This window comes from Fictibacillus barbaricus, assembly GCF_031457135.1.
GTDB lineage: Bacteria > Bacillota > Bacilli > Bacillales > Fictibacillaceae > Fictibacillus > Fictibacillus barbaricus_A.
In genome coordinates, this window is sequence record NZ_JAVDWA010000003.1 from 461,371 (window position 1) to 519,041 (window position 57,671).

The 57,671-nt window shown below is 34.3% G+C and carries 56 protein-coding genes (1 of these 56 running past the window's edge); 11 read left to right on the forward strand and 45 right to left on the reverse strand.

Annotated elements, in window-relative coordinates; translation table 11 throughout:
- The first annotated feature begins 107 nt into the window (after positions 1-107).
- Together J2X07_RS11245 and J2X07_RS11250 are read left to right on the forward strand one after the other, a co-directional pair.
- Positions 108-770, forward strand: coding sequence for an SGNH/GDSL hydrolase family protein (locus J2X07_RS11245; RefSeq protein WP_310258803.1), 663 nt, complete (start codon positions 108-110; stop codon positions 768-770).
- 277 nt (positions 771-1,047) lie between these two features.
- On the forward strand, positions 1,048-1,533 hold the full coding sequence (locus J2X07_RS11250; protein WP_310258804.1) for a hypothetical protein: 486 nt from the start codon (positions 1,048-1,050) through the stop codon (positions 1,531-1,533).
- A gap of 50 nt (positions 1,534-1,583) precedes the next feature.
- On the opposite strand, the gene J2X07_RS11255 is transcribed toward J2X07_RS11250, so the two are convergent.
- Together J2X07_RS11255 and J2X07_RS11260 are read right to left on the reverse strand one after the other, a co-directional pair.
- A complete protein-coding gene (locus J2X07_RS11255; protein ID WP_310258805.1) occupies positions 1,584-1,994 on the reverse strand; it encodes an EbsA family protein in 411 nt (136 codons plus the stop codon).
- Positions 1,995-2,823: 829 nt separating this feature from the next.
- Positions 2,824-3,108, reverse strand: a complete 285-nt coding sequence (locus J2X07_RS11260) for a DUF3986 family protein (RefSeq protein ID WP_310258806.1) — start codon at positions 3,106-3,108, stop codon at positions 2,824-2,826.
- A 409-nt stretch (positions 3,109-3,517) separates the two neighbouring features.
- On the opposite strand from J2X07_RS11260, the gene J2X07_RS11265 reads away from it, so the two are divergent.
- Complete coding sequence (locus J2X07_RS11265; RefSeq protein WP_310258807.1) at positions 3,518-4,345, forward strand: M23 family metallopeptidase; 828 nt, start codon at positions 3,518-3,520, stop codon at positions 4,343-4,345.
- 437 nt (positions 4,346-4,782) lie between these two features.
- Here J2X07_RS11265 and J2X07_RS11270 read toward each other — a convergent pair whose 3' ends face one another.
- Together J2X07_RS11270 and J2X07_RS11275 are read right to left on the reverse strand one after the other, a co-directional pair.
- Complete coding sequence (locus J2X07_RS11270) at positions 4,783-5,133, reverse strand: hypothetical protein (RefSeq protein ID WP_310258808.1); 351 nt, start codon at positions 5,131-5,133, stop codon at positions 4,783-4,785.
- 90 nt (positions 5,134-5,223) lie between these two features.
- Complete coding sequence (locus J2X07_RS11275) at positions 5,224-7,374, reverse strand: S8 family peptidase (protein WP_310258809.1); 2,151 nt, start codon at positions 7,372-7,374, stop codon at positions 5,224-5,226.
- A 342-nt stretch (positions 7,375-7,716) separates the two neighbouring features.
- On the opposite strand from J2X07_RS11275, the gene J2X07_RS11280 reads away from it, so the two are divergent.
- A complete protein-coding gene (locus J2X07_RS11280; RefSeq protein WP_310258810.1) occupies positions 7,717-9,399 on the forward strand; it encodes a bifunctional metallophosphatase/5'-nucleotidase in 1,683 nt (560 codons plus the stop codon).
- 56 nt (positions 9,400-9,455) lie between these two features.
- Here the strand turns inward: J2X07_RS11280 and J2X07_RS11285 are convergent, their stop codons facing one another.
- Both J2X07_RS11285 and J2X07_RS11290 read right to left on the reverse strand, forming a co-directional pair.
- Positions 9,456-11,987 carry a carbohydrate-binding protein gene (locus tag J2X07_RS11285; RefSeq protein WP_310258811.1) on the reverse strand — a complete coding sequence of 844 codons (2,532 nt, stop codon included), beginning with the start codon at positions 11,985-11,987 and terminating at the stop codon, positions 9,456-9,458.
- 14 nt (positions 11,988-12,001) lie between these two features.
- The gene (locus J2X07_RS11290) at positions 12,002-13,399 is read right to left on the reverse strand and encodes a fibronectin type III domain-containing protein (RefSeq protein WP_310258812.1); all 1,398 of its coding nucleotides are present in this window, start codon (positions 13,397-13,399) and stop codon (positions 12,002-12,004) included.
- Between the two features lie 269 nt (positions 13,400-13,668).
- On the opposite strand from J2X07_RS11290, the gene J2X07_RS11295 reads away from it, so the two are divergent.
- Positions 13,669-14,136 (forward strand): hypothetical protein, encoded by a 468-nt coding sequence (locus J2X07_RS11295; RefSeq protein ID WP_310258813.1) that lies wholly within the window; start codon positions 13,669-13,671, stop codon positions 14,134-14,136.
- Between the two features lie 103 nt (positions 14,137-14,239).
- Here the strand turns inward: J2X07_RS11295 and J2X07_RS11300 are convergent, their stop codons facing one another.
- The 18 genes from J2X07_RS11300 to J2X07_RS11385 form a co-directional block, all read right to left on the reverse strand.
- Complete coding sequence (locus tag J2X07_RS11300; protein WP_310258814.1) at positions 14,240-14,503, reverse strand: excalibur calcium-binding domain-containing protein; 264 nt, start codon at positions 14,501-14,503, stop codon at positions 14,240-14,242.
- A 25-nt stretch (positions 14,504-14,528) separates the two neighbouring features.
- Positions 14,529-16,415 (reverse strand): SpoIID/LytB domain-containing protein, encoded by a 1,887-nt coding sequence (locus J2X07_RS11305; protein ID WP_310258815.1) that lies wholly within the window; start codon positions 16,413-16,415, stop codon positions 14,529-14,531.
- A gap of 107 nt (positions 16,416-16,522) precedes the next feature.
- A complete protein-coding gene (locus J2X07_RS11310) occupies positions 16,523-18,565 on the reverse strand; it encodes a hypothetical protein (RefSeq protein WP_310258816.1) in 2,043 nt (680 codons plus the stop codon).
- 152 nt (positions 18,566-18,717) lie between these two features.
- Entirely contained in the window at positions 18,718-19,839 is a 1,122-nt protein-coding gene (locus tag J2X07_RS11315; RefSeq protein ID WP_310258817.1) for a PQQ-binding-like beta-propeller repeat protein, read from the reverse strand.
- 143 nt (positions 19,840-19,982) lie between these two features.
- Positions 19,983-21,359, reverse strand: coding sequence for a sugar phosphate nucleotidyltransferase (locus J2X07_RS11320; RefSeq protein ID WP_310258818.1), 1,377 nt, complete (start codon positions 21,357-21,359; stop codon positions 19,983-19,985).
- Position 21,360: 1 nt separating this feature from the next.
- Complete coding sequence (locus tag J2X07_RS11325; protein WP_310258819.1) at positions 21,361-22,071, reverse strand: CatB-related O-acetyltransferase; 711 nt, start codon at positions 22,069-22,071, stop codon at positions 21,361-21,363.
- Entirely contained in the window at positions 22,071-23,540 is a 1,470-nt protein-coding gene (locus J2X07_RS11330; RefSeq protein ID WP_310258820.1) for a polysaccharide biosynthesis C-terminal domain-containing protein, read from the reverse strand. Before J2X07_RS11330 ends, J2X07_RS11325 begins: the two co-directional genes overlap by 1 nt.
- A 34-nt stretch (positions 23,541-23,574) precedes the next feature.
- Positions 23,575-24,291 carry an SGNH/GDSL hydrolase family protein gene (locus J2X07_RS11335; protein WP_310258821.1) on the reverse strand — a complete coding sequence of 239 codons (717 nt, stop codon included), beginning with the start codon at positions 24,289-24,291 and terminating at the stop codon, positions 23,575-23,577.
- Positions 24,288-25,445, reverse strand: a complete 1,158-nt coding sequence (locus J2X07_RS11340) for a glycosyltransferase family 4 protein (RefSeq protein ID WP_310258822.1) — start codon at positions 25,443-25,445, stop codon at positions 24,288-24,290. Before J2X07_RS11340 ends, J2X07_RS11335 begins: the two co-directional genes overlap by 4 nt.
- Positions 25,446-25,455: 10 nt before the next feature.
- On the reverse strand, positions 25,456-26,520 hold the full coding sequence (locus J2X07_RS11345) for a glycosyltransferase (RefSeq protein ID WP_310258823.1): 1,065 nt from the start codon (positions 26,518-26,520) through the stop codon (positions 25,456-25,458).
- Positions 26,495-27,931: a hypothetical protein gene (locus J2X07_RS11350; protein ID WP_310258824.1), complete on the reverse strand. Its 1,437-nt coding sequence runs from the start codon at positions 27,929-27,931 to the stop codon at positions 26,495-26,497. The genes J2X07_RS11345 and J2X07_RS11350 overlap by 26 nt, the downstream gene beginning before the upstream one ends.
- Positions 27,932-27,945: 14 nt before the next feature.
- Complete coding sequence (locus J2X07_RS11355) at positions 27,946-28,686, reverse strand: WecB/TagA/CpsF family glycosyltransferase (RefSeq protein WP_310258825.1); 741 nt, start codon at positions 28,684-28,686, stop codon at positions 27,946-27,948.
- Complete coding sequence (locus J2X07_RS11360) at positions 28,679-29,893, reverse strand: glycosyltransferase (protein ID WP_310258826.1); 1,215 nt, start codon at positions 29,891-29,893, stop codon at positions 28,679-28,681. The genes J2X07_RS11355 and J2X07_RS11360 overlap by 8 nt, the downstream gene beginning before the upstream one ends.
- A gap of 14 nt (positions 29,894-29,907) precedes the next feature.
- Positions 29,908-30,579 (reverse strand): sugar transferase, encoded by a 672-nt coding sequence (locus tag J2X07_RS11365; protein ID WP_310258827.1) that lies wholly within the window; start codon positions 30,577-30,579, stop codon positions 29,908-29,910.
- 41 nt (positions 30,580-30,620) lie between these two features.
- Positions 30,621-31,505 (reverse strand): UTP--glucose-1-phosphate uridylyltransferase GalU, encoded by an 885-nt coding sequence (galU, locus tag J2X07_RS11370; RefSeq protein WP_310258828.1) that lies wholly within the window; start codon positions 31,503-31,505, stop codon positions 30,621-30,623.
- An 18-nt stretch (positions 31,506-31,523) separates the two neighbouring features.
- A complete protein-coding gene (locus tag J2X07_RS11375) occupies positions 31,524-32,291 on the reverse strand; it encodes a tyrosine-protein phosphatase (RefSeq protein WP_310258829.1) in 768 nt (255 codons plus the stop codon).
- A gap of 158 nt (positions 32,292-32,449) precedes the next feature.
- A complete protein-coding gene (locus J2X07_RS11380) occupies positions 32,450-33,151 on the reverse strand; it encodes a CpsD/CapB family tyrosine-protein kinase (protein ID WP_310258830.1) in 702 nt (233 codons plus the stop codon).
- A complete protein-coding gene (locus tag J2X07_RS11385) occupies positions 33,141-33,887 on the reverse strand; it encodes a YveK family protein (protein WP_310258831.1) in 747 nt (248 codons plus the stop codon). Before J2X07_RS11385 ends, J2X07_RS11380 begins: the two co-directional genes overlap by 11 nt.
- A gap of 234 nt (positions 33,888-34,121) precedes the next feature.
- On the opposite strand from J2X07_RS11385, the gene J2X07_RS11390 reads away from it, so the two are divergent.
- From J2X07_RS11390 to J2X07_RS11405, 4 genes are all read left to right on the forward strand, one after another.
- Complete coding sequence (locus J2X07_RS11390) at positions 34,122-35,012, forward strand: LCP family protein (RefSeq protein WP_310258832.1); 891 nt, start codon at positions 34,122-34,124, stop codon at positions 35,010-35,012.
- A 232-nt stretch (positions 35,013-35,244) separates the two neighbouring features.
- Positions 35,245-35,547 (forward strand): DUF3846 domain-containing protein, encoded by a 303-nt coding sequence (locus J2X07_RS11395; protein ID WP_310258833.1) that lies wholly within the window; start codon positions 35,245-35,247, stop codon positions 35,545-35,547.
- A 387-nt stretch (positions 35,548-35,934) separates the two neighbouring features.
- Positions 35,935-36,801, forward strand: coding sequence for an SDR family oxidoreductase (locus J2X07_RS11400; RefSeq protein ID WP_310258834.1), 867 nt, complete (start codon positions 35,935-35,937; stop codon positions 36,799-36,801).
- Between the two features lie 141 nt (positions 36,802-36,942).
- A complete protein-coding gene (locus tag J2X07_RS11405; protein WP_310258835.1) occupies positions 36,943-38,274 on the forward strand; it encodes an Ig-like domain-containing protein in 1,332 nt (443 codons plus the stop codon).
- Between the two features lie 55 nt (positions 38,275-38,329).
- Here J2X07_RS11405 and J2X07_RS11410 read toward each other — a convergent pair whose 3' ends face one another.
- The 6 genes from J2X07_RS11410 to J2X07_RS11435 form a co-directional block, all read right to left on the reverse strand.
- The gene (locus J2X07_RS11410) at positions 38,330-38,659 is read right to left on the reverse strand and encodes a helix-turn-helix domain-containing protein (RefSeq protein WP_310258836.1); all 330 of its coding nucleotides are present in this window, start codon (positions 38,657-38,659) and stop codon (positions 38,330-38,332) included.
- An 18-nt stretch (positions 38,660-38,677) separates the two neighbouring features.
- Positions 38,678-39,292 (reverse strand): class D sortase, encoded by a 615-nt coding sequence (locus tag J2X07_RS11415; protein WP_310258837.1) that lies wholly within the window; start codon positions 39,290-39,292, stop codon positions 38,678-38,680.
- 3 nt (positions 39,293-39,295) lie between these two features.
- Positions 39,296-40,069, reverse strand: coding sequence for an LPXTG cell wall anchor domain-containing protein (locus J2X07_RS11420; protein WP_310258838.1), 774 nt, complete (start codon positions 40,067-40,069; stop codon positions 39,296-39,298).
- 32 nt (positions 40,070-40,101) lie between these two features.
- The gene (locus J2X07_RS11425; protein WP_310258839.1) at positions 40,102-40,884 is read right to left on the reverse strand and encodes a hypothetical protein; all 783 of its coding nucleotides are present in this window, start codon (positions 40,882-40,884) and stop codon (positions 40,102-40,104) included.
- Between the two features lie 62 nt (positions 40,885-40,946).
- Complete coding sequence (locus J2X07_RS11430; RefSeq protein WP_310258840.1) at positions 40,947-41,645, reverse strand: TasA family protein; 699 nt, start codon at positions 41,643-41,645, stop codon at positions 40,947-40,949.
- 106 nt (positions 41,646-41,751) lie between these two features.
- Positions 41,752-42,291 (reverse strand): signal peptidase I, encoded by a 540-nt coding sequence (locus J2X07_RS11435; protein WP_310258841.1) that lies wholly within the window; start codon positions 42,289-42,291, stop codon positions 41,752-41,754.
- 369 nt (positions 42,292-42,660) lie between these two features.
- Here J2X07_RS11435 and J2X07_RS11440 point away from each other — a divergent pair, with 369 nt between their 5' ends.
- Together J2X07_RS11440 and yidC are read left to right on the forward strand one after the other, a co-directional pair.
- Entirely contained in the window at positions 42,661-45,090 is a 2,430-nt protein-coding gene (locus J2X07_RS11440; RefSeq protein ID WP_310258842.1) for an immune inhibitor A domain-containing protein, read from the forward strand.
- A 471-nt stretch (positions 45,091-45,561) separates the two neighbouring features.
- Complete coding sequence (gene yidC / locus J2X07_RS11445) at positions 45,562-46,206, forward strand: membrane protein insertase YidC (RefSeq protein WP_310258843.1); 645 nt, start codon at positions 45,562-45,564, stop codon at positions 46,204-46,206.
- 97 nt (positions 46,207-46,303) lie between these two features.
- On the opposite strand, the gene J2X07_RS11450 is transcribed toward yidC, so the two are convergent.
- From J2X07_RS11450 to J2X07_RS11520, 15 genes are all read right to left on the reverse strand, one after another.
- The gene (locus tag J2X07_RS11450) at positions 46,304-46,468 is read right to left on the reverse strand and encodes a hypothetical protein (protein ID WP_310258844.1); all 165 of its coding nucleotides are present in this window, start codon (positions 46,466-46,468) and stop codon (positions 46,304-46,306) included.
- Positions 46,468-48,441 (reverse strand): Ig-like domain-containing protein, encoded by a 1,974-nt coding sequence (locus tag J2X07_RS11455; protein ID WP_310258845.1) that lies wholly within the window; start codon positions 48,439-48,441, stop codon positions 46,468-46,470. The genes J2X07_RS11450 and J2X07_RS11455 overlap by 1 nt, the downstream gene beginning before the upstream one ends.
- 210 nt (positions 48,442-48,651) lie before the next feature.
- Positions 48,652-49,851 carry an acyltransferase family protein gene (locus J2X07_RS11460; protein WP_310258846.1) on the reverse strand — a complete coding sequence of 400 codons (1,200 nt, stop codon included), beginning with the start codon at positions 49,849-49,851 and terminating at the stop codon, positions 48,652-48,654.
- Positions 49,852-49,919: 68 nt separating this feature from the next.
- Positions 49,920-50,153: a hypothetical protein gene (locus tag J2X07_RS11465; protein ID WP_310258847.1), complete on the reverse strand. Its 234-nt coding sequence runs from the start codon at positions 50,151-50,153 to the stop codon at positions 49,920-49,922.
- Positions 50,150-50,278: an anti-repressor SinI family protein gene (locus J2X07_RS11470; protein WP_310259035.1), complete on the reverse strand. Its 129-nt coding sequence runs from the start codon at positions 50,276-50,278 to the stop codon at positions 50,150-50,152. Before J2X07_RS11470 ends, J2X07_RS11465 begins: the two co-directional genes overlap by 4 nt.
- A gap of 139 nt (positions 50,279-50,417) precedes the next feature.
- Complete coding sequence (locus J2X07_RS11475) at positions 50,418-51,506, reverse strand: nucleotidyltransferase family protein (RefSeq protein WP_310258848.1); 1,089 nt, start codon at positions 51,504-51,506, stop codon at positions 50,418-50,420.
- Entirely contained in the window at positions 51,491-53,332 is a 1,842-nt protein-coding gene (locus J2X07_RS11480) for an ABC transporter ATP-binding protein (RefSeq protein ID WP_310258849.1), read from the reverse strand. The genes J2X07_RS11475 and J2X07_RS11480 overlap by 16 nt, the downstream gene beginning before the upstream one ends.
- Positions 53,333-53,351: 19 nt before the next feature.
- Positions 53,352-53,807 carry a signal peptidase I gene (locus tag J2X07_RS11485; RefSeq protein ID WP_310258850.1) on the reverse strand — a complete coding sequence of 152 codons (456 nt, stop codon included), beginning with the start codon at positions 53,805-53,807 and terminating at the stop codon, positions 53,352-53,354.
- Positions 53,797-54,072, reverse strand: coding sequence for a PqqD family protein (locus J2X07_RS11490; protein ID WP_310258851.1), 276 nt, complete (start codon positions 54,070-54,072; stop codon positions 53,797-53,799). Before J2X07_RS11490 ends, J2X07_RS11485 begins: the two co-directional genes overlap by 11 nt.
- Entirely contained in the window at positions 54,072-54,860 is a 789-nt protein-coding gene (locus tag J2X07_RS11495; RefSeq protein ID WP_310258852.1) for a hypothetical protein, read from the reverse strand. Before J2X07_RS11495 ends, J2X07_RS11490 begins: the two co-directional genes overlap by 1 nt.
- A gap of 64 nt (positions 54,861-54,924) precedes the next feature.
- Complete coding sequence (locus tag J2X07_RS11500) at positions 54,925-55,140, reverse strand: hypothetical protein (protein ID WP_310258853.1); 216 nt, start codon at positions 55,138-55,140, stop codon at positions 54,925-54,927.
- Between the two features lie 109 nt (positions 55,141-55,249).
- The gene (locus J2X07_RS11505) at positions 55,250-55,597 is read right to left on the reverse strand and encodes a helix-turn-helix domain-containing protein (RefSeq protein WP_310258854.1); all 348 of its coding nucleotides are present in this window, start codon (positions 55,595-55,597) and stop codon (positions 55,250-55,252) included.
- Between the two features lie 81 nt (positions 55,598-55,678).
- Positions 55,679-56,824: a DegT/DnrJ/EryC1/StrS family aminotransferase gene (locus J2X07_RS11510; RefSeq protein ID WP_310259036.1), complete on the reverse strand. Its 1,146-nt coding sequence runs from the start codon at positions 56,822-56,824 to the stop codon at positions 55,679-55,681.
- 67 nt (positions 56,825-56,891) lie between these two features.
- Positions 56,892-57,545 carry an acetyltransferase gene (locus tag J2X07_RS11515; protein ID WP_310258855.1) on the reverse strand — a complete coding sequence of 218 codons (654 nt, stop codon included), beginning with the start codon at positions 57,543-57,545 and terminating at the stop codon, positions 56,892-56,894.
- 42 nt (positions 57,546-57,587) lie between these two features.
- Positions 57,588-57,671: the final stretch of a sugar transferase gene (locus tag J2X07_RS11520; RefSeq protein ID WP_310258856.1), read on the reverse strand. It continues 528 nt past the right edge of the window; only the last 84 of its 612 coding nucleotides appear in the window; the start codon falls outside the window, past its right edge; it ends in the stop codon at positions 57,588-57,590.

A 57,671-nucleotide genomic window follows, 5' to 3' on the forward strand; every position in this document is an offset into this window, starting at 1 on the left:
TTAAAAAGGCAATGATACACCCACGGCGTCTCATTTTTATCCTCATGCAAAATTGACAAGAATGTTACCATATATCCTATAAATACATTCATTTCAGGAGTTGGAATATGAACTCAAAAAAACTTTTAATAGTTGCACTTCTATTTTTGGTTATAATCGCTGTTTTTGTTTACGTAGAAAAGCCAGCAAAAGAAAGTAAATACGAAGGCAAGACATGGTTAACGATCGGGGACAGTATTACCTATTTAAATGGATATCAACCAATCGTTAATCAAACGTTTAACTTTGGCGAAATTAAAAACTATGGGAAAAGTGCTTTTACGACAGAAATGCTAGTAGACGAAATGGAGACTTGGCCAAAAAATGCTCAATTGGTCACCTTTTTCGCGGGTACTAATGATTTTGGGCAGAATGTGGATTTGAACACCACCAAACAATCTGTTGATACGATATTTCGTCATTTAAAAGAAAAATATCCAAAGAGTGATATTGTAGTTATTCTACCTTCCCAACGGTGGGGATTTAAGCGCGATCCAGTACCTGAACCTACCATGACGAACAGCAAAGGCAATACTTTAGAACAATATTGCGATGTAATCGAAGAATCGGCTAAAAAATACAAACTTCCTACGATCGATTTATATCATCAATCAGGGATCACAAAGGATAACATCGATACGTATACGAAAGACGGATTGCATCCGAACAAAAAAGGATTCAAGAAAATCGCTCAAGTGATGAGTGATTTTTTAGGCGTTTATAAACGTTAAAACTAAAAGAGCTGGCTCATTTTAAGTGCATAATGACACTTTAGAGCCAGCTCTTCTTATTTACCTATGCTGTATTTCCAAAATAGACTGTCCTTCCTTACGATAATGAGTCGTATCTATTAAAAATGGCACCTATATTCCCTATCTCTTCCATAAATGGGTTTATGTAATTAAACACCTGTTTAACTCACTTTCCTAAATCACCTTAAATAGACGTTTTTTTCTGTAGAATAGGACAATTTCGCTATTGAATAAGGTGATTGTGGGAGGTGAATGGATGAAAAAATATTTACTGGCGAGTATTCTTTTTTTAGTGTTCATTCTTTCTGGTTGTGGTGATGATCCTGTTCAGGAGGATCTGCTCAACTACGTGAACAAGGCGACTCCAAAACTGGCGAAGGAAGAGGGAAAAGCCGTCGGTGCGTATTCAAGTGTTACAGGAACCAACTACACCGATGATTTAACGATGTACAATGTGCTGTTAGACGAAGTCATCCCTGAGTACAACCAGTTCATTGATGACCTTGAATCTGTCGATGTGAAAACAAATGAATTAAGAAAAATTCACGAAAACTATATTGAAGCCGCTAATATCCAAGCAGATGCTTTCCTAACACTTGTAACCGCACTTGAAAACCAGGACAGTGCACTCGTGAACGAAGCTAATGGGAAACTGAACAAAGCAAGAAAAATGATGCGTAATTATAAGCAGGATATTAAAAATTTGGCAAAAGAACATGATGTGGAGTTAAAGAAGAAGTAATTTCGTAGTTTCATTTAAGAACAACAAAAACCCCTTCTATACATAATCCATTAGAAGGGGTTTGTCCTTTTTTCGAGTTCTCGCTTTAGTGTTGAAGCATCTTCTGAAGATAGGTTTTCTGACTTAATAACAACGTCTTTGTTACTTTTTAAATGCAGAAGAAGTCTGTCCTCTTTGTTCGTTACTTTTTCAATATCAGCTATATCAATTCTGTTCTGTCTAAATAAAGCTTTTTTAATAAACAAAGTATTCTCATGTATCACGACATAATTTAATTTATGTGCACTAAACATACAGATCGCCATGAAAAGAAATACGATTATTTGAAATAATGACAAGTACAATAACCAGTTATTATTCTTTAATTGTAGATAACCATTCCACATAGAAAATCCAGCTGCAACTAACCACATAATTCCTCCAAATAAGATTTTACTCGTCCTTTTATATTTAAACTCCACATTCATCTCTCCTATTTGTGTTCTATTAAAAAATTCTGTTCTAAGATTTCGGTTAGCTTATCAGATTTTCTTTTTTCATAAATTCTTTGATTAATTTTTTTGATTCTTTTTCAAATACAGGATGATCTGCTTTTTTCCACTCTTTACTCTATCAATCTCACTAAAACAGATTTTTCTTCTTTGATTCAACAACACCTGAATAACAAAGGATTCCCGGTTAATCTTAATGTATGTAAAATTGGGTGCCCTTTAAAAATAGATTCCAATAAAAACACTTATACACACAACTTGTATTAACATGAAAGCACCACCAAATTACTATCTTGAAAAACCAGCAAAATAAACAAACTAATTTACGGCACCATTTAGTAACTATAGAGCTCTCAATTGAACGAGTTGTTGTAATCTTTTATACTTTATCTCCACAGGCAACACTCCAAAATATAAACTATAGGTAAAATTAGGTATTTTTTTATGACTATATGATTATAAAACCCGAGTTTAAAAAATTTTAAACTAAATATTACAAGTAGAAACCTATTGAAGTAGATGTAATAAAAAATCTCTTCCTACTTAAGATAGAAAAAAACAGGAAGAGATCAGGCGACATTTTATAAATTTGATTGAAATCACAAAGAATTTTGAGTGTGTTATCGAAATTCTTACAAGGAGATAATAACTTTCAATCTCAATTTCTAGCGAGTTGGAATGGTATGAGAGGTTTAAAGAAATCATTAGACTGTTCTCTTCACCATAGATCTTATCATTGAGTAATTAGGCTTTTTAGCATTGTTTAATCAATTTCACCATTTCGACTACTTTCTTTAATTTATATCTCTTTGTGAATTAATCCTTTTTGAAGCAGCCATTTTTCAAATTCCTTATTTGCAGTTTCATAACTTAAGTCATCTACATGTATAGAGAAAATTTTGTAGCCAAAGTTTTTAACATAGTTGGATCTTGGCTCAGTGTTAGAAAGATTTTGTTCATTGAAGTCTAGATAAACATCCCATACATCTTCATCTATTATTTTATAAGCAATAGCTTCAATATCTTTAGAGTTTTCATAATATCCTAGATGAAAATGTTGGTTTGATTCGTAAACTGGTTTCATTTCATTCCTCTTTTCTACCAAACAAAATGGTGATTTTATATTTGGAGCTTCTTAATGTAAATAGATTCTATTCCATCATTCACTCAAAGTATTTTTTACCATTTCTCTTAAAATTGTTAACTTCCTTTTAACGCCCCTTAATTCTTTAGACCCTCAAACTACTAAATAGAATCATCCAAACAGTCATTCAAAAAAATCCTCTTCCCCAAATAACCTCAAAATTCCTTTCTTTATTAAAAAAACGACTTTCTCCCTATTAAGAATAAATCTTAATAGATACAAAGAATAAAAATTTAAGACATTTTATTAGTATTTATTGGTATTTTAAGCCCTATTTATTGGTTATTAAAAGTTTTATTGTATAAACATAGAATTCTATATTAATTCAATGTATGGGGGATCAACTAGCATGAGAAATATGAACACAAAGAGAAATCATTTTATTTTATCAACAGTTTTTGCATTTTTATTCACTGCATTCTTTTGGGGAAGTGAAGCTCAAGCGGCAGCTGGAGATAATACGTTTATTAAACCGACGGAAGGAGTGTTTACTTCCTATTTCGGACTAAGAAATGGTGAATATCACTATGGGGTGGATATGGCGAAAAGCGGATATGTGAAAGTTATTGCTTCCGCGCCAGGTACGGTCAGCAGATCCTATTTATCTACTTCGTATGGAAATGTCATTTTTATTAAACATACAATCAATGGTTTACAATATGAAACAGTATATGCTCATTTAAATACGAGAGATGTTGGTGTCGGGGCAACCGTTTATCAAGGTCAAGTAATCGGAACGATGGGGAATACCGGTGAATCTACTGGTCAGCACTTGCATTTTGAAATTCACCAGCCTTACTGGACTTCTGCAAAAACATATGCGATGGATCCGATGAACTTTATCCCGACTTGGGAAGGCAAATATAAGACGGGTAGTTTCACGACTCAGGTAGGAACGGATACCATCTATCCGATCTCCTATAATGGCGACAACGATATCATCGTAAAAGTGGATTCCACAAGTGCAACTGCTGGGCAATATAAAGTATATCTACAACGAGTGATTAGCGGATCGTGGACAAGCGTCGCACAAGCGGATACTCCTAAAACTGGGATCACAACCGTCACTTTCACACAAGAAGACAGCGGATCAGCCTTAATTCCCAATAATCAATACCGACTGCTTTTAAAGAACTCTGATTCTGCGAGCGTTGGTTATAAAGTTTGGTATGAATAAAAATAGAAAAAGCCTATCTCCCTTGATGAGAAAGGCTTTTCGCTTTTTAAAAGCAAATTTATAAGAATAGCTCCATCATTTAAACTGCATCCCTCGATAACAAAGCCCCAAAACAATACAGTACGATTCATTTGATGGTAAAAGGCATTCCAAGTCATTTAAAGCTGTTCCACTATAAGAGTACAGATTCTACATATAGCGGGACGATCGGAAAAGCCTCTATACCTCGGAAAAAACTCTAGTTTGCAACCTAATTATCAGTATTATTTATAGTGTTGTTAACAACCAATTAACTTCATGTGTTATTTAAAAGTCAGTAAAAGAAATAAGTCAAAGTATTAAATAAAAAAATCCCTCCTCATATTAGAGAAAGGGGATTAATTTCACTGTCATTTCTAAACTTCTGCTAATCCAATGGCTGTTCAAAATATACTTACCTACTTATTGGTTACCTTCTTCAAAGCTCCCTTATAGGAATGCCTCGTATTACACAGATTTGGTCTAACAGATGAATCAGTTCTTGGTTGAATGTTGTATAAATGCTGATATTTTTCCGCATAATCCTCTTTATTGAATACTCCAGCTAGCAAGTTATCTAGATATGGTAGTCTCTGTTCAATTGCGCCTATACTTCTATGATGGAGAGCTGGGGTAGCTTTATGTAGCTCATTAGCAAAAACTAACGTAAGATTTCTCGCTTTTTTTAATTCACTTCCTTTAATAGCTGCACGATATTTATGGATCGCCTCAATTAAATAAACTTGATCTTCAGCCCAATATTCCCCCATTTCGTCCTCCTCTTAAACACTTTTTCATTCAATCCATCAATGGAGAAAAACATGCTGTGTTATTAATCTCAACATGTTTCTCTACAATGCTTAAACCACCTTCACCGAGGTCCCTTTGCTCACATTCCCTGCTTTGTCTTTTGCGGTTACGGTAAGGTAAGTACCTTTTTTCTGTGCCTTAATCGTCACTTTAAAGTTGCCTTTTGAGTCGGTAGTTCCAGTTCCGATTGTTGTACTTCCGACTTTTATTGTAATCGTCGATCCTGCTTCAGCTTTTCCGCTTACTTGTGTAGTTTTCGTCGTTACTGTATTTACAGTCGGAGCTGCTGGCGGGATTTTGTCCTTAACTACTATTTTTACGGTTGAACTCACATTTTTTGCAGCATCTGCTGCCGTTATATAGATCGTATTGCCCGCTGTTTGTACCGGAATGGTCACTGTGAAGCTGCCTTTTGATGTCTCTTTCGTGGTGTAGGTCTTGCTTCCGATTTTGACGGTGACTGTTGTCTTTGCTTCTACCGTACCAGTAACGGCCGTCGATTTATTCGATACTTCTTTTACTATAGGTGTTTTAGGTGGTGTTTTATCTTTAACTTTCAAGGTTTTTACTGCACTTTTATTCCCAGCTTTATCGGTTGCCCATACTTCCACTTTGGTTCCAGCTTTTTGCAGTGGGATTGTCACCGAAAAGGTTCCTTCGCTCGTGTATTTCGTTGAGTATGTTTTACTGCTGATTTTCACATATACAGTAGCATTCTTTTCTACTTTTCCTGTGACTGTCGTCAGTTTATCTGTGATTTCATTAACGGTTGGTGTACTTGGTGCAATGCCATCCAAGACGGTTACGACTGCTTTTTCACTAGTTTGGCCATTTCGTCTTAATGTTACGTATAGTTTTTTCCATGCACTTTGCTTGGGAATGTCCACTGTGTAGTATCCATCATACGCATAACCTGTGCCTATTATTTTCTGACCATCCGATACACTGAAGACAGTATCACTCTCTTCTGTCGTTGTTCCTCCTAAAAACGTTGAATAATTGTACACTTTGTCAACATTAGGCGCGGCAATTTTCAAACCGAGAGCTTTTCTTGCGTTAACTCTTCCATTCCCATAGTATTCATCTTTCCCTGCTTCCCCTAGATCATCAGCTGTGCTGTATAATCGCTGTGCAACTTCTTCGTTTGTCAGATTTGGATTGTCTGCCAGGATCAACGCTGCCACACCCGCTACAACTGGTGATGCCATAGACGTTCCGCTCATGCTGCCAAAATAATTTCTTGGTAAAGTTGAATAAATATCCCGCCCTGGTGCTGTTATATCAATATCCCCATAGTTTGAAAAAGATGAAATCGTGTCATCATCGTCTGTTGAACCAACTGAAATAACATTCGGATAAGAAGAGGGATAATGTGGTTCATCAGTATCTTCATTCCCAGCAGCTGCTATGACCACAACACCCTTCGTATACGCATATTGAACAGCGTTATTAAAAAGGTCGCTAGAGTAATAGCCTCCTAAACTCATATTAATAATGTCCGCGCCATGATCTACAGCGTAATAGATTCCATCGATAACATCTGATGTGCTTGCATAGTCACCATCAAAAACATCGATTGGCATAATTTTTGTATAAGGTGCTACACCGGCAACTCCAATTGTATTATTGATGGAAGCTCCAATAATGCCAGCTACATGTGTACCATGTTCGTCTGGCGTCAGTGTATTTGGAGATTTAGCAATCATGTCATAAGGAGAAACAATTCGATTTACTAAGTCTTTCTGTTCTAGGTCAACCCCTCCATCAATAACAGCAACCACTACACTTGAAGCACCTTTTGTTTTATCCCATGCTCTATCCGTTTCAATTGTTTTATGATGCCATTGGTAGCTGAAATAGTTGTCATTTGGCGTATACTCTTTTTTGATCAAATAGTCAGGCTCTGCATATTCGACATCTTCTCTGCTTCTCAACTCTTTAATGTATGTATGTATGTTTTTATCCTTTGGCACATCCATAGTAACGATTTCTTTGTTCTGGTTTACTTGATTTTCTAATGATTCATATCTGAAAAGACCCGCTTTTTTTGCAGGTTCTTTTAGTTTTACGATGACTCGGTCTGGAACTTTTGTATTGATATTTAACTTTGTATTTGCTGTTGCTCCAAGCACTGTTTCAGGAAAACTGAATGGAAATGCAAATAAACCTACAAACATGAACAGAACGATGAGTCGTTTCATGAACAATCCCCTTTTTATAGATACATAGATTTAGATAACAACCAATATTATACATATATAATACTATATTAATAACGTTTTTACCTTTATGAAAATAAAAAAAGGTAATAAATCCTCTCATTTCTCTCTACTAAAATAGATCATAATCTGACGATAATTAATTTCTGTATTCAGGGGTTGAAACTCCCTCAGATATTTTCCCTTAATATTACAATTATGATACAGATATTATATTTTCATTAAACTTTTATATACCAACTATTTCGACAACCTTCGACTCCTTTTTCAGTTTTCTAATGCTAAAGTAATAGTGTATGACTAATTTGAAAGGATCGTGATGTAATGCCGGTTAAACAATCGTTTAAAAGTTTACTAGCCTCTTCCCTTGCAATTGGGCTGATTTCTTCTCAGTTAACGATGCCTGCTTTTGCACAATCAAAGGATAAACATGAGACTAAGCAGCAAAAAGACAAAACGTATAAGTTGTCGATTATGCATACGAACGACACACATGCACATATCGACAATGTTGCAAAATTAGCTACAGCTGTTAAAGAAGTTCGAGCAGCAAAACCAGATTCCCTATTATTGAGTGCTGGTGATGTGTTCTCAGGTACACTTTACTTTAATGAATTTAAAGGACAAGCTGATCTCGAGTTTATGAACCTATTAAAATACGACATGATGACGTTTGGAAATCATGAATTCGATCTTGGTGCAAGTCCAGAAGGTCACCAGGCATTAGCCGATTTCGTAAAGAATGCAAAATTCCCCTTTGTAAGTTCCAATGTTAACTTTTCAAAAGATGACAAGCTTAAAAACCTTTATAAAGGCTATTCTTTAAAATACAAAAACGGAAACATCTATTCAGCTATGATTAAAAAAGTGAATGGTGAAAACGTAGGGTTTATCGGGCTAACGACAGAGGAAACAAAAGACATTTCTAGCCCTGAGAATGTAAAATTTGAAAACTATATTAGAGAAGCAACAAAAGATGTAAAGCTATTAGAACTGTTAGGCGTAAATAAAATCGTTGCCGTTACACACCTTGGCTATGATGATAATCCTGAGTATGACAATGACTTGAATCTAGCAAAATATGTGGATGGAATTGATGTCATCGTTGGCGGTCACAGCCATACACAGCTGAACGCTCCAGTTGTTGTAACGACTGATGAAAAAGGCAAAAAGAAAGATCCGACTGTTATTGTACAAGCGTATCAATACGAAGAATACTTAGGAACATTAGATGTAGAGTTCAATAAAAAAGGTGTAGTGACTGGACAAGCTGGTCAGTTGATCAAGTTAGCTGACAAAGCGGATGATCCTGAAGCAGCACAGCTTTTGAAAAAATACTCGAGCAAAATTGCTGAACTGAAGAACAAACCAACAGGCGGTGTTGCTGCAAAAGCATTGGCAAACCCTCGCGGGGATACCGGAGTTAGTGTACGAAGCAGTGAAACAGAACTTGGAAACTTAATTACGGACGGAATGCTTGATAAGGCGAAAGACTTTAATCCGAATATAGTGGCTTCTTTCCAAAACGGAGGAGGAATCCGTGCGCCAATCGACCAAGGTGATATCACCTATGGAGACGTTTTAACAACACTTCCATTCGGAAACACGTTAGCGACCATGAAACTTACAGGATCAGAAATTAAAACAGCTCTTGAACATAGCGTGAGTCAAGAACCGAAAGAAAATGGCGGATTCCTGCACATGTCAGGTATGAAGCTGACATACGACAGTACAAAACCCGCTGGAAATCGTGTTGTTACGATGGAATTAAAGAACGCAGATGGAACATTTACACCACTTGATTTAAATAAAGAGTATGTAATCGCAACAAATGCCTTTACTGCTAAGGGCGGAGACGGATTCACCGTTTTCCAAAATGCCTATAATCAAGGCCGCGTGACAGACTTAGGTTTATCCGACTGGGAAAACTTGCGAGATTATGTAGCTGAACTAGGAACGGTTAATCCACAAATCGAAAAACGTATTGTGGATGTGGCTAGACCATAATCAGTTAACGTACGAAAAATCCCGGAAAAAATCCGGGATTTTTTTATTTATTGTTTTTACTCTTTAATCAATCCAAATTCTTTAAATACAGCTAAACGATTCAAATATTCCCATTTAACAGTTCCATCTAGAGCAGTCCCACTTGAGTGATTAGGAGCATTTTGACCTGAGGTTCCTGCAACAACACATTTATAAACAAATCCATTTGCATTTACTACATCATTTGAAGAATAAGAAGTGTTCGATTTCCACGGATTGTTATTAACTTGACCAGACTGTGTGCATACCCATCCTAAATAACCTCCAGCTGCCGGTACTGCGTTATAAATAAGCTCTCCTTTTGAAAAAAGTCCACCTGTTGGCATTTGTAAAGAATGGGTCAAAGGATCATATAATTTATATCGAGGTTGATCAGGTAGAGTTAAATTTATATTAGTTGTTTTATTTTTTGTGATGTAAGCCTCCCACACCTCAGTATCACTCTTAAAATAAGGGATTGTTATAATGCTGCTACCTTTATATTCAATGACATTTCCGATTACAGTCGCGATAATGGCATTTGTAACATAGTTATTATCAAATAGCGATTCAATGTTGCTATTATTAATGACAAACTGGCATTCACGAAAGCCAACTTTTACTCCTTCTGTTACATTGGACATTGCCTGGAAGAAATACGATAAAGTTGAGGATTCAAAATAGCATTTAACAAAATTCATATCATTTTTTCTTTTCTCGCTGTTAACACATGTTGATTGAACGAGGGAGTTAAGAATTCTACAGTTTTCAAATCGCACGTTATGAAAGTGCTGCAGGTTTCGGAGTCTGCAATCGGTGAATTGGCAACCCTGAAGAGATACAGTTTTGGGTTCAGTTGAATTAATCGTTAGAAGGAGATTTTTAAATTGGCAGTTATTAAAAGAATTCGAAAAATGAACCTCTGGTTGAACTTGATCAATCGGATCAGCATAGAAAATACAATCACTAATCGGATTTGCAGCTTTTAAAATAGCACCGCCTACAACTAGCTTGATTATATTATTTTTATAAACCGCATTTCCTAAAGAACCTATAATATTTTTAAAGTAGTTCTCTGAAACGACTGTATCATAACTGGAGTTCTCAACATTAAAGCTGCCTTCAATATAATTATTTGTAATGCTTACAAACGCATTTTTTTGACCAGCAGCACCAAACAAAAGTACCCCAGCTCTCCTCATATAATTACCTCTGATGGAAGTAAACTCTTGGTCGTAAACTACAATGCCAGAGCCACTCATATTAGTAATCACATTGTTTTCAATAAAAACTGAGTACCCTCTCGTTAAGATCCCATGGAATCCTCCTGTTATTAAATTATCTCTAATAATACTGTTATCTCCATAAGAATCTTCTTGGTTGATTGCATACTTCGTAGAATCTGGAAACTCCGGGATCCCGTCTAAAAAATTCGTACCCGCTTTACCATTATCCCGAATACGATTGTTTTTAATAATGCAGTAGGTACCCCCCATAGTAATCCCACCACGGTGGCCATCAAAGATTTCATTAAACTCCACTACATTATGAGCAGGCATCCCCCCAAAGTTGGTAAAGATATTAAGATTCCGAGCTGGATCTGTTTCATTTCTAAAGATAAATTTAATCTTCTTAGCTTTCTTAGGAATAGAGATTGGAAAGAGGACCCGCATATTGGTTGTCCGTCCTATAAATTCATTTGTTTCTGTATAAAAAGCCACATTAAATTCTTTATTATTAAGACTCGTTTGTCTAGAATAGCCTTGTCCTGAGAGAGAAATCACACTGAAATCCACCTCAGGCACAGGAACAAAGTCAGTAATGATACTATTAGTAGAAGCAATGACTACCCCATTTGCATCGATATCACCTAACACAGGTTTACCAGGAATAGTTCCTCTAATCCATCCAACGGAAGTGAAGTTCACATTATCACCAGCAAACCCGCTTATTTCACAATGACTTAAAGAACAATACGAAGCCCCATAAGTGAAAGATACTCCATACGTGTGTTCTACCCATTTTTCGTTTGGATCTTTAAAGCTCCGTTCATACATGTCTCCAATTATTTTCCCGTTGGTTAAATGGGCGTTTTTTACTTGGTGAAACATAAACGAGACCCCAGCAAACTGATAAACAGCACCAGTCGTTCTGTCATCATATGGAGACTTATTATCTGAATCATACATTACTTTTAAAGTTGAACCATTTAGATTAAACGTAATATCGTCCACTAAATAGATAGATAAGGGATAACAAAGCGAATAATCACCCTTCGGCAATACGACTAGCGTATATTTTTGATCATGAGCATACTTTAATGCCCTATTTATTCCCTGAATGTTTTTATAAGCTCTACGGTAGTCTTCCTCTTTGTATGGTTTATGAGGAAACCCCTTTGTAATTCCCCACTTCTCCAAGTCGATCACATATGTTCCAAATCCGTATCTTTCTGAATATATTTTCTCAGCCAAATTTTGCTCTTTATTAATAAAAACAGAGTCAGCAATCGTGACCGGAAAAGAAAGATTTCCTGCACCATCTATTATTTTTTTTATTTTTCCGTCCATAAATTTTCCCCTTCCTAATTTCCAACGAAAATACTGCCATGTATAACTAGTGCAGGGGAATTATTTAATAAATCCGTTACATAATTAGCAGCAGGTTTATTTGTAAAATCATAATCAGATTTCAGAATAAGGTCACCGCGCCCATTTCTTGTATATAGCCTTACTCGGAATAAGAGACCTTGCATAGTTGTTGTGTTATTTTTACTTGCAAATATGTTAAATTGATCAGTAATTCTTTTCTCCTCCAACCCTTCAATCCGGACGTTAACAATCTCTCCGGAAGGAATGATTCCATAGCTTGTACTCGGTTCATATTTACCATTCACATATAAATCACACCAAGAACGACGGTAGCTCGCACCATTGTGCTGTGTATAGATCTGGATACCAGAGGCTAATCCTTCGATGAGATAATTACTCCATGAATTAACCTTGGGGGTCAAGCTACATATAATTTCCATCGCATCAAATGTTATCGGAGGAGTTTCTACGTAATCGCTTCCTCCCCTAAGTGATAATACAAAATCTCCTTGTGTCACTGCTATAATGGAGCGACCAATCGATCTGGAAATTCCGCTTTTAGTTATTACTTTGAAGGTATATTGGGTTGAACTCATTAATTGTGTAATTTCAAAAGAATTTTCTGATGTAGTACCTGCAAGAGTATCACCTGCAAAGACGAGATATTCCAATGGATATAAATTCCTTGGGTTCGATTTCCAAGAAAGAGTGATAGAATTCTTCGTGACCTTAATTGTTTGAAGTTCAATTACATCTAATGGTATGAGATACTCAATAGATTCGTTAATACTGTAATCTTCCAATTTTAAAGAATTGCCTTCTATATTCAATGTCTCTGCTTGCCACTTACCATCAGAAAAAACTAAAACATCCCTATCTTTTAATTGAATAGGGTTAATTTCGACATCTATTAGATTGGATAGACTATGATTATGAGTACCATTTGCTTTGCCATTCCAAGTTTCTTTTTCAGCATCACTCACGAATCGATGCATACTATCTTCCGTTATCATACTAGCTGGATGTGACTCTGGATGCGTATATTCGTTACTTACTTCTTCTTCATTGTCTATGGTAAGTTTGTTTGAGGAAGAAATACCTAATCTGTCGAGAGAGGATTTATTAGAATGTGAATGGGATATCGAGGATAAGTTATCAATCGCTGTTTCGTGAACAGTGAGTTTGCTTATATCTATAGTAGATTCAGAACCAGATTGTTCTAGTTTGTCTAAAGTTGTCTTATTCGCATGAGTGTGTTTCTCTTGATCCAATTCATTTATTTCAGTTTGCAGTTGTTCAACTTCACTTTTGATTACACTGTCATCATAAACGATAAATTCTGTGTTATTTATCGTGATCTTTCCATTTTTATTTGTATCATTGACTGACATATACAGCCCCCTTACTAGTTTAAGGACTTGTACGTTTTTCCCTTAATTTCATAAATAAAGGAAAAGTTAAATTGTACTACTACTAATTTATGCAAATCTAGTAATAATGTGATTAATAAAAACCGATAAAGCCTAATAAAAAAAGGGTTTATTTGGAATAAATTATATTGATTAGTTCCAAATCTGAATCTACAATAAAAAAGAAAAGGAACACATTTCCAAATAAGTATCCTATACGTCATGTTAAGCAAAAGAGGAGAAACATAAGTATGAAAGAATCATATTTTCGCCGTAAATTGTTCGCACCGTTAATCTCTGCGATAATCTTGTCTGTGCTTATGGGATTGACTTCCATGTTTAATGGAGGAAACCTAGGATTCAGCTTTATCTTTTGGAGTTTTTTCTATTTCATGTACACATGCATCATTATCCTAGTTTATGGGAATCTAATTTCTTCTCTTATAGAATTTTTCTTTAATAAATGGGGTAGAGAAGATAAATTTACAAGGTCATTCTATATTTTGCTTCACGGGGTTTTTGGAATCATAGTAGCACCTCTTCTTTCAGCACATTGGAGCCTTGCTATCTTTGGAGGAACCGCTGCTATTATATATGGTTTTTTGGATGTCTGGATGTTATCCCGGTTTAAACGAGGTCAAGGTTTAGGAAGACTCCCCTTGAATTTAGCAAGTATGTTTCTTGTAGTTTCGCTTATTCTTGTTATTTTTGGAGAATAACTTAGAAGGATTAATAACAAAGGGAACTTCAAAATAAGAAGTTCCCTTATTAAATATATCAAAACTAAAAAGAACCTATCACTAAAAAATCGTACCTGTCACCTTATCTTTCACAAGCAATAAGATCTTTGTCTCGATCACTTTTTTTATTTGCTTCATAGAGATTCTTAGAAACATACGGCTTATATTTCGTTTTTCCACCTTTATTTTTTACATTGGCTGCTTTTGCAACTCCACCTTTGTAAACTTTGTTTAATTCCGTACAATTTTTATATGTTTTTGCTTTTGGTGCGGCTGCTTCAGAAGGTGATGAAGCCACCCCTAAAACGACACCTGCAGACAGTAAAATTGGCAGTATTTTTTTCATAATTTATTTCCTCCTATTTTCTAAACTATTTATTAATCCACAAAACACCCTCAGCTTTTTCTTCAAAATAAGAAGCAAGCCCGGTTTGCTTTAAGAATGTTACTGGAACATATACATTTTTATTAATCATTTTCGGTCTAACGCTTAACGTAATTTTCTTTCCATTAACGGTAGCTGTGTTATTTCTGAGTGATGCCGAAACTTTTCTGGTCCCATCAACGATCGCAAAGCTTTGAGATGACCAGTAGTATGTGTATTTCATGTTATAACGCTTTGTTAAACCCGAAATTGGAACATAAAGTGTGCTCCCATCTCTGATAATGGATGCACCTAGACTTTGTACCTTACCAGAAGTTATGGGTGTAATTCCGTTTTTGTAACTGATCGTTTCTTTTACATTGACATAGTCTTCTACAACATATCCCGTATAGCTGCCAATCTTCACCTTAAACCATTCTCCAGTTTTACCGAGAATCGTCACTGATTGATTCAGTTTTCCTTTCGTCAAACTTGCTGAATCAGTTGTCGCAGTTTTACGGATATTAACGCCTTCATAATTGATTGTTCCTGTTACTTGTAGAGCTGTGGTTGGTATCGTCGTGGTTTTATCGTTTTGAATCACAGTGCCAGGATAGTAGAATTTAAGAATATCCCGGAATCCCAAGTCTTTACTTGCCATTGATTCAGCACCATATTGACTCAAGCCAACTCCATGCCCATATCCTAAAATCGTTAGTTGATAATCAGTGGTTGTCATTTTAACAGCAGATACATATTTGCTTTTTAGACTGAGAGCATATTTTATTTGATCAGCGTTAAGCGTCACTTTTTTATACAAGCGTTTAACAGAACCGGATGTGTCCTTCACTACTTGTCCAGAACTATCCTTTGCAAAATATGTGATATTAAAGTCACCCTGTTTCATGCGTTTTCCTGATGTTCTTTCCTTTGCCAGAGTAAAAGAGTTGATACTTACAATCTTTGCTGATTGACCAGCTGTAAGAAAACGTTTCTTTAATTCATCAGCAAGCTTCGTATCCTTTTCTTTTGCGTGATCCCACCATTGATCTGGATTTTTTAAATCCAGCCCCGTTAAAGTGGTTTGCGTTTTATAGAACTTTCCACTTGATATCCTTTTGGGATCGTACGGATCAGCTTTTGCTGGAAAATAAGGTAACTTAACCGCGTTATAGGACGGCCATGCACCTACATTTGTTTCGGAATACCCACCATTTGAGGAAGAAAATAACGATTCTATTAACGTACCATTGTAGGTTAGTACTTTTCCTCTTGTTTCATAGGCAGCCTTTATGGAATCATTGTAATATTTGCTATAGCCAACGTAACGCTGAAAGGATGCAGTATCGTTAGCTGACCGTTTTAAGCTTATGGCATACATGACGTATGTTCTAGCAGCGATTGCCTGTGTCCGAAGTGCATGAAGTTTGAATGCTGAACCCATCTCACCAGGAACAACACCTTTTACATATTCTTCTACAGGAAGTACATTTACAGGTCTAATGTATTTCGATTGTTCAATCGTAAACTTAATTGTTCCTACATACGTTCTCTCAACTTTACCGAAAAGGGTTGTAATATTATTCGGTGAAACAGAACTAGGTTTTAAAGAAAGCTCTTTTCCTTTTGTGACTACTTTACTACCATCATAGAGTAAAAGATCACCATTAGAGAGTTTAACTGTGTATTTTCTACCTGAGGTTAATGTTCTTCCGCTAACCGACTCTTTGAAGCTGCCTTTACTTATAAAAGAGAGCGACGAAACATTCTGTATATCTTCTTTTAATAAAACAGAAACATTTGTATCCGATGCGACGGCTGTATTCGGTTGTGTAAAAAGAATGGAACTGAATACTACCAGCACAGCAATAAAACCAATGGACCACTTTCTCATAAAACACCAACTTATCCTATTATTTACAAAATATAGTATAGCAGAATAATAGGATAATAGTAATAGAAAAAAAAAGACGGAATGCCTAAGCATTCCATCTTAAGAATTTATTTTTCTGCACTATAACTGATTGCTGTTCGTGTACTTTCAAGCATACCAGAAGGAGTAATTGAAACATAAACTTTTCCAGCTTTTGTTCCGAGCTGCTTTAAAGAAATGGTTAAGCTTGAACCTTTAGAAGTAGAAGAAGCCAATAGCTTCCCACCGCTTGCTGCGTTATACACATTAATCACATCATTATTTTGCAGATTTGAAATATAAATTGTATCGTTTTTCTTTTTGTTGTTTGTAATTTTCACTTGGCTTGAAGCGAGTGCGTTTGCTTGTTCGCCTTTATAAGAGACTGCTACTCGATCACTTTCTGCTAAACCAGATTTCGTAACACTTACATAGATTTTCCCGCTCTTTGTACCTACCTGCTTAATAGAAAGTGTAGCAGATGTTCCCGTTGAAGTTACAGATGCAAGTAACTTTCCTTTACTGCTCGCATTGTACACCTTCACAACATCGCCTTTAACTAAACCGTTCACAGTAACAGAGTCAGACTTTCCTTTATTGTTATTTACCTTAACGTTAGTTGCTTTAACAGGGTTTGACTTCATATAAAACCTAAAATCATAAGCTTTATTATAAGTATCATAGTCATTTTTAACTACGAAATAATAAGTACCTTTATCTAACCACACTTTTGAGTAGGAGTAACCTGATACTAGTTCGTCATCATTCGTATAAAAATACGTATATACCCCACCATTACTGTTCTGGATATGTCCATACCACTTTGCTCCTGGCAGTTGTTTAAAAGCCAACGAAACATTCCCGCTAGTAGGTACTGTAATCTTGTACACATCTGTATCATCAGAGTGCGAAATTCTTCCAGTATACGTATTATTAAGTTTTGTAACAGTTGCTGATGTTAAACTATCGTTGAATTCTTTTTCATAAAAAGGACTCGCCTTAAAGCTGGCTCTTAATTTATAAGGATGATCATAAGCATATTCTGAATTGCTTACTTTTATATAATATGTTCCTTTGGGTAATCCCACTTGAGTAGTAGCATTTCCACTTACAAGTTCACTGCTGTCTGTGTAAAACCAATCGTAGATACTGCCTGTACTATTTTGAATGTGTACATACCACTCCGAACCCGGCAATTGGTTCAAAGATAACGTTACGTTACCGTCAGAAGGTAGTGTGATTTTGTAGATATCATTATCATAATAATCTTTAAGGCTGCCATTATAAGTTTGATTTAGTTTAATTACGTCTGCAGAAGTTAAATTATCATTGAATTCCTTCTCATAGTAATCACTTGCTGTATAACTTACTTTAAATTCATAAGGTGTTCCATAAGAATCGCTATCATTTGCTATTTTTATGTAATATGTACCTTTTGGTAATCCTACTTGCGTAACAGCATCTCCCTCTACTAATTCACTATCGTCTGTAGTAATACTTTCGTAGATGGAACCATTACTATTTTGAATGTGCCCATACCAGCTAACCCAAGATTTTTGTTTCATAGTAAGCTGGATATTGCCGTCTTTTGGCAAAGTAATCTTATAGAAGTCAGCGTCATAAGAATCTCTTATTCCGCCTTTATAGGTTTCATTTAGATTAATCGAGTTCGCAAAAGTGATACTGTCATTGAACTCTTTCTCGTAATTATTGCTTGAGGTAAAACTTGTTTTAAATTGATACTGTTTCCCATAAGCATCGCTTTCGTTTTTAATCCTGATATAGTATGTCCCTGCTGGTAATCCCACTTGTGCTTCAGAATAACCAGACACTAGTTCGCTGGAATCTGTATATAAATATTCATAGTTATTACCATTCAAATCTTGTATTTTGGCATACCATTCTGCATCTGCCTGATTCTTTACAGACAAAGTGACATTCCCTGGACTAGTCAATGTGAATTTATAATAGTCCTCATCGTAATAATCTGTTACAGTTCCATAATAAGTCTTATTCAATTGAATTTGGACTGCTTCACTTACACCTGCTTGAACATAATGGTTATGTCCTACAAATAATACTGAAACAAGCATGAAAATAAATAACGTACTACTCTTTAAAATCCCCTTCAACTACCTCATCCTTTCAAATATGTAAAAACAGTATTATTTTACAGTATTTTCATTTAAATGGGTATAGTTTCCTGATATATTTTTACTATATATTTGGTAATTTTTAAAAATTAAATAATAAAAAACCCATCTTTTAAGGATGGGTTAATTTATTAGAAATCAAAGCTAAATGTTTTTCCGTAGCTGAATGAACTTAATAGATTTCCTTTAGAATCGATCAAAAATGAATCAACACCCGTCTTTTCTTGAGTGGCCCAGCTCGTTTTCCCAGTTTTTAATTCAAAACGATACAATTGGGAACCCGAATCATAAGTATCTATTCCAAGATAAAGGTGTGTATTGGTCAGTAGCCAATCTGAATTCCACATCCCTCCGGTTTCAATGGTTTTAGACCATTTCTTTATACCATTGGAAATTGCAACTAGACTCTTTTCATTTTTTACAAAGACCATTCCTTGTTGATCTATCTTAAATTCAGGATACCCCTGTACTTTGTAACTCCATTTCTTCTTACCATATAGATCTTCAGCAACTAAATTACCTTTCCCATCCAAATAATGGAGGATGCTGTTACTTCCAAGTTGTGGTTTAAATGCATTCTTCTTTAGCCATTTAACTTTTCCTTTTGAAGAAATCGCGTATAGCATAACAGTATCGTCCATTGTAATGGCATCATTATATAATGTTCCATTCTTATCGATTTGAATATCGCTAATTAAAGTATCCCCAGCTAGCTTTACCTTCCACTTCAGCTTCCCTTGTGGTGTAAGTGCATATAAATAAGAAGAATTATACGGTCCATACATTTCTGTGTAATTTCCTTGTCCAAAGTATATGGTTCCATCCTTTCCAACCACAGACTTTGAAGGAACTCCACCCGTTACGTTATACTGCCAGATTTTATTCCCCTTTTCATTGATCGCTAAAATTGCTCCATCACGATAATTATCTTTGCTAAAACTTGCATAAACCGTTTTATTGCTTGATGCTGCAGGAAAATAAGCTGGGAATATTCCCTTAGCTGCTATGTAGTTAAATTTCATTTTCCCTGAAGAAGTGAGTGCAGTAATACGACCATATTCTGGTCTTGAAAAAACCTCATAAACAGATCCATCTGCTCCGAGTGATAACTTTGCACTGCAGTATTCTCCGCAATTTTTATTATTAGGATAATAAAAGGTAGATTTCTTTACTGCTGCACTTGAAACCGTTGGATTTAGTATAAAAGAAACCATAAGTAGTGCAAGGATAAGCATTTTCTGAGTTGTACTCATATGTAATAACCCCTTTTTTGCAATATATTTATCTTACTTTTTTCCTATTAAAATGGCAATATATTGTTTTTATGAAGCGGGAAGAAAAAACAAAAAAGCACCCAGATCATTAAGAGTCTGGGTGCTTCATTGTGTTTAATATACTAAGCTTTTTGAAATAGAATATTCTCTTGTATTTCTTCCCACGTCATATATAAGCGAACAATATCTTCTTCAATAAGCTGAGAACCACTTTGTACCTCAATGAATTCTAGATCTGTTAATGCTCGAATTGCATGTTTATCCCCAGATTGAATTTGTAACACATCACCTGGTTTCACAATACGAAGTTTATCATTTAAGACAAATTGACCCTCACCTTTAATGATAGTCCAAACCTCATGACGGTAGTCGTGTAATTGATAGCTTAGGTTTTTACCCGCTTTTACACCTATACGCTTCGTTAAAACCTCTTTATCTTCTTCAAATTTTGTGTAATCTAACACACGATACCATCCCCAACGACGTTCTTCATACATTGGACGATTATTAAAATCACCGACCAATTCTTTTATGCGAGGACTTGCTTCTTTATCAGATACAAGAATCCCATCTGGACTAACTGCAACTATTAAGTTAGAAGCACCTAATACTGTAACAGGAATATCTAATTCATTGATTAAATGGACATTTTTACTATCTTTACTGATAATACCTTTACCAATTTGAGTAGTTGCCATTTCTTCTGTTAATGTATTCCACGTACCTAAATCTTTCCAACTATCATTAAAGGGTAGAACTATAACTTTTTTTTCTTTTTCAACAACTTCATAATCAAAACTTATTTTCGGTAATAAATGATAAACTTTATAAAGTTCATCGTACATTGTGGGAAGGTTCAATTCTTTTAACTTTGAAATAATAAATTTTAATTGAAATGCGAATACACCACAATTCCAAAGTCCATTTTGTTCTATTAATTTTTTTGCCTGAAGTTCAGAAGGTTTCTCTTTAAAATAATCTACTTCAAAAGAGTCTTTATTTTTACAAATTTTTTTAGGGATAACATATCCATACTTTTCTGAAGGATATGTAGGTTTAACACCAATTAAGGCCAATTTAGCATCAGCTTGTTTTAACTGAATTTCCATTTCCCTTATTTTTTCGAAAAAACTAATATTTACAAAAGGATCAACTGGTAAAATACAAACAGTTTCCTCTAAATCTATTTTTTGGACTGAATAAAGGTGAGAAGCTGCAAGAGCAATCGCAGGAAATGTATCTCGCCTTTCTGGTTCAACGATGATAGCTGTCTCCGAGCCTATTTGATTACAAATTATTTCTTTTTGTGATTTACTTGTAGAGATAATTGCATTTTTTACAAGATTAGCTGTTTCTAATTGTTTCCATACCCTTTGAATCATTGACACATTAGTATTGGTTTCATTTTTCAAAACTTTTAAAAATTGTTTTGAACGTGCATCATTTGACAGTGGCCATAAGCGTTTACCAGATCCACCAGATAATAATATTAACTTCATGTTATGATTCAGTCCTTAATATAAATAATTTTTCTTCATTATTTTTTTTTTCAAAATCTTCATTGAAAATCATTAGGCACTTATTTTCATCTTCCCACCAATTAAATTTTAATAGTTCATTAATTACTTCTTCATCAAAACGATATTTGATAATCTTTGCTGGATTCCCACAAACTATTGCATATGGAGGAACATTTTTAGTAACAACAGCATTTGCAGCTACTACAGCACCATGCCCAATATGAACCCCTCTTAAAACCATTGCTCCACGCGCTATCCAACAATCATTTCCAATGATTGTTGGATTTTTTTGCTGTACTATATCTTTATCTTTTTTTATAATTCCATAAAGTGAATAAAATGATGCAGGACTTGTAGAAATGAAATTCATAGGATGTTCACCAAGACCAATTGAAGTATTTGAGGCAATTGAACAATAGCTACCAATCTCGCCTGATTCGATATAAGCATTTTTATTTATTACAGTATAACCTCCAATTTTCACTCCTTTTTTTATTTCAACATATTTATCAATTCTAACTTTTTTGCCTATAATTACACTTGGATCTATTAAGTTGCTGTATATTTCAGATCCATTTTTAAATTTATATTTAGATTTCATCCAATTAAACTGTATATTACTTTTAAATTTCTTTAAAAATGATTTTGTTATATTAATTAGCATTAATAAAAAGCAATTTAAATAAAACATTATACATCAACTTCTCTTTCATCTTTTTTATTAAATAAACTTAAAAATAATTTCAAGTTAATAATTTTGAATTTAATACATAATAAAATATACATAATAATAAAAGTTAAGAAAGAAATTAATAGTTTAATAGGAGGAAAATCCAAATGATAAAATGCTAGTGTTGGTAAAATAGCTACAAATGATATTAATAATATTTGGAGTAAAAACTTAAAAGGAATTAACTGGACGATTTTAATTTTCAATTCTTTTTTTATAAATTTCAAATATAATATTGCCATTATTATTGTAGAAATAACAGTTGCTATTGAACATCCAATAGGACCTAGAGAATCTATTAATAAAAAATTTAAAATAGTATTTATAATCAAGAAAGCTAATGCTACATAAAAATTAATTTTAGTCCTGCCAATAGCCTGAGTTATAGTTCCATAAGTCATAATTCTTAATGGTGTAACAATCATATAAATTCTAAAAAATAATATACTTCCAAGGAATTTTTTTCCGTATAAAAATAAAATAATAAATTCTGCATAGAAAAAACTAAATAAAAAAATGGGCAAAATAAAAATAGCATTATTTTTTATTGCTTCCGTCCACTCAATTGATATTTCCTTAAATTTACCTTCCCTATACAGTACAGATATTATTGGAATTAGAATTGTGCTTGTAGAAGTAATGAGGGTATTAACAAAAGGAATCTCAGTTGCACCTGCTATATATATGGCATAATCAGTAGGCGAATACAATTTAGAAACAAATAATTTATCAATCTCCCATCCCCAGTAACCAATAGAAGAAGTTATTGCTAAAGTTCCGGCATATTTAATCTGTTTTTTTAACATAATTAAATTGAACTTCTTTTCACTTTTGTAAGTAAAAAGTTTGATTTGAACAAATATCGCAACTAAAAATGCCTGAATAATTAATGCGATTATTAGTATCTTAATATCGTTAAAAAATATTTGGCTGCCTACAACAAATAATAAATATAATAATGATTCGCATATTGAAAATATTGCTGCTGATTTACTCTTGTTAAAAGATACTAGAATATTTACGTAATGACTTGATAACAATTTGAGTAGAGGATAAACAGAAAATAATCTTATTAATTGGTTATTCAATCCTGTATCTCCAAAAAACTGTGAAATGTAATCCGCATTAAAATAAATAATAAAAAATAAAAATAAACCTATACAAAGTAATAAAAAATTTGATTGTTGTATTATATAATAACTTTTTAATCTATTAGATATATTAAGTGGAATATAGTATAAAATACTTGCGGAAATTCCACTGGTAATAGGGGTACAGAAAAAACCAAAAAGTAAAAAAAGCTGACCAAATAATCCTCTACTTTCTAAATCTAATGTCCGATTTAAATATACTCCAATTAAAAAAGTTACTAATTGAGCTATCGCTCCTGCAAAGAATAAAGTGAAAATCTGTTTTTTTATTTTTATCATAAAATACTTCCTAATTAATATTTCATAGATATTTTCAATTATTTATTTTTATAATTAATTTTTCTAATTCATCTGCTATCATTTTATGTCCTAATTCACTAAAGTGAATTCCCTCAGGTATTACACGGTCAATAGGAAGTAGATCATTCACCTCTAATATTAAACTGTTTGTAAGTTTTGCAACATCATAAATAATTTGGTTAAAGTCTTTTATTCTTTTTTTACTGCCTGGTAGAACTTTTTCAACTCTGTCATTAATATTTGGAATAGTTAAAATAATGCAGGTTGCATTGGTTTCTTTTTTAATTTCATTTATATATATTAATAACATTCTCTTAAAAAACGGACCTGTACTCCATCCTCCTAATTTAAGTGATTTAATTAAAAAGGGTCTAAATAAATTTAAAATTCTTCTTACTAGTGAAATGCATTTTGCTAATATAAACTGATTTATAGTTAAATATGTTTTAGATTTAATATACAACCAATCATCCAATTTTTTAGGTAACAATCTAGTACAAGCTTCATTAATTCCATAGTTTAAGATAACAACTGAAGGATTATGAGAAATAATTTGATTGTCAATATTTCTATAACCATGTGAAATTAAGGTAGCACCCTGACTCTGATTGATGCATTTTACAAATAAACCTTTTTTACTCATTTGTTTTTCTATTAATATGGGGAATGGTTCGCCGACAGAAGGTCTTACCCTTAAGGGAACAGAATTTCCAACGATTACGATATTCATCTAGCCATATCCCTTCTAATAATAGATTGATAAATGCCTTCTACTCTTTGAGCAATTGATTTGTAACTAAATTGGTCCTCAAACTTTTTTCTAATGACTTTTCTTTGATATCGTCCCTCTTTTAAGTTAATAATTGCAAGTTCCACAATGTTATGATCGTATAATGATTTCATCTTTACTCCTGAATCAATATCAACTAAGTTCCCTACTATCTCATTATCTGCTACTATAATTGGTAAACCACAAGCAAGACCCTCAAGAATTGAAATAGTAGGGGAAATTGGCCATATTCCAATATCTGCTGCATTAAAGTACATGTATAATTCATCTGTAGTTACTTCATCCATAAATAAAACTTTATTTTTAATATCCTTAATACTAGACTTTAAAATGGATAAATAATTTTTATCTCCCTTACCTACTAATAACAATTTCACTAGATACCCTTTATTTAATAAATATCTAACATTATTAAAAATTTCTTCAATCCCTTTGGTCTTTGTAATTTTCCCACTAAAAACAAGTAAGATTTCATCATATGCAATATCCAATTTCGCTCTAATTGCTTCTCTAATATTTTTGGAAAAGTAATATTTTTCAGAATCAGCTCCTAATGGAATATAAATTGAATTTTTACACTTGAATTTTTCTTCCAAGAACTGCTTTGTTTGGACTGTCATCGAAAATATGTTTGAAGCATCATTTAATATTGGTTTCATAAATCTCTTTCTAAAAATAAAATAATCGAGTTTATTAAAAAAGCTGCCACTATGATATTCATGAATATCTACAACATAAGAGATATTATGACTTTTAGCATATTTTCTTATTGCTAAACCATAGAAACCTTGACGCGGTTCATGAACATGTATTATATCGGGTTTTAATTTAGTTAATATATTTTTAACTCCTCCAAACAATATAAAATCTCTAAATTCAACCCATGTTTTAAGCCTATGAACATTTATACCATCAACAATATTACTACCTGTTATCCGAAGCCTATCTTTTTTCGAAATATTAGGAAATGGCCAAATTAGATTACTAGTTATTACATGCACATTATGACCCTGTTTTACTTGTTCTCTAGCTAAATAATATTCCTCATAACCGTACTCTGGTTGAAAGTAACCAATAACATGAACTATACGCAAATTAGCACCTCTATTTGTAAATACTTACTAATTTTTCATATGCTGTTATTGGAGAATAATTATTAACCACTTGGTTTCTCCAATAATTAGGATCTTCTTTTAATGAAGACTTAAGACAATCTAACGAATTATCAGAATGTTCATTGTATTTTATTACGAATTCTTCTTTCCCTACCATCAGTTTCATATCCCCTACATCAGTAACAACAGAGGCTAAACCAGTTGACATTGCTTCCAAGAGTGATAATGGTGTACATTCATATTTTGATATTAAAAAGAAAGAGTCTGCAACCCAATAATAATTTCTTGGATCATTTGTAAACGGATAAAGTCTAACATAATTACTCATATTGTGTTGTTTAATATATGTCTTAATTTGATCTATCATAGAGCCTTCACCGACTAATAATAATAACCATTCATCTGATAAGTATTTCTTTGTTAATTCTAATAATTTTAGTAAATTTTTTTGTTCTTCAAATCTACCTATAAATAGTCCTATCTTTTTGTCTTCTGGTAATAAAAGTTGTTTTCTTAATTTTGCTTTAAAAGTAATTGATGGAATTGAAAAATGGTTATTATCAATCCAATTAGGGATTACTTCCATATCTGTATGGATTCCATAATTATTTTTTAATTTAGAGATTGCTGACTCTGCTACTAATATTACCTCCATTTTTTTATAAGTTCGTTTTAAAATATATTTATATATTCTTATATGTTTAACAGAAGTAGCTAGGTGTAAAGTCGCTTTAAATTTACCTTTTGGGAAGAACAATGAAAGAATTTGAATCCATAAACAAGAAGTAGGATGTGTCAAATTCAAATGAATTATATCCGGACGAATTTTCAAATAAACTTTTAAAAAATTTAGTATGGTCGATAGTGGTTTTTTATTAGAAATAACTTTGCAAATCGTATTTATTTCCTTATCTCCTGAAAAATCACTTTGTATTTCATCATTCATTAAAATATTGAATCTATACTTACTTTTTAATAAATTTATAACCCCAACCAAATATTTTTCAGCACCACCAATTTTTTTTCCATCAGAAATTAGTAATATTGTTTTCATGATTTTTACCCCGTCTATTTTCTTTATTGAAAATTTCAAAAGAAATAAAATAACCCAAACAACCCCAAAATAATAAAACCGGTACATTTTGATACCATGTATGGTTTATAAATAATGACTCAAAGCTAAATAATAAAAACCATGTTAATAATAGGGATTTTATTTGATGTTTAATTTTTATAAGTGCTAAGAACGCAACTATATTAAAAAAAATTGTGAAAAATAAACCAACTGAGTAGATTGAATCTAAGTACCAAGATTCAAAGTTTCCATAACCATTCCCAGTAACCGATAAAAAAAACGGTGAGATTCCAACACCATTTCCAAATATTAAATTACTACCAATTGATTCAATACCCTTACTCAAACCTATTGAATGTCCAATTGATGAACTATCTGAAATAGTAAAAATATTTCGATTAAATGCAGAATTATTTAACACAAACAATGAAACTCCTAATAATAACAAAAAAATTATTGTTAACAATTTTTTAATATTTTTTGCAAAATATTTTTCTTTTCTAATCTTTGGATTAAAAAATATTGTTAACATTGTTAATAATATTAAACCTCCTAAGAAGGAGAGCCAACTTGCACGTGTTATAGTGAGAATGAGCATAATTACATTTAAAATTAATGGCATAATTTTAGTAGTTTGCCCTGTAATTAGCTTATAGTACCAATATAATGCTATTGAACTACACCATGAGCCTAATGCTAAAGGACTTAAAAAAACACTCATCATTCTTGGGAACCCTGCTTTAAAAAAAATAGTCATAGATTCGTTTTCATATAAATTAGAACCAATAAAAATATCTAATCCAAAATAACCAAGTACCTTATGCTTTGTTAAAATATCAAGGAGCCCAACTACAAAAAGTATCCATGTGAAAAATATAATTACTTTATCAATTTCGATTTTATTTATAATGATTAACTTTCTTCCAAGAAAATAGGCTGGAATAAACAAACCAATTCTTAAAAAAGAAATAATTAATACCTGATATCCATATGGGTTTTGAGTCGTAAATGTTTTCAACAGTAAATAAATTAAAATAAAAAACATCATTAAATCTATGTAATAAATGTTTGATAATTGAAGTTTTTCGGGATAGATAATTAATAGCCAGGTTACTAAAATGGGTAAGTAATAAAGACTAATACCTATAAGACTTCCTGGTGAAATTATATTAAAATTCATGGCTAACATTTGAAGAAAATTATTTAATAAAATAAAAATAATTAAAGAATGAATAAAAATTACATTAATTTTAAAAAAATTGATATAAAGAATTAAACAAATTATAAATATTGATGCTTGAAAAGCTTCAATTGGATAAAATCCTATTAGACAGGCTATTATAGAAATTAAAATATAGCTTATTTGTGTATTTTTTAAATCAGAAAACAAGTTTTTCACCTAAATCATTGTTTGTTTTTTAGTTCTTTAAATAATAGGAGGAAAAATTTCGAATCTCTAATAAAATATCTCTTGAACATCCTCTTCGGTTCCATTAAAAATCTATAGAACCATTCTAATCCATTTCTTTGCATCCAATGGGGGGCTCTTTTTATTGTTCCAGCTAAAAATTCAATAGCTGCACCTACATGAATAGATAATGGTATCTTTAATTCTTGATAATGATCAAAAATCCACTTCTCCCCTTTAGGGGCTCCTAGTGATACTAACAAAATATCAGGATTGAATTTTTGTAATTTTTCTTTTATTTTATTTAATTCATTACTATTCGTTTCAAAACCAAATGGTGGAGAATAAAAATCAATTTCTAAATTATTTTTATATAAATCAATAATTTTATTTCCTGCCGTCTGAGAACCTCCAAGTATATAAACTTTATATTTTTTTTCAATTGCCAGTTCTATTAATTTAGGTGTTAGATCTGATCCAGATATTTTTTCAACTATTTTTTTTCTTAATAATTTTGATGTCCAAATCAATGGCATTCCATCTGCAAGAACTAAAGCAGCGTTGTCATAAATTTTTTTGAATTGAGCATCATTATCCAACATTACTATATGGTCAACATTTGGAGTAACGTAGTATGATGGAATTTTATTATGTATAATATTTTCAGTATAATGAAGCACTTGATTAACAGTATAATTATCAATCTTAATATTAAATAAATTAATAGATTTACCCACTTTTTATCACCGTTGAAATAAATTTATTTAAATCTTTTTCTAAAGCTAATAAAGAATATTTATTTAAGTAAGTTTCTCTTCCCTTTAATGCAATACTTTTTAAAATTCCCATATCTTCATATATTTCCTTAAATACTTCTAAAAATTCATCTTGATTATTTGCAATCAAAATATTTTCTCTTTCTTTAAATGCTAACCCTTCTGCACCAATTTGTGTCGATATAACTGGCATTCCTTTTGCAAATGCTTCTAATATCTTTACTCTTAATCCACTACCGATAAAAAGAGGAACTATCAATAAATCACAAAAGCTAAAATATTCATTCACATCTTTCACATAACCTGTAACTGTAATATTTGATATTTGATTTAATTGTATAATTTCATTAGTCGGATTTCCTCCAACAATAAATAAATGAAATTTTTCCTTGTCAAGTTGGCTAAAAACATTTTTAACAAACCATTGAATTCCTTGAGAATTCGGAAACCAGCTCATCGTACCAATAAATAAAAGATTTATTTTTTTTGAATTAACATGATAATTGTATTTAATTAAATCTGTTTCAATACAAATTGGAATGGTTTCAATTTCTTTTTTTATATAATTATTATTTCTCATGTTTTGCAACTCATTTTTATCTCTATCACTTAACGCTATGATGTAATCTAATTCATTAATAGTCTTTTTTTCAAATCTGTATAATTTTATATATTCTAGATATAGGAAAATTTTTTTTACTATTGATTTTTCTTTTTGAATATGTCTTTTTACAATTAATGATTCTACATTATGCTGATCTAGAATTACTGGAAAATCAAATAGTTTTTTATAACGCATCATTTGTAAATGATCAACATATATCACATCATACATATTGTTTTCTTGTAATTTAGTTATTTTATTTTTCATCTTACGCGAATAAAACTTGTTAACTACATAAGGATATTTGCTGAACAAACTTTTAATGAAGGACATTAAAAAAATCTTTTTCGAATGACTTTTTATTAGAATTTTTTCAACTAATGAAATATTGCTGCAATATTCAGAAATTTGATCAATAAACTGTTGTTCATCTTTATTATTAATAAATGAGATAAAATCTATTGTATGATTTTTTGATAATACTTTTAGCGTGTGAAAAGTTTTAATTTTTCCACCATTATCCTGAGGACATGGTAATAACGTTGATATAAAAAGAATTTTCATTTTTGTGTCCTTTATTAAAATGCGTCTTTTGATTTTAAAAGAATTATTACTGTTTTTATCATCAGTTTAAAATCTATCCATATACTACAGTTAGAAATATAATATAGGTCTAACTCAACCATCTGATTAAAATTTAGATTACTGCGACCACTTACTTGCCATAAACCTGTACAACCTGGCTTAACAATTAATCTTTGCTTATGGTAAGAATTATATTGTTCAACCTCTCTTAATAAAGGAGGACGCGGACCGACTAAGCTCATTTCCCCCCGTATCACATTCCACAATTGCGGTAGTTCGTCAATACTTGTTTTTCTAATAAACTTTCCAATTTTAGTGATTCTTGGATCTTCTTTCATTTTAAACATAGCGCCTTCAATATCATTATATGGTAGTAGTTCAGTCAACTTATTTTCAGCATCACTTACCATAGACCTGAACTTAAACATATAAAACTCTTTTCCGTCTTTTCCGACACGTAACTGTTTAAATAGTATTGCTCCCTTAGAATCTTCTTTTTTTATTAGTAGAGCTACTATTAAAAAAACTGGAATTAAAATTACAATACCTACTGTGGCACAAATGATATCAATAGTTCTTTTGGATGCAACATACGCTCGATCCTCGTTTGTTGTTATATGCATACCCTTCTTAACAAAAATTGTATGCAAATGGGGTTCTGGCATTATTTCGCCCTCCTTTTACCATTAGAATATTAAAAATGATATTAGCTCATTATTTTTACTTCTTCTAGTAATCTCTCAAGCTCAGGTAAAAGCTGACGGCTGATCTCTTTGTCTCTTAAGGCGAAATCGATCGTTGTCATAATGAATCCTAGTTTTTCACCAACGTCGTATCTTGTGCCTTCAAAGTTATAAGCGAATACGCGTTGGAATGTGTTTAATTTCTGAATAGCATCTGTTAACTGAATTTCTCCGCCCGCACCTGTTTCTTGTGTTTCAAGGTGTGTAAAGATCTCAGGTGTTAATAAATAACGTCCCATGATTGCAAGGTTAGATGGTGCAGTACCTGGTGCCGGCTTTTCTACAAAGTTGTTTACGCCATACAAGTTTCCGATTTGGCTCATCGGATCAATGATTCCATAACGGCTTGTTTGCTCGTCTGGTACTTCTTGAACACCGATGATGGATGAACCTGTATTTTCGTATTGTTCAATGAGTTGTTTTAAGCAAGGCTTTTCACCTTGAACGATGTCATCGCCCAGTAATACAGCAAAAGGCTCGTCACCAATAAATTTTCTTGCACAATATACGGCATGACCCAAACCTTTTGGTTCTTTCTGACGAATATAATGTATATCAGCCATTTTTGAAGTGTGTTGAACTTTTTCCAGTAATTCAAATTTTCCTTTTTCATATAAGTTTTGTTCGAGTTCGAAGGCATGGTCGAAGTGATCTTCGATTGCACGCTTTCCTTTACCCGTTACAATAATAATGTCTTCAATGCCTGATTCAATTGCTTCTTCAACTATGTATTGGATAGTTGGCTTATCCACAATTGGAAGCATTTCTTTAGGCATGGCTTTTGTTGCAGGCAGAAAACGGGTCCCTAATCCCGCTGCCGGTATAATCGCTTTTCTTACTTTTTTCATTGTTAAGATTGTCCCCCTTTAAAAAATCCCTAAAAATTTCTTTTTCTTTATATGTGAAGGCTGTTCAATTAGAACGCTTTCGCCTTTCCAAACGAGTTCTGCGTTTTCTTGCAAATAGTATCTAGTTTCTGTTCCGAACTGTTTCTGAACAGTTTCATAGGCTTGCGTTAAATTAAAGCTGCGACCCGTGACATTATGTGCATCAGATGCAATAAAGTGACACATGTTGGCTTTGATTAAGTCATGGGAGAAATGCATTATTTTCTTCCCGAAGTTTCCGTTAATGGAGTTGGCTGTCAGCTGTGTGAGTGCACCCGAAACGATAAAATCATATAACAGATCTGAGTTTTCGATAATTGCACTATTTCTCTCTGGATGAACAATAATGGGTTGATAGTTTCTAATGCTAAGTTCATAGAGAATTTCTGCGGCATAAGTTGGGACACTGCTGGAGGGAAATTCAATTAATAAATATTTTGCTATGTGATGTAATGGCATTAATAAACCCCGATCAAGATCCTCAATTAATTCCTTGTACAAGCGGATCTCTTGTCCGGGTATGATGTCGAGTGGAATATTTCTTTTATGTAATTCCTGATTAAGGTTCTCTACTTCGAATTCAATGCTTGGTTTATCATTTTCATATCTTCCATTTCGATGATGCGGGGTTGCATATAGATGTGTGATTCCTTCCGCTACAGCAGCCTCTGCCATTTTGATAGCATCTTCCAGTGTCTGTGCACCATCATCAATTCCCGGTAAAATATGACTATGTATGTCAATCATAAAGCTAGTTCCATCCTTTTTAGTGACTATAGAACTAGTACTTTAGAAAACTAGTTCTATAGACTTGATTTTGGAATTATAACGCTATATTACCATAGCTACCATTTTTTACAACAGGGGTATTTTGTCGAATATTGTATTTTTACGTAAAGATATTGCTAATTTTTTCCGTAATAGTAATAATAGTTGTCATTTTGTATTTCTTTGCCGTTTAATACCGTCCCAATGATGTTCGCTTGGGCATGTACCAGTAATTCCTTTGCCTTAACAGCTGCATCAATTTCCGTTTTACCACTCGATACCACTAAGATTACACCATCCACTTTATGTGAAAGTAATTGACCGTCCGTTACAGCCAATACAGGTGGTGTATCAAATAATACATAATCATACATAACACTTGCTTCTTCTATTAAGTTATCCATAGATTTTGAATTAATGAGCTCTGAGGGATTTGGAGGTACAGGACCACTTGGCAGTACATCAAGATCAGGTATTTTAGTAGAAACAACAGCGTCCTTTAAAGCTGTCTGTCTCGTTAATACATTAGTTACTCCATAAATGTTACTAACTTTAAATGTATAATGAACGGTAGGTTTACGCAGATCGCCATCTACAAGAAGAACTCTTTTCCCTTGTTGAGCAAGTACTACCGCCAAGTTCGCTGCAGTGGTCGACTTCCCTTCACCAGGCCCTGATGAGGTGACCATTAATTTTTTAAAATCCTTATCAATTGAAGCAAATTGAATATTCGTTCGAATTGTTCGGTACTGTTCTGAGATCGGAGACTTCGGATTATTATGTGTAATTAGACTTCTTTGCGTTAAGTCTTGTATATTTTTTCTGAATTTACGACTCAAGGGTTCCACTTCCCATCCGTTTTCTTGCTGCTTTTTTCTGAATCGGAGCTCTCTCATCCTCTGTAGAAATCTTAGGAATTACACCTAAAACCGGTAATTGAAGAATCGTTTGAATATCCTCTTCTGTCTTAATCGTGTTGTCTAGGTACTCCAATAAGAAGGCAAGCCCTACACCTACCATTAACCCAACTACTAAAGCAATTGCGATATTTAATATTGGCTTCGGATTAACTGGTGTTGGATTTTCTTTAAAAACAGCATGCGATAGAATCTTCACATTATCGACGTTCATGATTTCTGGGATTTTGTCACTAAAAGTTTCAGCGATTGCATTTGCGATATTTACTGCTTTTGCAGGGTCTTCATTTTCAACCGTTAAGTTGAAAACTTGCGCGTTTTGCTCACTATTAACAGTAATAGCGCCATTAAGCTGTTCTACAGATTGATTAAGGTTTAAATCCTCAATCACTTGATTTAATATAGTAGGACTTTTAATAATGACACTATATGTATTAATCATTTCAACATTTGTCCGTACTTGATTAACGTCAAGAGCAGGCTGCTCACTTGTTTTTTGGTTTACGAGCAGTTGAGTTGAAGCCTGATAAACAGGTGTAAGAACAAAATAAGAGATAATACCGCTGACCGCTGCAGCTATTGCAGTGATAAGAACAATTAGCCTTAACCGTTTTCGAAGTGTAACGGCAATGTCTTTTAATGAAATCGTTTCTTCCATATATGCCTCCACGTTGCTTTTGTAAGATTTGTAATTCCGATGTATTATAGCATATTTATTTGTAAAAAAAGGAACTAATTTATAATAATTTGAAAAAATTGGTCGTATTGTAATATTATCTAAGCATAATATCGGCGGTGTGATTTAAAAGTTAAATTAGAATATTCAATCTTACTATCTTCATGTTATACTCCAACGTAGATGAAAAATTTTACAAAGAAAGAAGCGAATAGGATGAAAAAGTTTTTCCTTGTACTAGGGATAATTGTGGGAATCGCTGTTTTAGGAGTAGGAGGATATGCCTATTACTTATATGATTCAGCAAAAGATGCAGTAAAAGAAATGCATGAAGAAGTAAAAACCGACAAACCAAAGCCTATTGTAAAAGGAACTGACGCAAAACCCATTTCAATTTTGCTGCTTGGTGTCGATGAGCGCCCTGGGGATAGAGGAAGATCGGATACGATTATCGTAAATGTAATTAATCCCAAAAAAGAATCTATGTTAATGTTTAGTATTCCTCGTGATACTCGTACAGAGATCGTTGGAAAAGGAAAAGAAGACAAAATCAATCATTCTTATGCATTTGGCGGCACTCAAATGGCAATGGATACGGTAGAGAATTTTATCGGTAACCCAATAGACTATTATGTAAAAGTAAATATGGAATCATTTAGAGATATTGTGGATGAAGTTGGTGGTGTCGAGGTAAATAATCCAAGAGCATTTGATTACGAAGGCTTTTCTTTCCCGGCGGGGTCCCAGGAGTTAAACGGAACAGAGGCATTAGCCTATTCCCGAATGAGATATCAAGATCCAAAAGGGGATCTAGGCAGAAATGATCGTCAACGCCAAATAATCACATCTATTATTAATAAAGGTGCGCGTGTATCTTCCATTTCAAAATTTGATAATATCCTTGAAATCTTAAGTGAAAATGTAAAGACAAACATGACGTTTGATGAAATGAAAGATATTCAGAAAAATTATAAAAACGCTCGCAACAACATAGTATCCACTGAATTTAAGAGTTCTGGAAAAATGATAGATGGCATCTATTATGGAATGATTTCTGAATCAGAAAAACAAAGAGTACATGATATGATGAATGAATATTTACAATAATAGGTATATGTAACCAGTCCGTGAAACGGGCTGGTTTTTTCTATGTTTTTTCACTAAACTATTTTTATACACATTTTCGTGTTTTTACTGGAAGTCATTATAAAATATGCTTTGTTAAGAAAATGATAATTTTTTCAATATTTCGACATAATCATACATTTTTCACCTGTTCCCTTGCTATCGGGTCTATGTTACCATGAAAAAGGAACTATTTTTAGAAGGAGGTATTTTTTTGTCGACTATATCTGTATTAATGGTTGAGCCATCTAAACGTCCAGCCATCGTTTCTATTGAGAATGACTTAAAAACATTTGAAAACATCGTAAACGGACCACTTGATATGCAGCCGTTTTATCGATCACCCTTCAAGATTATTTGCAACATTGATAATGGGTATGAACTTACATACGGAAACAAAAAACCCAATGACACATTTTTTATCGTTAAACATGATGGAAGTTTTGAAAGCGTTGATCGGACAGAAGCTGAAGAAATTAGGGATTATATAAGAGAAAAAATGAAAAAATGGAAGTAATGAAAAGTCTGCAACGAACGTGCAGGCTTTTTCTTTTGTTTAGACATCTAACCAATTATAGTATGGCCGCTTTCTATTTCCTATTATCTCTTCTTTTTAGTGCACTGAGCCTTCCCATCAAAATTAAGCATTATGTGAGCAAGTAAGGCTTATCCCCTATTAGATTACTACTGCCGGATCAAAACAGAGTTAACCGTTTGGATGAAGTTATGTTGAGCTGTTTCTTATACGTAAGCAAATTCAAATTCCTTGTCTTAGAAAAAATGTTCCATTTTTATTGAGGAGCAAAACATTAAAAAATTTCCAAATTTACATGTTTATTCGGGTGTGAGTTGGGAATGGTAGATTTAGAAGATGAATTAAACGAATAAGGAGTGGATGGAGAATATGTCTAGTCAAAGTCACCCTGTAGGACAGCCTGCACAGCACCAAAACCACCAGCCTGGTGTCGAGTCGGAAATGAACCCAAGGCCTCAATCAGATAGCCGAAATTATATAGGAAGCGGAAAATTAAAAAACAAGGTGGCAATCGTTACAGGCGGTGACAGTGGAATCGGCAAAGCTACCACAATTGCATTCGCAAAAGAAGGTGCAAATGTAGCCATCGTTTATTTAGAAGAATCGAGTGACGCAGAGGAAACAAAAAAGCTTGTTGAGGAAGCAGGCGGAAAATGTATGCTGTTTGCCGGCGATATAGGTGATGAATCATTTTGTCAGCAGATTGTTAATGATGTTGTCGGTTCATTTGGAGGTCTGGATATACTCGTGAATAATGCAGCAGAACAGCATCCGCAGAAGAATTTTGAAGACATTACAGCTCAGCAGCTAGAAAAAACGTTCCGCACAAACATTTTTTCGATGTTCCACCTGACGAAAGCTGCCCTTCCACATCTAAAGCAAGGAAGCAGCATCATCAACACTGCATCAATCACGGCTTATCAAGGACATCCTGAATTAATTGATTACTCCTCAACGAAAGGTGCCATTGTCTCGTTCACTCGCGCCTTATCAAACAATCTTATTAAAAAAGGAATCAGAGTAAATGGCATCGCACCAGGTCCAATTTGGACACCTCTCATCCCTTCGACTTTTTCAGCAGATCAAGTTGAGCAATTCGGTGTAGATACACCTATTGGCCGTCCAGGGCAGCCTGATGAACTCGCACCTGCTTACGTGTATTTAGCGAGTGATGATTCATCCTATGTATCCGGCCAGGTAATCCATATTAATGGCGGTAAAGTGGTAAATGGTTAAAAAACATATTAGAAGGATTAACTCAAAATGAGTTAGTCCTTTTTTTGTGTTTATATTTTAAGTCATAAAAAAATAGTTCTATTTCCTTATTTACCAATATATGTTAAAATTATGCGAAATAATAGAATGGGAGAGGATAACTTGAAAAGAGTAGTATCATTGTTTTTAGCCGCGGTACTTATTTTACAGTTTTCGAGTTTAAAAGCATCAGCAAGTGGTCCAAAGGAATCTTACCGGGAACAACTGATTAAACAACATATGGCTGTAAAAAAGAATCTGTTTCATTCTCTTTCTACAAAAACCCACCTTCCAACAAATCAGTTAAGTAAATTATCGAATATTAACAAAAGTGATACTGACTATTTTTATGAAGTTGAACCGAATGATACGACTGGATTAGCGGATGACCTCCCATTTGAAACAATGGCTATTGGACAGTTTCTTACATATGAGGATGTAGATTTTTACAAAGTCAACGTTCCTTCAAACGGTTCCTTATATGTAACCGGTGTTATTGATGAGGATTCTTCCATGATTTTAGCGCATGGACTTTTTACAGTAGATGGAGATTCGCTTAATTATGTTGAGCCGACAGATTATTATTATGATGGAGCAGTGTTAATTTATAGCTATGATTTAAGTAAGGGCGATTATTTTGTTGCTGCAATAGAATATGACGGAGATGTCTATTCTGACTACTACGGTATTGTCGCTTCATTCGAAAGCTATGACAATACACCTCCTGCAAAGCCTGTCATAAATGCCATTGATGATAACGATACAGTCATAACCGGTAAAGCCGAAGCAAAATCTAAAGTAAGTGTTTATCGATCAAGCACATATGTTAGTTCAGGTACAGCAGATTCTAATGGCAAGTTCAGCATTAAGCTGCCTATGCAAAAAGCAGGAACGACACTATCCGTTTATGCAAAAGATGAATCTGGCAACAAAAGTGCAACAGCAACGACTAAAGTATTGGACAAAACACCACCTTCAGCACCAACTGTAAATCCTGTTGATGATAACGACACCACCATAAAAGGAAAAACGGAGGCCAACGCGACAATTTCGGTAAAAAAGGGAACGAGTGTAATCGGCACGGCCAAAGCGAACTCGAAAGGTGATTTTAGCGTTACCATCAAGGCTGTTGCAGCAAAAACATCTTTAACAGTCACTTCTAAAGATACTGCAGGTAACACAAGTAAAGTGACAACGATCACAGTAATTGATAAAACACCGCCTAAGGTTATTAGTATCTCTCCTGTAGATAATAATGATCAGTATGTAAAGGGGAAAACCGAGGCAAATGCGACTGCAACGGTTAAAAACGGCACAAAAGAAGCGAATTCGAAAGGCGAGTTCTCCGTTAAGATTGCTGTGCAGAAAACAAATACTGTGCTATCTGTATATGCAAAGGACGCAAATGGCAACACAAGTAAAGCATCTACAGTTACGGTTACAAAGGCAAAATAATAAAAAGCCTGTGCTATTTCGGATAGCGTAGGCTTTTTGTATGAATAAAATGAGGCTAAACCTCTTCCTTAAATAAACGCTTCCACATTTCATAAGATAGATAATCTCGAATTTCTTCTTTATCCAAGCCCAGTTCTTTTGCTTGGACCATAAGCTCTATCCACTCCTGATCTAGTGGTTCTGCCTTGCTGCATAACAATTGTTCCACAGGCACCTCTAGTGCTTTTGCTATTTTTTGAATGGTTTGTGCAGATGGATTAGTTTTATGATTTTCAATGCTGCTTAAATACCCTTTTGAAATACCCGCCTTATCAGCAAGTTTTGTTAAACTTATACATTTTTCTATCCGAATTTTGGTTATTTGCAATCCTAGTTTTTTTCTCACAATTCACAACTTCCTTCTTTATAAAACCTCCTCTTTTTTAAGAACGGCTTTAACAATAAAACGATGTGTTGGATTTTTCATGGGATGACATGTAATTAAAGTGATCTTACTTTCTTTTTTATCATCATGCAGAATGGAAAGATTAGAAGGCTTTACAAGCTTTTCTTCCGTTATCGAATAGGTAAGAACTTTTTTCGAAGTGGTGATCTGGATAAGGTCACCTTTTTTTACTTCCATTAAACGATTGAATTGTTTTCCATATGTATAACTGCGATGAGCTGCAATAGCCGCGTTACCGATTTCTCCAATCGGTGCGGTGCCCCTTAAATGCCCAGCGGCTGTTTTCATGTTTTTAAGAGAGGCACCTTCTACTATCGGGATGACAAGTCCGATCTTCTGAATCGATAACTTTCCGATAACGCCCTTATTCAATGTCTTATTGGGTTCAGGGGATGACTCTTCTAAAAAAACATCGTCTAATTGCTGAAAACTTTGTTTGACTACAGGGTCTACAGATGCTTCCCATTCACTCAACATCTTTTGTTCTTGATAGGAATAGTACATGCTTTTCGCTTTTGGATACATCATCATAATTAATCCGATTACGATTAACAAGTACGCAAAGCGTTTCATCTTTTACCCTTTTTTAAACGGATTTGGTATGATTGATTTTTTTACAAGAAGTAGCCCTAAACCAGCAAGAGAAATAAACAATCCTGACATTATCATAAACAGTGGGCTTTCCTCACCTGTTTGAGGCAATGACCCTGTGCTTTTGCCAGGCGCTTGGCTGTTATCTTTTGGTGGAGGGTTCTGTCCTGGAGGATTGTTTCCGTTATTATCTCCTGGAGTTCCATCGTTATCGCCTGGTGTATTTCCACCACCATCACCTGGAGTGCCCCCATCGTCTCCTGGCGGGTCGCCCCCTCCTCCATCATCATCCGGATCTTGGCCTTCACCCTGAATTTGGAACTTAAAGGAAGCCGCTAAACCTTGAAATTCATTCCCGGCTCCTTCATTTAGGCCGATGGAAAACGTGAGATCTTCGTGTTCATGTGGAATAAGATTCCTTGGATTGATAGTTAAATTACTTAATTTTCCGTTGTACAATTCTTTGTTATTTTGTTTTACCGTAAGTTTGAGCTGATTATATAATGCCTCGCCAGCATTCATTTTAGATTTCACGTTGTACTTTACTTGCTCATTGCCTGTATTGGTTATAGTCAATGTATAATCTTCAACATATCCTGGACGCATATTTTTGACATTAAACTCTGAAGGATTGATCTGAATACTGTACTGTTCTTCGCTAGATGCGGATATTTTGTCTGCTTGCAGCATGAACGCACCTACTAAATAGGCAGGGATCAATACAAATATCATCCTTTTTAGTTTTCTTTTATTAAACAAATGAACCTCCCCCAATCCCCTTATTCAAATATTTATTTAACACCGTTTTTTGGGTCATCCTTGGACTCAGTATTTTGCTGTTCCGCATTCTGAGCAGGGGGATTGGCAGGTGAATTATTTTCTTTTTCAGCGTTTGGATCAGGATTTATGGGCTCGGCTGTTGGTTGATCAACTTTATCAGACCCTTGTTTATCTTCTGGAGCTGGCTGTTTCTCTTCGTTCCCAGTGTCTTTTTGAGGTTCGTCTTTCTTGCTTTCTTCATTATTCCCTTCTGGCTTTGGTTCGTCTGTTTTTGAATTGTCTGATTTATCTTTCGGCTGATCTTCATTAGTTGCTTCTGTTTTATCCTTTTGAATGGTTGCTATAAGTTTCTCATGATCCAATGGAATGGATAGATCTTCATCAATATAACCCTTAAATCCAATAAGATGATAATTGACCGAAGTCGCTTCACATCCTAAAGGAGCTCTCCCATTAAATTCACTTGATATCGATTTTCCAGATTCAATTGAATCTATAGGAAAGGGAATACCAAATACATTCGTTAATTTGATTGGTATGTCCAAGTCAGAAATGTTCTTAACCGTGATTGTGGTTTTCACTTTACAATTTTTTGAATACTTAACATCTCCGTATGTAATTTTCAATAAGTCAGATGTTGTTGCGTTCTTAATTGTTCCTTCTGCAGATGATTTCGCCGATAACCAGGCATACGTATCATATTTGGAACTCATGATGATCAAACAATAGATTGCGATCAATAACTTAATCATTGCATACATTTTTTTGTTTCTTCTTGTTCTTTTTAACTCCAAGAGTGCACCTCCTACTTACAATTTGTAAAAAAGGCAGCCGGACTACGACTGCCTCCTACTTATTACTTTACATTCTCTGTTTCGAATTCCGCTCCGTTATCTGTTTGTTTCGCTTCTACTTTAAATGTTGCGCTATAATTGGCTCCTTGATATTCGTTTCCTGCTGTATCCAAAAGTTTTACAGCAAATAAAATATCAATATTTTCGCCTTCATTCAGCTGCCAGAACTTCCCTTTACCGAAGTTCAGTGTCTTGCTCATACTTGCAGCTTTTGCTAATCCCTGTGCTTCTTCAGCAGATATAGTACCGCTCACTACTTCATATTTTGACTTAGCAGCTACTAAACCTTGGTCCATTACAGGGTTTGTTATACCTTTATCAAAGCCTCTTTGGAACTTTTCTTTGAATGCAGCTTCTGTTCCCGCATCAGGTTTCACCGAATATTTGATAGCCATATAACCGACTTTGTATTTACCAATTCCCGCTTCTTTATCAATCGAATGTGTGTAAGTTGCTCTTAATTGCTGATCAAGACTTCCTGTATTTTGGATCGTTTTCCAGTTGCTGATCAACATTTGAGAAGGTGCGAAATTTTGATGTGCAAAAAGGTTTGAATCCATGCCAACGGTTAATGTTCCATTTTGGATTGTTCCGTTCGCTTCTTTAACATCCGTAAACCAAGAATAAGTCCCAAAACCAGCAGATACGACCATTGCTCCAGCTAGTGCAGTACCTAATAAAGCTTTTTTCGCTTTGTTCATTTTTGTTGCCTCCCATAGTTTTTGATTTTTTATCGTTTAGGAAATATGTAGAACTCCCCTATCACTCTGTTACGAGACCCCACCTCCTCAAAAGAATTGATAATGATCAAACGGCTTTTTGCTTTTCTTTTCTTTCTATGAATCTCTTTAGGAAATCGTAAATCTCTAATAGAAGGTAAGCTAATAATGGAATAAAGATGAGAAGCGTAATGCCTAATGGACTGCTTACAAACTTTGAAACATAGCCTAATTTAGGAAGAGTAAAAACTAGCTCTCCTACTACGTTTTCTGGAGATACAAACCCGTCATCTTTCACGTTGTTGTAATCACCCTTCGTAACAAATCCCTTATCTGTCACTTTTACAACTCTGTGCGTTATGAGTTTATTGTTGTTTTCTTTAAAGGTAATTACATCATTGGGTTTAATCTTAGAGGCTGGCTTATCCTTAACAAGTACCATATCGCCTGCTGAGAAGGACGGTTTCATACTGTTGGTGAGAACCGTAAATGGCTTGTATCCAAATAAAGATGGTATTTTATCAGGATTCTTATCCCCTTGATACGATATGTACAAAAGAAAAGCAATGCTGGCTAACATAAATACAACTGCAAAACCAGAGAAGATCTTATAAATCGATTTGTTCACTTTAACACACCCTTTTGTTCTTTATAAAGAACTTACAATTATCAATTTACATTACTAGGCAATTTCCGTCAACCTAAATAAAGAACAATTCATTCGTTAAAATTCGACAAGATCTTTTTATGATCCCACCATTTGTCTGAATTAATAAACTGTCATATAATGCACGTTGTTCTTAATAATGAATTATTATTTCTGTAATTTTTTTGAAAATTAAAATTAATTGTCTTTACAAACGGTTACTATTTTCGTATTATTCAAATTAGAGAACTAATTGTTCTTTATTAAGAACTACATAACAAGGGAGTTGATGATGTACAAGTCATTAATTGATAGGGTCACAGGAAACTATTGAAAACAGGAGGAGAAGAAATGGGAAATTGGAGTAAAAAGCTAAGTACTTCTTTATTATTAACCAGCCTTTCAATGAGTCTATTAGCTCCAGGTACGATTATGAAGGGGGAAGCAGCTCCTTTAAAAGATTCATATTCAAAGGCTTCGGCAATTTTAGAATCTGCACCAATCGATTTGAATGTTGTTGATCAGGATCGTTTAGCAAAAGCTTTGAAAAGCCGCGGTATCATCGCTAAAAATGCTTCTCAAGCAGATACAGCAAAAGCGGTTCAAAAATATATTAAATTGAAAAGCAAGAAACCGGCCGTAACCCAAGCTACAGCTAAAACTACGAAGGCAAATACAAAAGATATTTCCGCTAAATCAAAACAATTCTTAACGGCTCAAAAAAGCAAGCTTACTAAAAAACTTAATGGCAGCCATAATGTAAAGGCAACATCTACTGGCTCTGCTAGTCTAGTTAACGTCGCTCCTGCTAAACAAGCTAAATATGTAGGCGGGGTTCGAAAAGATAAGGTTCTCGTTATTTTAGCTGAATACTCTGATTTCAAACATAATAATGTGGATCAAGAACCTGGCTATATGTATTCTAGTGACTTCAGCCCTGAGCACTATAGAAAAATGCTGTTTGGCAATGAAGACTTCACATTGTTTGATGGATCAAAAGTAAAAACGTTTAAACAGTATTATGAAGAGCAATCCGGCGGCAGTTATACAGTTGACGGTACAGTAACGAACTGGTTAACGGTTCCTGGAAAAGCCAAAGATTATGGTGACGATTCTCCGACCGGGGGACACGATAACTTAAATCCACTTGGACCACGTGACCTAGTTAAGGATGCATTAAAAGCTGCTGTAACAAGCGGAGTAAATCTTTCAGAATATGACAACCTTGATATTTATGATATCGATGGCGATGGTAATACAAATGAACCAGACGGATTAGTTGATCACTTAATGGTTATCCACGCTGGTGTGGGTCAAGAAGCTGGTGGTGGAAGATTAGGAAATGATGCAATCTGGTCTCACCGTTGGGCATTAAACGGCATCTACCCAGTTCCAGGAACAACTGGCCCTTGGGCTGGCCGAATGGGAGCATACGATTATACAGTTGAACCTGAAGATGGAGCAACTGGTGTATTCGCTCATGAATATGGACATGATTTAGGTCTTCCTGATGAGTATGACACTCAGTACTCAGGTGACGGAGAACCGATCGGATCTTGGTCTATCATGAGTGGCGGAAGCTGGAATGGTAAAATTGCTGGAACTGAACCAACAAGCTTCTCTCCACAAAATAAAGAGTTCTATCAAAAGACAATGGGCGGAAACTGGGCTAATATCGCTGAAATCGACTACAAGGATATTACGAAGTCCGGGAAGATGCTGCAAATTGACCAATCTGTAACAAAGTCTAAAAATGCTGGTATTGTTAAAGTAAAACTTCCTAAAAAAGAAGTAAAAGGTATTGCGCCTGCATTTGGCAGCAAATATTACTACAGCACAAAAGGCGATAACATTGATACTGTCATGAAGACCCCTGTATTTGACTTAACAAATGCAACTACAGCAAGCTTTGATTACAAAGCGTTGTATGATGTTGAATACAATTATGATTACATGTATATCAGAGCTGTAAAGGCAGATGGAACGAAAGTGTTATTAGATACAATCGGTAATGATGACACTGACCATAATGGCCGTGCAGAGTCTTCTAAAGGGCAATGGGTAGATCGCTCTCATGATCTTTCTCAATTTGCTGGACAAAAGATTTCTTTAGAATTTGAATATGTTACGGATGGCGGTTTAGCTTTAGATGGTTTCGCAATGGATAACCTATCACTTAAAGTAAATGGCCAAGAAGTATATTATGATGATGCTGAAGGAACTCCAACTCTTACTCTAAATGGAGCAATCGTTTCAAATGGTATCTCTTTAGTAGATCATTACTACTACTTAGAGTGGAGAAATACGCAAGGTTCTGATAAAGCTCTTCAAACCAGCCGTGGCGTAAAATATGGAACTGGTATGCTTGTATGGTACGGTGATGACAGCTTCATGGATAACTGGGTTGGTGTTCACCCAGGCGAAGGGTTCCTAGGAGTAGTAGATTCTCATCCTAAGGCAATTGTAGGGACACTAAAAGGAATGCCTTCTGTTGAAGATTCAACACGTTATCAAATTGCAGATGCTCCATTCTCTTTAGATAAAACAACTAGCTGGTACGTTGATTCACCAAGCAGAGGTATTTTCGATTATCAATCTCAAAACGGTGTACGTGTGTTCAGTGACTCTTTATCGTATATCGATAACACAGATTACAACGGAGCTGCAACTGATGGCGTTATTAACGACGCAGGTAGAAAGTTACCTAAATACGGCCTTAAGTTCACTCTTATGGGTGAAGCGAAAGATAATTCTGCTGGCGTAGTCATGATCAGCAAGTAAGTTAAAAGGAAACAGAATGTTAGAGGCTGTCCATTGGGCAGTCTCTTATTTTTGTATGTTTAACACTTTCCGGTTTAAGAGTTTAAAAAACATTTTTATAGCTGTCTTTTGAAACCTTTTATTTCCAAAACCGTAGTGATATAAAAACCATTTAAGGAGATTAAACATGTTAGATTTCCTTACCTATTTTGATCAATTGTTATTCATCACTATCCTACTCAGCCTTTTTATTGGGTTCTACCATAAACCTTCTATTATTCACTATTGGAAGGATAACTTCTTACATTCTAGAAAACAATTAACTGATTATAATATTTCGTCCCGTTTGGTTATTAAGCTTTCTCGTTTAGTACAGGAAAGTAAGAAAGTGATTTTCACATTTCAAAGGATGAAAGTGAAGTACACACTTAATAAAGATCTGGAGGATTGCTGTCCCCTTCTCTAATTCACACAAAAAGAGGAGGAGACAAATTGAAATTTATTGAGACCATTACGTATCCGTTCAGTGAATCTTTGTATTTTATTGCCGATATTTTTAACGGTAATTATGGTTTAGCGGTGATTGCTATCACTTTAATCATTCGTCTTGTATTGTTCCCGCTCTTTGTAAAGCAGGCCAAGCAGCAAAAAGAGATGCATGTGATTAAACAAGCAATGAAAACAGAATTAGATATGCTTCAGGAGAAGTATAAGGATAGAAAAAAACCTGAGGATAAAAAGAAGCAGCAAGAGGAAACAATAAACCTTTACAAGAAACATAATATAGATCCTTTATCTATGGGATGTCTTCCGATGCTGATTCAAATTCCGATTGTGATGGGGATGTATCGAGCTGTAATTGAAACTTCAGCCTTATCCAATCACCATTTCTGGGTATTTGATTTTGCCCATTCAAGTCTACTTTTGGCATGTATCGCTGGGTTGATCTACTATTTTCAAGGAAGATTTAGTCAGGATGCGGCATCAACTCAGTCAAATATGAAATGGATGTTGTTATTATCTCCGATTTCTATCTTTGTATTTTCGATTACAAGTCCTGCAATACTGCCTTTTTATTGGGCGATTAATGGAGTACTTCTTTGTATTCAATCTTTATTAATAAAAAAAATAATTTAATTACACTATCTCTACATTATTCATAAGAAAAGAATTACAAAGTAAATAAGCTGCCTCCTTGATGTTAAGGAAGCAGCTTATTTCTAAATTGGAAAGATTAATATGTTTTCCATACTCTTTCCCAGCAATTATTCTGTTCATTCCATTGAAACACCCAATGTCCCCTTGCAGTTGAAATCGCTGTTTCAAATTTTATTTGATCGTGATGAAGAATTTGTGGCTCCGTATAGCTTTCTTTTGTGATTGATCTGCACTTCTCCATTATTTCTCCCCCTTTTCATTACTACAAGAACATGTTCCATTATCAAAATTATGAAATTTAATACTTTCTACGTTACCGGCATTATCTGTACTGTAATACTCAAGCATATGAGTTGTTTCTGCCATAATACTGAAAGAACCTGTATAGAGCTTCCAGTTTGCAGAATTAATACGATAGAATGTATCTTTTACTCCCGATTGATTATCAGTTGCCGTTAGCGTCACATTAAGCCCGATTATATGCTGCAATTTATCAAATATCGGTGTCATTGTACTTTTAGTCCTTGGCGGTACTTTATCTGGAGAAATCACTGTAACAGTTGAGGAATCTGTTAAATGACCATCTTCTGTCGTAACAGTAATTACCGCATTCCCCGGTGCTACTGGATGGACTAGACCGTTCTCATCCACTGTTGCGACGCTTGGATCAGAAGAACTCCAGGTTACACTTTGATTCGTGGCGTTTAATGGGTTAATCGTAGCTATAAGCTGTCCTTCTTCTCCACCTACTACTAGATCAAGATGCTCAGGTACTAGTGAAATACTTGTAACCGGGATTACTGGCAAAGTTACGGTTACTGTTGATGAATCTGTTAAATGACCATCTTCTGTCGTTACAGTAATCACGGCATTCCCTGGGGCAACTGGATGGACCAAACCGTTCTCATCCACTGTTGCCACGCTCGGATCTGATGTACTCCACGTAACGTTTTGATTTGTTGCGTTAGAAGGATTGATCGTTGCTGTTAATTGTTCATTTAATCCGCCTACTACTAAATCAAGGTGTTCTGGAATGAGTGAGATACTCGTAACTGGAACGACTGGCAAAGTTACGGTTACTGTTGATGAATCTGTTAAATGACCATCTTCTGTCGTTACAGTAATCACGGCATTCCCTGGGGTAACTGGATGGACCAAACCGTTCTCATCCACTGTTGCCACGCTCGGATCTGATGTACTCCACGTAACGTTTTGATTTGTTGCGTTAGAAGGATTGATCGTTGCTGTTAATTGTTCATTTGAGCCGCCTACTACTAAATCGAGGTGTTCTGGAACGAGTGAAATACTCGTCACATGGACGACCGGTAATGTTACTGTGACAGTTGATGAATCTGTTAAATGACCATCTTCTGTCGTTACAGTAATCACGCCATTCCCTGGGGCAACTGGATGGACCAGACCGTTCTCATCCACTGTTGCGACACTCGGATCTGATGTACTCCACTTAACGTTTTGATTTGTTGCGTTAGAAGGATTAATGGTTGCTGTTAATTGTTCATTTGAGCCGCCTACTACTAAATCGAGGTGTTCTGGAACGAGTGAAATACTCGTCACAGGAACCTGCTTTGTATCACAAACAAATACTAATGATGCTGCAAAATGCTTAAGGTCTTCAGTAAAAACTTTTACGATTGTCCAGCCCGGTTTAACGGGATGAACTAAACCAGCTTTTACCGTAGCTACTGACGGATCAAATGAATACCAAGATACATTCTGATTTGTAGCATTTGAAGGATAAAAGTAAGGTGTTAATGATTTATCCGGGCCGCCAACATTTAGATTCAAAATAGGCGGATCTAATAAAATAAATGAAACGGGTATACTTGAATCATTTGAAGTTACTTTAACATTTGCACAATCTTGATAATTTCCATCCTTTGTAGTAACGGTTATAGTCGTATTTCCAGGAGCTACTGGGTGTACAACCCCATTATTAACAGTTGCGACTGTTGGATTAGAAGATTTCCACTCTACACCTTTATTTGTAGCATTGGATGGTTTTACAGTAGCGATTAATTGGCCATCCTTTTCGCCTACTTTAAGATTTAAATAATCAGTATTTAATGACACTCCTGTCACACGGATGTTGTTATTATATGTAGCAGATACTCCGGAAATTGAAAAAGGAAAAACAATTGATAATATCAACAAAAAAATCGCAGTTTTTTTCCATAACACTGAGAGTGCTTTCATTTCTCTTAATCTCCTTTTTCTATTAAACTATTAAACCTATTATTCTATCCGAAAGATCAACTCCCTTTTATTTTCATTAATTTTGTTCTTTATTAAGAACACATACTAACATTATAAGTTACAAATCACCATTTTTCTATACTAAGTTTGGTATTTTCCCAAAAATAAAACAGTCTAATTGACTGTTTATGGGTAAAATATCGGTACTCTTTAACCAGCAAGATTTTGTTTGTTTTCTTGATCTCGATTTGAGTTAGTTTTACCTTTAAGAAATCTTCGTACTCTATATGTTTGGGCCTCAGTTATTCTTGAAAAGTAAAAGGCGATCATACATATGAATATGATTAGGAGGAATTCTATTGCTATTGACCCTAAGTTCGGTTGTAGCCCAGAAAAACCATTTTTAGCACCCCAATAATAAACTGTATTAATAATAGGATAGTGAATAAGGTAGAGACTAAATGAAAACGCAGTTATTCGTTTAGATATTCCCCCAAACCAACTAAATTCTATGTTTCTAATACTATTAGATGTAACATGTAGTAGTGAATAAATAAAAAAACCAAATACTAACCCAATCAAAAGGTCTACAATAAATAAATTCTCTGTCCATTGATTCGTAAATAATCTCCCCGTCATCACAAGTGGTCTAACAGGCAAAACGATAAGTAATAATGCAAATGACATGATAGGAAATAATCGATGCTTTAATAGATTCGTTTTTGGTAATAACAGAATAGAAGTCCCTATTAACCAAATCACAAAATATGTACTCATCCTAACTCCAACTGTAGAGATTATTAATATTGCTGACAAAAAATAAAAAAGCTTAGCTACTTTCCTTTTATTCAAGATAAGCAGTAAAAGAATAGGAAACAATATATAATACCAAAACTCATAATTTAGACTCCATAGAGGAGCATTTGAGCCATAAACATCTACATATACGTTTTGCAGAAAAAATAGATTACCAACAAAGTTCTTTAAATTCATATAAGCATTCGTGTAACCTTCGTATTCAAAGAATTTAACAGCAATAATGTCTAAAACTAAAGTAAGTAATAAAGCTGGAACTAATACGACCATCAGTCTTGAAAGCCGGTTAATCAAATACGTTTTCCACGACCATTTTTCCTCATATAATGCTTTTAATACTGATCTCGAAATGAATAAACCACTTAATACAAAAAAGATAATGACTGCTGGACCACCTAGAATGTTAAGCATGTACAATAAACTGACTAGAATGTTAGGGTTTTCTACATTTCCGTATCCAACAAACAATCTGGAACTTAAGTGTTCCATCACTACTAATATTGCCGATAATCCGCGAATAAAATCTAAATAAATTGATACATTACTATCTAGTAATTTGTTCACTTTAGAGAAATTGAAAAATAGTCTATTCATCTCTCAGCCCTTCCTATTTATCTAAAATATTCAGTATTATCACTAGTGATTTGCCTACTACTTTGCAATTAAATCGATTGATCAAAATTTGATAAGAGCTCTTTGAAATGATAGTTTTTAACTTTATGAGTACCCCATTTCTTCTCAAGTTCAGAAAGTTTCTTCTTAACATATTGAAATGAAGCTTTTCCTTGGAATTCATTCTCCAGATAAAGTTCACAAATATCATTGCCTTTGTACATAATCTTCAATTGATGACCGTTTAAGTGACACATATACACTCCATCACCTAACCGGATCATGATTGCACCTCCCCAGTCTTGAGAAAAGCTTGAATTTCCTCTAACGTAATTCCTTGTTCCTTTGCCTGGATAATAAGTTTCATCCACTCCTGATCAAAACATTCAGCATAACGAACTATGAACATCTCCACTAGTTAGTACCTCCATCAATTGTATTTTTTTATTCTATGCAAATTCTGATAAGTATTATGACAGGTTTGTTCAATATATAGAACGTCGTGTTAAAAAAATTACACTGTCCATAAATTAGGAACAGTGTATAACTTATGGCCAAAACACCTTAAGAATAGTAAACAGTCTTTTTTTATAAAGAATTACATAGTTATCGAAAAGCGATGATCCACTTTTTCTTCCTAACAAAAAAGAAATTTCTTTCTTGGATGGAAAAAACCATAGCTTTAATTCTCTCATACGATGTCCGAATGAATCATAACTTAAAAACTGATAATCGAGAAAAGCGGCATACCTTTTAAAAGTCTTCTCTTCAGGAATTGCAGCTGCTTTTTTATGAATTAAATTAGGGAAAGTTTTAACACTTGTCAAAAAAGGATAACGCTTATATAAAATCGATAATGTACGAATAAGTCTTCTCTTGGTAAGTTGAATTTCTGCATCAGCTATTAATCTTTCAAAAACCAGACTATTTGAAAGCACCGTAATCATTTGTATAATGTCAAAATCATACTTGAGACTATCTAAATTATGCCTCCATCCATGAAGAACGATCATGTAAAATGTATGATAATCTGAAAGTTCTTTTACGTATGTATATCTGGACTGGTATGCTTCAGAATCCTTCCATATTACTTCCAAATTGATATTTGAAGTGTGTTCATCGACAAGGTTCCAATGTAATTCTACAGCTAGCGGACATGGAGAGTCTGGCAGCTCTTTGTAGAAACCACGATTAAAGTGGGATGGAACCTCAATTTTCTCATTTGAAAAGCCTAATTTCCTAATGCAAGCTGCCGCTTTATCCAAGTCTTTTTTTCTAATTAACAAATCAATATCGGAAGAAAAGCGTGCCCCAATGTCTCCGAAGTATTTTTCTGTAAATAATGGTCCCTTTAATGGAATTACCTCTATCCTTTGATTTTCAAATTCATTTAAAAGTTGCTTTGTTTGGTTTTTGATAAAGATATTTTTATAAAATGTATCAGTGTAAATTTCCTTAAGTTTGTTCTGAAAAAATTCAGGAGTTAGATGAAGTTTATTATGTTTTTTCAGAAGAGAATATACTGTTGCACCTATCGTTAAAAAGTCATTTCGTCGCATAAGATCCTGATAAACGCTATCATCTGGCGGCAGCTTCACGTTCTCGTCAAATAATGATTGAATTATGGATTGATCCAAGGCATATTTTCCCCCTTAACATAATTCCCTTCATAAACTTTTAAACGGTTGTTTAACGGTTTACCTTGAAGCTTTCGATATAACCCCTTTGCTTCAATTAACTCTTGATGGGTACCGCATTGTACGATTTCACCTTTATCCAGGACCATAATAATATCAGAATCCTGAATGGTAGAAAGACGGTGGGCAATGATTATGGTTGTACGACCTTTCATTAATCGCTTAAGTGCTTTTTGAACATGATTTTCAGTTTCATTGTCTAAGGCAGACGTTGCTTCATCAAGCAATAGAATCGGAGTATCTTTTAAAATGGCACGAGCAATAGCAATTCGCTGTTTTTGTCCGCCTGACAATTTAATACCCCGCTCACCAATTTCTGTGTCGTATCCTTCTGGAAGTGAACAAATAAAATCATGAATATAAGCAGATTTTGCAGCATTTATTAATTCATTGTCAGTAATACCTGAACGTGCTAGCAGCAAATTTTCTCTAATCGTTCCAGCAAATAAATAGGTTTCCTGAGGCACATATGAAATGGCACTTCTAATTTCGGCTACACTTAGCTTTTCTGTTGGTACACCATTCAATAGTATTTGGCCTGACTCTGGCTTGTAAAATCCTTGCAAAAGATTAAATAGCGTACTTTTCCCTGCTCCGCTAGGTCCAACCAGTGCGATTGTTTTGTTAGCCGGAATGTCTATCGAAAAATCACGAAAAACACTTATATTTGCTTCATAGCTGAATGTCACTTTATTTAATGTTATGGATGTCCCTTTATTGAAGGATGGATGAAAGGTTGGTAATTCATTAGAATCTGGCGGCAGCTCTAATATTCTAAATATCCTTTCTAACGCAGATATAGAGTGCTGTAAACCTGCCCATTTAGATGCTATGTCTGTCAAAGGATAAACAAGATGGTGGACCAAATTTATAAAGGTCAGTAACGCCCCCACCGTCATCACTTTTACCGATACAAAATAAGCACCTAATGAAATACTAATTAAATAGGAAAGTGAACTTACAAATTGACCTCCAGAACTGAACCACCCTTGAAGTTTTGCATTTTGCAACTCCAGTCGATAGAGCTGCTCATTTTTATTTGTATGTTTTTCATAAAAATTTTTCTCCATTAGAAATGACCGAATAACAGGTAATCCTTGAAAGATTTCATTTAATATACTATTGACCTGCGCGTATAAATCGTGAATTAATCTGCTATTACGTCTAAGCAATATGCCGATTCCAATACTTGAAATCATAGCGACAGGCGCAATCATCATACTAAGCAAACACAGCACCCAATTAATTTTGATTAAATAAATAAAAACAGCAATATAAATTAAAGGCAGTTTGATAAAGTTAATTAAACGGCTTCCTACCAAACCATCGATACTATGTATGTCGTTCGTGAAATGTGATAGCAGCTCGCCAGAATGTACTTTAGAAGTTGAAGCTTCAGGCAAACGCAATATATGGTTTAAAAGATGGTTCTTTAGATCTTTTTTAATGGCGTTCGTTGCCACCGTGTCACAATAAATAGTTAAGAAATTCGAGCCAATACTTATGGTTGTTAGTAGTATACCTATAAAAGCCAAGTCTTTAATTTGTTCAAGCTCCGCATGAACAGCTGCATCTGCAATGTTTCCAAAGAACCATGCAAACGCAAGTATAGATGCTATATCAACACCAAGTAATATAAATAGAACTGTATAAGATTTCCAATATTTTCTGATAAAAGGAGCCACTAATCGAATGGTTCTTAAAACATCTTTCATGGATAGATATGGTTTTATTACATGAAATAACCCTCTAATTTTTAAAATCATAATCCAGCCCCACGTTCAGTTAATATTGGAAATCTTCCTTCCTGTACGTAACTTTACGCAAAATCTTAGACATCATTGGAAGGTGAATGATTAATAATCCCCAAATATTGCTCCAGTTATTATTCAAATCTAATAATTTTTTTCTTCTTTCAATCATTGTCATCTTTCCGATAATTTGGTCTGATAAGACAGGTTCATCAAATAGTAGGTTTGTATCTCCTTTAAATAGATAGGATATTCGATTGTCTACATGTATCCTTTTAATAAATCTGTGAGCAACTAGTTGGTTTGGAGGCATAACAAATAATATGACGTCCCCTTTTTTAAACATCGAAGGATGACAGTCCTTAAAATGACAGATGTCACCTTGTCGTATGAAAGGGAACATGCTTTTCCCGTTAGCGGGAAGAAGTATATTCCCTTTCTCCTTAAGCACTCGTCGAATTAAATCTACTGTAACTTGATTAACTTGCATGATTTACCAAGCCGCAATTCATTAACTCTGATAGGAACCTTTCTAAGTCTTGCTGAACCTTTAATTGTTGTGAATCCTCTATATCATATTTCTGTTTTACTGCATTTACTAAAAAATCAATAGTCAATGGTTCAGACAACAGAGACCAACAGAAGCCCCCTACATGATTTAGTTTTGTAATCGTATGATACCGTGTATCTACTATAATTAGTTCATCATCTAATAGTGTTGCATCACATTGCTTTTGTTGTATAAATGTCTTCATTAAGAGATCATCTCCCAAAATGTATTGTCCTTTTTAAAATGAAGGTCATAAATCGGAACCAGCGTCACTAATTGCTTTAACATACTAAAAATGCTTTTCATATCTTTAGAATCGTTTGGCCAATAAAATACCTTATCAATAATTTGAATAAATGCATCTGACTGGTTAATCAATATCCTTTGGTTAAGCATCGCCTGATTTAAAAATTGAATGCTCTTTAGCGGATATGATTGTATTTTTTCTCCTAACGGTTTACTGTCACTTCTAAATGGGGAATCAAAGATTGTGATTTTATTTTCTGTGATTTTTACAATTGTCGCTTCATCAGATAAAAGATCACGTGGATTAGATAACATAGCTACAGTCGACTTACCAGCACCAGAATGTCCAGAGAAAAGATGCGCTCCTTCATTATCAACGACACATGAAGAATGAATTAACAAACCCCAGTTACGATGAACGATAAAAGCACTAAATAAATTCATTAGTGCATGCTTTAATGCAAGTTCGTTATATGCAGAGATTTCGGCTTTTTCAAATGTATTATCTATACTAATCAAGTAATCCGCTCTTTTATAAATAATATGGTCAGGTTCTCTCGTTGTTGAAACATCATAATTTACAAAGGGAATTCCGTAGCTATCTTTAATCGTTAACGTGATATCTGGGATTTCATTCTGAACAGTATTATGACTCATGAAGTAAGTATGAAAAAATTCCGTAAATGTTGTGTTTTTACAGTGCATATGAAATATGAATTCTCCTATCTTAGCAGGAAACCGTCTCATATTTAAAACCCCTCTATGTCATGTTTAAAAGAATCAAAGCTAAGTAACATATAACTCATTTGGTTTACTTATTTCCTTTGCCCTTCCCATTTCCCCCACCATTTCCATTATGAGGTCCTGTATAAGGTGGAAGTGGATAGTTAATACCGCCATTACCGGTGCCTGGATGATCGACATTACCGTGACCCTTATTCCAACTTTGTGCCGTTTCAAAACGTATTTGCTGATGATGAAGTACTTTAGGCTGTTGGTATGCTGAAGTAGATTCATTTTTTTTCATATCCATATCCCCTTTTTATTTTCTTTAAAGTACACATCTGTTGTATTCATTATATTGTTACTTGTGTTCTTTTTAAAGAACATTTTTTCGACATTAGTCGAGTCATATTTTACTCCTGATTTCCTGTTTCACTTTTCTTCCATTTAATAAATTCTATTAACTCACGATATTCATGAATAATTTCTTTATTGATTCCTAACCTTTTAAGTTCAACAACAAATTCTACCCACTCTTTTTCTACCTCTAGATGCTCACTTTCTAATTTATTGCTTAACAGTGCTTTTACCTCTACATCTAAAACAAGTGCAATTTTTTCAATGACTTGAATGGAGGGGTTTTTATTTAATCTTCTTTCAATATTACTTAAATACGATTTTGATACTTTTGAGCGATCAGCAAGTTCAGTAAGAGTTATACCTTTCCGTTTCCGAAGTTCATAAATGTTTTTCCCAATCATATAGTGTTAACCTCTTTTATCATTATTGGGTACTGCTATTAAGAGCCTTATGTATATAAAAAATAAGATAAGTTAGATAACTTATCTTATTTCGCTTGCAGGTGAAAAACTAGGATCATTTATAATAAGTGCTGATTTAATGGTATTAATAACATGCAGCTGCTCCTTTTTCGTCATATTTGTCCCAGAAGGAAGGCAGATTCCAGTTTTAAAAAGTTTTTCTGATACACTATGACCTTTTTCATGCGGAAAATATGCAACATCTTTGAACAATGGCTGAAGATGTAACGGTTTCCATACCGGTCTGGCTTCAATATTCTTCTCTGCCAAAGCTATTACTAGACCATTAACGGATAAACCGGTTATTTTTTCATCAATTGTCATTACAGAAAGCCAACGATTTGAGAAAGTCTCCTCTAATTCTGGCATAAACGAAATGCCCGGCACCTCACTTAATTCTTCCTCATAAAAATCAAAGATATCTCTTTTTTCGAAAACTCTTTGCTGTAAAACTTCCAGTTGCCCCCTACCAACTCCAGCAAGAATATTGCTCATTCGGTAATTGTATCCCATCTCACTATGTTGGTAATGAACGGCTTCATCTCTTGCTTGTGTTGATAAAAACCTTGCCTTTTTTATAGCTTCTTTTTCATTGGAAATCAGCATTCCCCCACCAGAAGTCGTAATGATTTTATTCCCATTAAAAGAGTAAATACCAAATTTCCCAAATGTCCCGCTAGCTTTTCCTTTATATGTAGAACCAAGTGATTCAGCAGCATCTTCAATGACGGGAACGCAGTATTCATTACACAAGTTTAAAATCTCGTCCATCTTTGCGCTTTGGCCATATAAGTTTACAACGATTACTGCTTTTGGTAGCTTTCTTTTCAATTTCGCTACTTTCAATGCTTTTTCAAGAGCTTGTGGTGACATATTCCACGTATCTGGTTCAGAGTCGATGAACACAGGATCTGCTCCCTGATAAAGGATTGGATTAGCACTAGCGACAAATGTAAAAGTTGAACAAAAAACAGTATCTCCTTTTTTTACACCTAACAAAGAAAGAGCAAGATGAATGGCAGCTGTACCAGAACTCAATGCAACTCCTTCACTTGCTCCAACATATGCAGTTAATTCTGTTTCAAAAGCATCAACGTTTGGACCTAAAGGGGCGATCCAATTTGTGTGAAACGCTTGTTCAATATACTTCTGCTCATTTCCACTCATATGCGGAGAAGCAAGGTAAATACGTTTTTTATCAGTATGAGTTTGCAATTGAGAACCTCCTCTTTTTTTACAAATATTTTTCTCCTTTTATTCTTGTTCTTACCACATTTGCAGGCGTGCCATATGCAATAACGTTTGACTCAGTATCCTTTAAAACCGTTGATCCTGCACCGATAATGGTGTGCTGCCCAATTTTTATGGAGTGTATGATTGATGATCCTAATGAAACTGCTGAATACTGACCTATAGCAACATTTCCACCTAACGTTACTCCTGGTGCTAATGAAACATAATCTCCTAGCCTACAATCATGATCAATTGAAGCTTTCGTATTAATAATGCAATGTTCACCTATTTTACTGTCGCTGTTTATTATCGCTCCTGGCATAACGACCGTACCTTCACCAAGTTCAACTCCTCTTGCAATGACGACTGATGGATGAACAGCTGTAATGAAGCTAAAATCAGTTGCTATTTCTTTAATTTTTCCAACCATTTGACTTCTAACAGAATTATCACCAATTGCGACTATACCACCAACTATTTTCGAATTCGCTTCAAGTATCGTTTCATCCCCTAATACTTCATATCCATAAACAAGAGTACCCGCAGCAACAAAATCATCAATCAATCCCAATATGTTAAACTCATTATTTTTTTCAAGGATATCGATAACGACCTTAGCGTGTCCTCCACAACCAAACACGACAATATTCTTCACAGCAACAATCTCCTAACAAGAAAGGATAATTATTCATACTCTTCATTGCATTTCTTTATGTCTATTAGCAGTCCCATTGAATATTGGCATTGTAACTGAATTACTATTAGATATTCCTTCACTTCT

Coding starts and splice junctions, on each gene's coding strand:
- J2X07_RS11245 (WP_310258803.1), top strand. CDS start 108: ATGAACTCAAAAAAACTTTTAATAGTTGCACTTCTATTTTTGGTTATA.
- J2X07_RS11250 (WP_310258804.1), top strand. CDS start 1,048: ATGAAAAAATATTTACTGGCGAGTATTCTTTTTTTAGTGTTCATTCTT.
- J2X07_RS11260 (WP_310258806.1), bottom strand. CDS start 3,108: ATGAAACCAGTTTACGAATCAAACCAACATTTTCATCTAGGATATTAT.
- J2X07_RS11265 (WP_310258807.1), top strand. CDS start 3,518: ATGAGAAATATGAACACAAAGAGAAATCATTTTATTTTATCAACAGTT.
- J2X07_RS11270 (WP_310258808.1), bottom strand. CDS start 5,133: ATGGGGGAATATTGGGCTGAAGATCAAGTTTATTTAATTGAGGCGATC.
- J2X07_RS11275 (WP_310258809.1), bottom strand. CDS start 7,374: ATGAAACGACTCATCGTTCTGTTCATGTTTGTAGGTTTATTTGCATTT.
- J2X07_RS11280 (WP_310258810.1), top strand. CDS start 7,717: ATGCCGGTTAAACAATCGTTTAAAAGTTTACTAGCCTCTTCCCTTGCA.
- J2X07_RS11285 (WP_310258811.1), bottom strand. CDS start 11,987: ATGGACGGAAAAATAAAAAAAATAATAGATGGTGCAGGAAATCTTTCT.
- J2X07_RS11290 (WP_310258812.1), bottom strand. CDS start 13,399: ATGTCAGTCAATGATACAAATAAAAATGGAAAGATCACGATAAATAAC.
- J2X07_RS11295 (WP_310258813.1), top strand. CDS start 13,669: ATGAAAGAATCATATTTTCGCCGTAAATTGTTCGCACCGTTAATCTCT.
- J2X07_RS11300 (WP_310258814.1), bottom strand. CDS start 14,503: ATGAAAAAAATACTGCCAATTTTACTGTCTGCAGGTGTCGTTTTAGGG.
- J2X07_RS11305 (WP_310258815.1), bottom strand. CDS start 16,415: ATGAGAAAGTGGTCCATTGGTTTTATTGCTGTGCTGGTAGTATTCAGT.
- J2X07_RS11315 (WP_310258817.1), bottom strand. CDS start 19,839: ATGAGTACAACTCAGAAAATGCTTATCCTTGCACTACTTATGGTTTCT.
- J2X07_RS11320 (WP_310258818.1), bottom strand. CDS start 21,359: ATGAAGTTAATATTATTATCTGGTGGATCTGGTAAACGCTTATGGCCA.
- J2X07_RS11325 (WP_310258819.1), bottom strand. CDS start 22,071: ATGTTTTATTTAAATTGCTTTTTATTAATGCTAATTAATATAACAAAA.
- J2X07_RS11330 (WP_310258820.1), bottom strand. CDS start 23,540: ATGATAAAAATAAAAAAACAGATTTTCACTTTATTCTTTGCAGGAGCG.
- J2X07_RS11335 (WP_310258821.1), bottom strand. CDS start 24,291: ATGAATATCGTAATCGTTGGAAATTCTGTTCCCTTAAGGGTAAGACCT.
- J2X07_RS11345 (WP_310258823.1), bottom strand. CDS start 26,520: ATGAAAACAATATTACTAATTTCTGATGGAAAAAAAATTGGTGGTGCT.
- J2X07_RS11360 (WP_310258826.1), bottom strand. CDS start 29,893: ATGAAAATTCTTTTTATATCAACGTTATTACCATGTCCTCAGGATAAT.
- J2X07_RS11365 (WP_310258827.1), bottom strand. CDS start 30,579: ATGCCAGAACCCCATTTGCATACAATTTTTGTTAAGAAGGGTATGCAT.
- galU (WP_310258828.1), bottom strand. CDS start 31,505: ATGAAAAAAGTAAGAAAAGCGATTATACCGGCAGCGGGATTAGGGACC.
- J2X07_RS11375 (WP_310258829.1), bottom strand. CDS start 32,291: ATGATTGACATACATAGTCATATTTTACCGGGAATTGATGATGGTGCA.
- J2X07_RS11385 (WP_310258831.1), bottom strand. CDS start 33,887: ATGGAAGAAACGATTTCATTAAAAGACATTGCCGTTACACTTCGAAAA.
- J2X07_RS11390 (WP_310258832.1), top strand. CDS start 34,122: ATGAAAAAGTTTTTCCTTGTACTAGGGATAATTGTGGGAATCGCTGTT.
- J2X07_RS11400 (WP_310258834.1), top strand. CDS start 35,935: ATGTCTAGTCAAAGTCACCCTGTAGGACAGCCTGCACAGCACCAAAAC.
- J2X07_RS11415 (WP_310258837.1), bottom strand. CDS start 39,292: ATGAAACGCTTTGCGTACTTGTTAATCGTAATCGGATTAATTATGATG.
- J2X07_RS11430 (WP_310258840.1), bottom strand. CDS start 41,645: ATGAACAAAGCGAAAAAAGCTTTATTAGGTACTGCACTAGCTGGAGCA.
- J2X07_RS11440 (WP_310258842.1), top strand. CDS start 42,661: ATGGGAAATTGGAGTAAAAAGCTAAGTACTTCTTTATTATTAACCAGC.
- J2X07_RS11450 (WP_310258844.1), bottom strand. CDS start 46,468: ATGGAGAAGTGCAGATCAATCACAAAAGAAAGCTATACGGAGCCACAA.
- J2X07_RS11455 (WP_310258845.1), bottom strand. CDS start 48,441: ATGAAAGCACTCTCAGTGTTATGGAAAAAAACTGCGATTTTTTTGTTG.
- J2X07_RS11460 (WP_310258846.1), bottom strand. CDS start 49,851: ATGAATAGACTATTTTTCAATTTCTCTAAAGTGAACAAATTACTAGAT.
- J2X07_RS11465 (WP_310258847.1), bottom strand. CDS start 50,153: ATGATCCGGTTAGGTGATGGAGTGTATATGTGTCACTTAAACGGTCAT.
- J2X07_RS11470 (WP_310259035.1), bottom strand. CDS start 50,278: ATGTTCATAGTTCGTTATGCTGAATGTTTTGATCAGGAGTGGATGAAA.
- J2X07_RS11480 (WP_310258849.1), bottom strand. CDS start 53,332: ATGATTTTAAAAATTAGAGGGTTATTTCATGTAATAAAACCATATCTA.
- J2X07_RS11485 (WP_310258850.1), bottom strand. CDS start 53,807: ATGCAAGTTAATCAAGTTACAGTAGATTTAATTCGACGAGTGCTTAAG.
- J2X07_RS11490 (WP_310258851.1), bottom strand. CDS start 54,072: ATGAAGACATTTATACAACAAAAGCAATGTGATGCAACACTATTAGAT.
- J2X07_RS11495 (WP_310258852.1), bottom strand. CDS start 54,860: ATGAGACGGTTTCCTGCTAAGATAGGAGAATTCATATTTCATATGCAC.
- J2X07_RS11500 (WP_310258853.1), bottom strand. CDS start 55,140: ATGAAAAAAAATGAATCTACTTCAGCATACCAACAGCCTAAAGTACTT.
- J2X07_RS11505 (WP_310258854.1), bottom strand. CDS start 55,597: ATGATTGGGAAAAACATTTATGAACTTCGGAAACGGAAAGGTATAACT.
- J2X07_RS11510 (WP_310259036.1), bottom strand. CDS start 56,824: ATGAGTGGAAATGAGCAGAAGTATATTGAACAAGCGTTTCACACAAAT.